Genomic DNA, 56697 nt, shown 5'->3' on the forward strand with positions numbered 1-56697 from the left:
CGACCACCTCGGCGGCTGGCACGTACGCGCCGCGCTCGTCGGTATAGGCGTGCGCCTGGATGTAGCCCTGGTTGAACAGTCGCCGGTACGGCTCCGAGCTGCTGACATCGCCCAGGTCGAACAGCACCTTCTGCCAGAACCGCGCGTACAGCAGGTGCAGCACCGCGTGCTCGACACCGCCGACGTACAGGTCCACGCCGCCCGGATCGGCCGGTCCGCCGACCTCGGCGCGCGGGCCCAGCCAGTACGCCTCGTTCTCCGGGGCGCAGAATGCCTCGGTGTTCGTCGGATCGGCGTAGCGCAGCTGATACCACGAGCTGCCCGCCCAGTTCGGCATGACGTTGGTGTCGCGGCGGTATTTCCTGGGCCCATCGCCCAGGTCCAGTTCGACATGCACCCAGTCGGTGGCCTTGGCCAGCGGCGGCGACGGTTCGGACGTCGCGTCGTCCGGGTCGAAGGTCACCGGCGCGAAATCGTCGAGTTCCGGCAGCCGCACCGGCAGCATGGACTCCGGCAGCGCGTGCGGTGCGCCCTGCTCGTCGTAGACGATCGGGAACGGCTCGCCCCAATAGCGCTGCCGGGCGAACAGCCAGTCGCGCAGCTTGTACTGGATGGTGCCGGTGCCGTGGCCGTCGGACTCCAGCCGGGCGATCACCGTGGCCTTGGCGTCTTCGACCGACAGCCCGTCCAGGTAGCCGGAATTCACCAGTTCGCCCTCACCGGAGTGGGCCGAGACGGTGATGTCGCCGCCGGAGATGACCTCTTTGATCGGCAGCCCGAGCGCGGTGGCGAAATCCCAGTCGCGCTGGTCGTGCCCGGGTACCGCCATGATCGCGCCGGTGCCGTATCCGCTGAGCACATAGTCGGCGATGAAGATCGGCACAGGCGCGCCGTTCACCGGGTTGGTGGCGTAGTTGCCCAGGAAGACGCCGGTCTTCTCCTTGTTCTCCTGACGCTCCAGATCCGATTTGGCCGCGATCGACTTGCGGTAGGCCGCGACGGCGTCCGCCGGGGACGCGGCCCCGCCGTTGGTCCAGCGGGGATCGACGTCGGCGGGCCACGCGGCCGCGGTCAGCTTGTCCACCAGCTCGTGTTCGGGCGCGAGCACGACGTACGTCGCGCCGAACAAGGTGTCGGGCCGGGTGGTGAAAACCTCGATCTGCTCGCCGTCGGCGTCGAACCTCACCTGCGCCCCGCGCGAACGCCCGATCCAGTTGCGCTGCATGGCCTTGACGTTCTCCGGCCAGTCCAGCCGGTCGAGATCGTCGACCAACCGGTCGGCGTAGGAGGTGATGCGCATCATCCACTGCCACAGCCGCTTCCGGAACACCGGGAAGTTGCCGCGCTCACTGCGACCTTCGGCGGTGACCTCTTCGTTGGACAGCACGGTGCCCAGACCCGGGCACCAGTTCACCATCGAATCCGTCTGGTAGACCAAGCGGTAGGAGTCCAGCAGTGAGCCGCGTTCGGCGGGACTCAGCGCGGCCCAGTCCTTCCCGTCCGGGACCGCCCGCGCACCGGAGGCGAACTGGGCCTCCAGCTCGGCGATCGGGCGGGCGCGATCGGCCTCCTGGTCGTACCAGGCGTTGTAGATGCGCAGGAAGATCCACTGCGTCCAGCGGTAGTACTCCGGATCGGTGGTCGCGAACGAGCGCCGCCGGTCGTGGCCGAGCCCCAGCCGGTCCAGCTGGCGCTGCATCGTGGCGATGTTCGACTCGGTGGTCTCGCGCGGGTGCGCGCCGGTCTGCACCGCGTACTGCTCGGCGGGCAGGCCGAAGGCGTCGTAGCCGAGGGCGTGCAGCACATTGCGGCCGTGCATGCGGTGGTAGCGGGCGAAGACATCGGTGGCGATATAACCCAGCGGATGTCCGACGTGCAGCCCCGCGCCCGAGGGGTAGGGGAACATGTCCTGCACGAACAGCTTGTCCGGCGGCGTCGGGCCCGCCAGCGGCCCCACCGGGTTCGGCGCATGGAAGGTTCCGCGTTCGTCCCACGTCCGCTGCCACCGGCGTTCGATGCGGCCGGCAAGCTCCGCGTTGTACCGATGCTCTGGTACATCGCTTTCGGTTGCGCGTGTGTCTTGCACGGTCCTGCCTTCTTGTGGTCGCCGATCCCCGACAAACTTCGTCTATCAGGGTAGAACGTCACCTCCGCTGGACCGAAAATCGGGCTGGCCTGGATTTTGCCGACGTGTCCTCGGTCGCACCGCCCGTCAAGGGCCCGGCGGCACCGATGCGCTAGCCTGCATGGGTGTTCCTCGTCGCTCTCGTCCTGTTCGCGCCGGCTGTCGTAGCCGTCACCACCGGCGCACTCGGGCTGACCGGCCGGTTGCCCCGCAATCGTTTCTTCGGGGTGCACACCGAGGCCGCGTTGTCCACCGACGAGACGTTCCGCGTCGCCAACCGGGTCGCCGCGCCCACCTCGATCGCGGCCGGGGCGCTGCTGTTCGCCGGTGGTCTCGTCGCGCTGGTCGCCGGCGGATTCGTCGCGCTGGCGGTCGCGGCCTGCACCGCCGTGGTCGCGTTGTTCACCCTCGGCGCGGGCGCGAATGCCGCCGCGCAGGCGGCCGACGCCATCGCTGCGCCCCCCGAGACCGGCGGTTGCGGCAGCTCCTGCGGCGCGTGCTCACTGCGCGACGCCTGTTTGCCCGCGAGCTGAGGGCAACCGCGCTTCACTTCGGCGACGCCACGCTGCGCGACAGCGGGCTGCCGACCGGAGTGACGTAGAGCACGCACAGCAGCACCGGCGCGGTCCCGATATTGCGGGCGACGTGCGGGTACCGCGGCCCGCTCGGTTCGCGGAAGATCCGCCACCGCCGATAGGTGACCGGCGCGCAGTCCGCCCCCGGGTGATCGAGCGTCCCCCGCGCGACGAGGACGAACAGCGTCCCGTCGTGATAGTGCCACCCGCTGGAGCCGCCGGGTTCGATGATCGTCTGGCGCAGGATGAACGCCCGTCGTCCCACGGCGAACCGGAAGAGGACCCGGCTGGCGGTCCCGTGCGCGGGCGCCGCGTTGGCCTCGAATGCGCGCCACATCCCTCGATCGAATCATTTCCGCTCGACTACTCCAAGCCTTCCGCGATCCGCGCCCGGATGTCGTCTGTACCGGCTGGGTGGGTCGTCGACGTCCGCTACAGATCTGTTCTGGTCGGGTGGCAGGCGTAGCGGTTGGCGCAAGCGGGCGGCGGCGGCTAGCTTCGAGCTATGCCGGCTGGTGCGCCTGAGGTCGAGGTATTCGAGAACGCCCGGCCGCGACTGGAGGCGATCGCGTATCGCCTGTTGGGTTCGGCGAGCGATGCCGAGGACGCGGTGCAGGATACGTTCATGCGCTGGCACGCCGCCGACCGCGCGTTCGTCGAGACGCCCGAGGCGTGGCTGACGAAGGTGCTCACCAATATCTGCCTCAACCAGCTCGCTTCGGCACGGGCACGGCGAGAGGCATATGTAGGCCAGTGGCTGCCCGAGCCGATCTTTGCCGGGGACCGGATGCTCGGCCCGGCCGAGACCGTCGAGCAGCGCGAATCGGTGTCGATCGCGATGCTCACCCTGATGGAACGACTGTCGGCCAATGAGCGCGTGGTGTATGTGCTTCGCGAGGCATTCGGCTACGCGCACAACGAGATCGCCGAAATCCTCGATATCACCGAGTCCAACTGCTATCAGATCTACCGGCGCGCGAAACAGCGCGTGACCGGCGACCGGACCCGCGTGGAGATCGATGAGGCCGCCGCCCGCAAGATCGTCGACGAGTTTCTCGCTGCCGCGCTGAGCGGCAACACCGACTCGCTGGTGCGGATGTTGACCGACGACGCGATCAGCGCGGGCGACGGTGGCGGCGTGGTCTTCTCGCTACCGGAGCCGATCACCGGCGCGCTGCGGGTGGCGCGATTCCTGCGCCGTCTGTTCGAGCCGACCGTCGACAAGTGGGCGGCGATCGGCGGTCGCGCCGCTCTGTTCGACGCGGTGGCCAATGGCGTGCCCGCGGTGGTGATCGTGGTCGGCGATCGGGTCGTCGGTGTCATCTCCCTGGAGGTGACGACCGACGGGATCGCGGCCGTCCACACCCAGGCCAACCCGAGCAAGCTCGTCCGCGCGACGCGCCGCTGGGCGATGTCCGAGCACGGGAACCCCCTGGTCGACGTATGGTGACCTAGATCACACCTCCCTTCTGTCAGGTTCCGCGCCGCTGTCCGGTTCAGGAAGCGAACACCACCCAGACAGGAGTGAGACCATGACCCACCACATCGTCGTTCTCGGCGCCGGTTACGCCGGAGCCAACGCCGCAGGCCGCCTCGCCAAGCGGCTGCACCCCGCCGATGTCGAGATCACCCTCGTCAACGCCGATCCGGAGTTCGTCGAGCGGGTCCGCATGCACCAGCTGGCCGCAGGTCAGGAGCTGAAGACTCGCGAGCTGGCCGATGTCTTCGCCGACACGGGCGTGCGGGTTGTGACTGCGCGGGTGACCGCGATCGATGTCGACCGAAAGGTGGTCGACATCGATGCCGCCGATGGCCGCCGTGAGATCACCTACGACACTCTCGTTTACGCCCTCGGCAGCGCCGCCGCCGACTGCGGTGTGCCCGGTGTGGCCGAGCACGCCTACGACATCGCGGGCAAGCAGTCCGCGCTGCGGGTGCGCGAGCGTCTGGCAGACCTGGCCGCGGGTGCGACCGTGCTGGTGGTCGGTGGTGGGCTCACCGGGATCGAAGCCGCCACCGAAATCGCCGAGGCTCGACCGGATCTCGCGGTCGCCCTCGTCGCTCGCGGCGGCCTCGGCGACTGGCTGAGCGCGAAGGCCCAGCAGCACCTGCGCAAGGCGTTCGACCGGCTCGGCATCACCGTGCACGAGCACACCGACATCGCCCGCGTCGAGCCGACCGGCGCCGTCACCAGCGACGGCCGCACGATCCCCGCCCGAATGACTCTGTGGACAGCCGGTTTCGCCGTGCACCCGATCGCCGCGGCCACCACCCTGCGGGTGTCGGCGACCGGGCAGATCGTCGTCGACGACACGATGCGGTCGGTCTCGCACCCCGACGTCTACGCCGTCGGCGACGCCGCGCTCGCCCCCGGGGCGAACGGCGAGCCGCTGCGCATGTCCTGTGCTTCGGGTGTCCCTTCGGCCTATCAGGCCGCCGACGCCATCGCCGCACGTCTGACCGGCCGAAAGATCTCCGGCAATTCGATCGGCTACACCGCCCAGTGCATCAGCCTCGGCCGCCGCGATGCCGTCGTCCAGTGGGTCACCCCCGACGATCAGCCCAAGCCCTCCGCCCTCACCGGCCGGGCAGCCGCGCGAGTCAAGGAACTCATCTGCAAGAGCGCGGCGTGGAGCATCTCGCACCCGACGTCGATGCTCCCGTCTCGCCGTCGTCACATCACCGCCGCCGAGCCGATCCGCACCCTCACCGCGTGACGCCGCGCTCGGTACGGGCCGTGTCGGACGGGACGATCCGACACGGCCCGCCTACCTCCGCCGCAAGGAGACCGGACTCGGCCGGATCATCTCCGCGCCGTCGCGGCTCGAGCGCGCTGCCGACCAGCCCACCTGTGCAAGGAGTCGCCGTCGTAACAGTCACGAAGTATGCGCCAGAAGCGCTTCCAGAACCGCATGATCGGCGGCGGGGTCGCCGACGGCGATCCGAGCGCTGCCGTCCGGATAGGGCTTCGCGGCGATCCCCGCGCGACGCAGGGCGGTGACGGTGCCGGGACCGGGGACGAACAGGAAGTTGGCGCGGCTTTCCGGTATCGCGAATCCGCGAGCCACCAGTGCGGTACGGAGCGCGTCTCGCTGCTCGGTGATGCGGAGGGTGCGCGCGGCGAGTTCGGGTTCGGCGGCGTAGGAGGCGGCGACCGCGGCCACCGCCGCCGCGCTCAGCCCGAAGGGCAGTTGCAATTTGCCCACCCGCGCGATCAGTTCGGTATTGCCGAAGGCGTAACCGATTCGCAGTCCGGCCAAGCCGTACGCCTTCGAGAAGGTCCGCAGCACGAGCAGGTTGGGGTACTTCGCGACCAGTGCCAGCGGGTCGACGTACTCGGCCGCACCGAGGAATTCGACGTACGCCTCATCGAGAATCACCGGAACCCGTGCGGGCACATCGGACAGGAACGCCTTCAGCGCGTCCGCCGGAATCACCGTGCCGGTGGGATTGTGCGGACGGCACACCACGACCAGTGCGGTGCGCCGGTCGATGGCGCGGCGCATCGCCCGCAGATCCTGGTCCCCCGACGCGTCCAGCGGCACCGCCACGGCGACCAGGCCGGTCATGTCGGCCATGATCGGGTACCCGTCGAACGTCGGCGCGCTGTAGACGATCTCCGTGCCCGGCGTGGTCAGCGCCTGCAGTATCTGCAGGGCAACCCCCGTCGCCCCCGAGCCGACCACCACCTGATCCGCCCGCACATCCACATGCCGGGCGATCAGCGACGGCAGCCGATGCGGCAGGAACTCCGGGTATCGGTTGGCCTGTGCCAGCGTCATGTGCACCGCCCGCAGCACCGAAGGCAACGGCGGGAACGGGTTCTCGCTCAGGGTGAGGTCGAAACGGGGCGGCACCCGGGGCGCGGGGTGCCTGCGGGAGGGCCGGGTGCCGTCGACGACGCGCACGCTCATCGCGCAGCTCCCCAGCGGACGGCGGCCGCGCCGGCGAAGTCGCCCGCGTGCGCGAACCCCGCCATCAGGACCAGCGAGCCGTTGGCCAGCCGACCCGCCCGGTTCTCCACGTCCAGGGTCACCGGGATACCGGCTGCGAACAGATTTCCGCAGGAGTCGAAGGTGTCGGGATGCCGCTGCGCCGGAAGCTCCAGCGCGTCGTGCCAGTTGCGCAGGAACAGCCGGTTCGGCTGGTTGGTGACGAAGGTGTCGACGTCGCGTCCCCGCACGCCGAGCCGATCGCACACCGCGAGGGCGACTTCCGGAACCAGCCGGTTGCCCCTGGCGAACACCTTGGTGACCTTGGACTCGGTGAAGCTGACGCACCCCTGTCCCTCGCCCGGCTCCCAGTACTTGCGCTCGCCGTTGGTAGAGAACTCCATGTCTCCCGCGAACTCGGGATAGGTGCGGCATTCGACGTCGAGGATCGGAGCGCTGTCGTCCTTCCGCAGCAACCCCACTCCGCAGCCGTCGCCGGGCACCGGAGCCTGGGCCAGCTTACGGATCTCGGTCTGGGTGAACACCGGTCCCGCGCAGTTCTGGCTCGCCGCGATCAGCGCGGTGCGCGCGGAGGTGGTTTGCAGGATCATGCGGGCCATCGCCATCATGTGCACGAACGCCGCGCACCCGCCGTTGTGCAGGTCGTAGACGTAGGAGGGACGGATGCCGAGCCGCCGGGCCACCTCGGGGCCGCTGCCGAGCACCGGATTGTCCGGCAGCTGGGTGTGCGTGAGCAGGACGTCGACCTCGGCGATCGCGTCGGCGCCGTTGCGTTCGATCAGCGGTGCGACGGCGCGCTCGACCATGTCCACCGCGGTCTCGTCGCGCGCTACGTGGTGGCGGCCCTTGGGCGCGCGGAACATGACGTTCTTGGCCATCCGGTCCGAGCGGGCGAACTGGGTGAAGTATTCGGTGCCGACCGGTTCGCCGGGTAGATACGAGGACACGTCGACGAGGCTGACCGGGGGTAGGCCGGAGGTGTTCTGGTGCATAGCGCGTCTCACTTCATCCAGTCGGGCTTGATGGGCAGGCCGTGGGTGGCCCGGTACTCGCAGATGGCCTTGAGGTTGTCCATCTCCAGCTGATGACCCGCCGAGAACAGCTCCCAGAAATCGCCGACCCAGACCTTCCGCTTCGGCGGCGCGGTCTCCGGGTAGGGGTTCTCGTCGTAAAACGGGTGCTTGCAATTCACCCACAGGACAACCGAACCCGGCTTGTCGAACACCACTCGCGCGTCGACCACACGCAGCAGGTAGATCATCCATAGGTGCCGTGACTGGTCCCAGGCGCAGTGGTAGTCGACGGTCATGGCGTCGGGGTTCGCGACGGTGCGGGTGAAGATCTTGGTATCGGCGCCCAGCCGGTCATAGGCCAGCCACAGTCCGGGTTCGTCGGTCTCGGCGAACCCGCGCATGCTGTAGGTCCACTCCTCCAGCGACCTGGTGTCGGCGAGGTATTCGTACACCTCTCGCGGCGGTGCGGCGATATAGCCCTGCACCGGGCAGTATTCGCCGTAGATCTGGTCGTGTGGGTACACCGATCGCAACATGTCCATGATGATCGGAGTGGCGGCGTCCTTGTCGAACGTCTCGACGCGGATCACATTCGGCAGACCCTCCTCCGGAATGTCGCTGAGGGCGGGCAGGGAAGTCGCGGTCACGGGGTGCTCCTCTCGGCGGGCGCAGGCGCTGCGCCCGCACGGGTTGGGCGAGTGTGGTTCATCGGGCCTTCCCGGATTGCTCGACGGTGGTCAGGAAGGGCAGGAACGGAGGGATCTCATCGGGGTCGCATTCGATCGAAAGGAATGACGGACCCTCGGTTTCCAGGCAGCGTCGCAGCGCTGCGGCGAGATCGCCGACGGTGTGCACCGAGAACGCGGGCAGCTCGGGGAACATCGCGGCGACGCCCGCGCCCAGGTAGGCCGGGCGAAATCGGTTGAAGCTGTAGCGATCCCGGTAGTACAGCTGCTCCCTGGTCACGCACATGGCGTGCGCGTTGTTGTTCAGCACGACGAAAGTGACCGGCAGCGCGTGCTCGATCGCGGTGTGCAACTCCATACCGTGCATGTAGAACGAGCCGTCACCGGCGATGACCACCGTCCGCCGGACGCCATCCGCTCGCGCGTGCCGCGCGAACGCGGACCCGATGCCCGCGCCGAACGCGTAACCCATCCCGCCCATGCCGAGGGCGACCACGAACCGCCCGTCGCGTGGGACCCGCAGATGGTGCACGACGGCCGCGCCGGTGTTGCCCGCGTCGGCGAACACGTCGGTGCCTTCGGGCAAGACGGCGTCGATCGTCTCGACCACGTCGCGGTAGCGCAGGCCGGGACCGGAGGAGGCGGGCACACGCAGGGAAGTCAGCGGTTGCGCCGCGAGCACGCGTTCGGATCCGGTACTGCCGTCGTCCAGATCGTCGGCGAGTTCGGCGAGCGTTCGCGCGAGATCGGTACTGGTCGCGTGGACGGCGGGCAGGTAAGGCGGTGCCACGCCGATGCTCGCGACCGCGCGTTCGGCGAGCGCGGTCTCCGAGCCGGCGCGGGCAGGCACCGGCAACCGGGTGCCGACCAGCAGGCACAGTGCCGAGGAGCGAATGGCCGCCGTCAGCTCGGGGTGACCCATGCTGCCCGCGACACCGCAGAAGGCGGGATCGGTGTTGTCGTAGGTGTCCTTCGCGTCCGGCGCGACGCCCACCGCGGCCTCCAGCGCGGTGGCCAAGCGGGCCAACTCGCCGCGTGCGTCGTCGCGCGCGACCTGATCACCCGCGATGATCACGATCTTGCCGGTGTGCCGGGCCGTGGTGAGCGCGGCGCGTACGCGAGCGATTCCGGCGTGGTCGGACCGGTGGGTTCGCGGACTCGGCCGAAACGGGGCGACGTTGCCCAACTCGGCCTGCTGCACGTCTTTGGGCAGCAGCAGTACCGCCGGGCCGCCGTGCCGGGCGGCCAGCATCGCCCGGTCCAGCTGCTCCGGCAGATCCGCGGCCGATTCCACCCGTGCGCAGTAGGCGCTGACCGCGCCGAAGAGGCGGACCGCATCGATGGTCCCGGCGCGTCCGCTGGTGTCCTGGAACGCGCCGTTGCCCTCCAGGGTGGTCGGCGGCTGGCCGACCAGTGCGAGTACCGGCACACGCGACGCGAACGATTCGGCGAGTCCGGCGACGAGGTTCATCGCACCGCCGCCGGAGGTCGCCGCGACGACGCCGAAGCCGCCCGTGCTGCGGGCATACCCGTCGGCCATGGTGGCCGCGGAGAACTCGTGTTTGGCGACCACCCCCGTGACGTACTCCGGCGCGTCGAAGATCGCGTCGTACAAGTCCTCGATATTGGCGCCGTCCACCCCGAAGATGTGCCGAACGCCCAATGCCGACACCGCTTGCACCAGATGGTCTACGACCCGAGTCCGCATCGGCGCTCCTTTCCGCTGACGATGAATCGACTGCGTACAGGAGTGATACGGGCCGGACCGCCGAACGGTTCAACGCTGCTTCAGTTGAAGGTGAGTGACACCTTGCGTGTACGTATACATCTACGTATAGTCGGAGTATGCCCAACAAGACGATCTATGTTGCCGATGACGACCTTCCGCTGTTCCAGCGCGCGCAAGAGTTGGTCGGCGGCAACCTCTCGGGTGCGGTGGTCACGGCGTTGCGCCGGTTCATCGAACTCGAGGAGGGTCGGCTGGAGGGCTACGACGAGATCGTGGTCAAGGTCGGCCGCGACGGTGTGCGCCAAGTCCGCTTCTCCGGCACTCTGCTGGGGGAGTGGCACGAGGTCAACGATACGCGGATCGAGCACATCCAGGTGTATCGCAGCCGCAAGGGCAAGTACGTGATGCACGCCCAGTATTCGAACTGGGACGAATATCCCGTCGACGCGGGCGCGAATTGGCTCAAGGACTGGCGGGATCCGAAGAGCTGGCGCCGCCTGCTCGGCGTCGGGCAACAGGACTGGGGTGACTTCGTCTTCGTCGTGGTGGATTCCCTCGACGAGTTGAAAGGGCAGCTGCCCGACAAGCTCTACCGGCGGGTTGCGGACGTGGCCGGGGGGCCGAAGATCGAGGACCTCGACATCTAGCCGCCGCACAATCCGCGATCCCCCGCGGGGCAGTACCCCGCAGGGGATCGCCGATCGATCAGATGGTGCCGGCGAGCAGCACCCGCCCGGTATTCGCCGCGCGGATCTCTACCGAGCGGACCTGATCGGGTGCGCCCTCGATGGTCCGGTCGATGGTCAGCTCGGTGCCGGGGCCCGCCGGCCACTCGTCGAGTTTCTGCTGCTGGCCGCTGGTGCTGGTGACGTACAGCGCGAGATTCGCGCTGTAGCGCAGTTGCTCGCCCGGTGGATAGCTGCAGGACATCACCACCCGCGTCCGGTCGCCCGCCGGGACGAGCTTGAAGCTCGCCGAGACCGGCGTCGGCTCCAGCGGAGTCATCTGGCGTTCGACGAAGGCCTGCTCGCTGGTGCCCGGCTCCTGCGAGTCGTTCGATCCGGACACCGAGATCGCGATCGGGACCGCGATCGCCACCGCGGCCGCGGCCGAGGCCACCGCGATGCCGACCGACGTCCACCCGCTGCGGCGGCGGCGCCGTTCGGCCGCGTCGGCGAGCCGGGGTGGCGGTGGCGGTGGCGGCATCGGCGGGGGAGGCGGGGGTGCCGCGGACTCGCCGGTTCGCGCGGGCGGCTCGATCATCGCGAGCGCGATGTCGGTCTCCACGAGCGCGAGCATGCCCGGCAGGCCCGCGAGTTCGGCCACGGCGCCCCGGCAGTCGTGGCAGGCGGACAGGTGGCTCTCGTATTGCAGGCGCTCGTCGCGGGTGAGGGAGCCGAGCACGTACGGGGCGTCCCACGTGCTGAAGTCGTCGGTGATGTCCGTCATTGATTCGTCACCCCCATCTCCTGTAGTGCCAGGCGCAATGCGCGCATACCGTAGTGCATCCGGGACTTCACCGTGCCCGGCGGGACGTCGAGTTCCTCGGCGATCTGCTGTGTGGACAGTCCCCGGTAGTAGGCCCGTACGATCACCTCGCGGTGGTCGGCGCTGAGCTTGCCGAGCGCGTCGGCGACCAGCCAGCCGTCCAGCGCGCGATCGGACTGGTCCGGGGTCGCCCGTTCGGGTGGGTTGTCGGTGCGGAACTCGCGCCTGCTGCGGGCGCTGCGGTGCTCATCCACGGCGAGATTGCGCGCCACGGTGAACAGCCACGCTCGCGCCGACGTGGTGGATTGATCCAAGACGTTCGGTCGTTGCCAGGCACGCAGCAACGTCTCCTGCACGATGTCCTCCGCGCGTCCCCGGTCCCGAACCAAGCCGAGCGTGTACCGCCACAGCGGGGCGGCGTGTTCTCGGTAGAGAGCCCGCATCAATTCGGACTGATCGCCGGGTGGGCCCGTCTCGCCGCGTACCTTGCGCACAACTGGATACCTCTCCGCTCGAATTGCGGGGCCGGTCGGTGGGCGCACCCGATGCGTCACCCATGCTCTCGCCGGTTCAGTTGTCGTGTCTCATGCCGTGTCTCCTTCGGTCTCTTCGAGGAGTACACGGTCTCAGTTGCGTTCGAGTTCAATCGGGTGCGTCGCGAGCAAGGACAGCGGGAGCGGCTGACGGCGCAGCACGTGCGCCCACAGGTCCGGGCGGCCCGTGCTGATCGGGTCGGACGGCAGGGCCGACACCACGATCCAGTCGTCGTTCTCCAGCTCGCCCTCCAGTTGCCCGAAGGTCCAGCCCGCGTAGCCCGCGAAGATCCGGATGCCCTCGACGAGCGGGGCGACCCGCTCGGGATCGGCGTCCAGGTCGACGAGGACGACCCGTCCGTCGATACGCCGCAGCCCGGGGACGCCCTCGATGCGCGCGCCCACCCGGACGGTGCCCAGGCACAGCGCGGCGTCCCGTTTCACCGGGCCGCCGATGAACAGCGTGCGTGGCGCCGCGACCGCGTCCGTCCAGCGCGGCAGCACCTCGTGCACGGCCGTATCGCTCGGGCGGTTGAGCACCACGCCGAGGCTGCCCGCCTCGTTGTGCTCGATGATGTAGACGACGGTGCGCCGGAAAGTGGGTTCGACCAGTTCGGTGGCCGACACCAGCAGCGTCCCGGCACGAACCACCTGCTCGCCGTGTCGGAACTCGCGTCGCCTGCGGTCACCGTGCCCGCCGCGGGTCTTCCGATCGTCCGGGTCTTCTGCGCGTGCCACTCCGACATCATCGCAGCTGTTCGCCCACAATGCGCCTTCTGCGGCCGACTTCTGTGTGCCGGATTTGCCGAACGGGTGGCGGCCCGACGCCGGACGCCCCGTTGCGCTACCGCCGCCACATCGTAGAGTCCAGCTCATGGAACCGCCCGAGGTGCGCCTCGAGAACAGCGACACCGTGTACGACTACTACCGCGATCATCGCCAGAACCGCCTGAATGCATGGGGGGCCTACGCCGTTCTCGGCCGCCGCTACCACCCGCGCGTCACCTACGCCGAGGGCGCGCGCGCCGCGCTCCGCACGGTGATCAGGCAGAACAGGCCGCTGCTGATCGCGATCAACCATCTCTCCGAGAGCGATCCCTACACCGTCGCCGCGGCCGCGTGGCGCAGCGGGCTACGGCGGGTGATCGGCCGGGTGCGCGTGCTGGCCAAGGACGAGCTGTTCGTCGATCCCGATCAGCGGCGCAAGATCGACATGATGGGCGGCATCCCGGTGTTCCGCGGCAAGGACCACGGCATCCGCGCGGTGAACGCCGCGGGCCAGCGCATGATGGACGTCTGCGCGGAGCGGATGGCCCGCGGCGACGGCATCGCGGTCTTCCCCGAGGGCACCTGCAACGACGTGGACCCGGCCCGCGTGCAAGCGGTGGGCAGCGGCATCGGGCACATCGCGTTCCGGGCGATGAAGCTAGGCGTCGAGCCAGTGCTGGTGTCGATGGCACTGAGCTACGGGCCGCGCCGGGACCCGGCGGTGCGGCCGACGAAGGAGGACGCCAAGGGGGCCAGCTTCCACTTCGGTGTCCCCATACTCGAGTTGCCGCCCCGGCCCGGGGACATCGCCCGGCTGGTGCGCACCGATCTGCAGAAGGCGCTCGACGCCGCCGTCGCGGCCTACTGAGGGCCTACTGCGGCAGGTTCAGCCGGTCGCGCGCCCAGTGCGGCACCATCGTGAGGTATTCGGGACGGGTCTCGATGAAGTGGTGGACCGTGCGGCACATGGGCAGCGCGCCGAGCGCGTCGTCGCGGGTGCTGTTCAGCGCGGTCTCGACCAGCAGCCGCGCGTAGCCCTGCCCCTCGTAGCGGGGGTAGATCTCGGTGTGCACGAACGCGCGCTCGGAAGCCGTGTCCTGGTATTCGGCGTAGCCGGCGATCGCACCGTCGACGTAGATCTCGAAGCGTTCCAGTGCGGTGTTGTTGCTGACCTCGGTCGACATGGCTCGACGCTACTCTGTGCCCCGGTGTCCGGATAAATCACACGCCCGACCGGGCGGAATCCCGCCACCGACTTGTCTGTCCCGGCGGCCCTGCGCAGAATGCTCTTGGTCGGGTCCGTCGTCGCGCGCGAGCGGGCAGGCTCGGGGAGGTACGAAAATGATGAGGACACCGCGGGTTTCGCGGGTCGCGGCCACCGTCGTCGCCGCAGGCTTGCTCGGGGGATCGATCTTCACCGGCGTCGCGGACGCCGCGCCGGGAATCGCCTTCGGCCGGTGTCCGGAGGGGGCGGTGCCCGCCGATCGGGGTGTGCGGTGCGCCGTCGTCAGCGTGCCGATGAACTACACCGACCCGGATGGGACCACGATCGAGCTGACCGTCAGCCGGATCGCCGCCACCGGCGAGCGGGAAGGTGTGCTGTTCGCCAACCCCGGCGGTCCCGGTGCGGACGCGCTGGACTACTGGGCGCGCCGGGTGGAGGTGTTCCCCGCCGGGCTCGCCGAGCACTACGACCGAATCGCCGTACAACCGCGCGGTCTGCGCTGGTCGACGCCGCTGGAATGCGGAACGAGCACCAAGAGCGAGCAGGGCCGGCAGGTCTCCCTCGGCGGCGGCAACCGCGACGAGATCAAGAAGGCCTGCGACGCGGCGCAGCCCGGTTACCTGGAGGCCATCACCACCGAGAACACCGCCCGCGACATCGACGCCGTGCGCGCAGCGCTCGGGCTGGAGCGGATCGGTTACCTGGGCACGTCCTACGGCACCTATCTCGGCGCGGTCTACGCGGCGCTGTTCGGCGACCGGGTGGACCGGATGGTCCTGGACTCCAACGTCAACCCGGATTGGGTGTGGACCGAGGAGTTCGCCCAGCAGCAGGTCGCGGGCAAACAGCGCCTGGACGACTTGTTCGCCTGGATCGCCGAACACGACGACGAATACCACCTCGGCGACACCGCGCTGCAGGTGTATCGCAACTGGGTCCGGTTGGCGGCGGCCCAGGGCGGCGGCTGGTACGCCAACCTGACCCCGCCGCCCGCGAGCGTCGGCGACCTGCCCGGCGCGCTGCCCGAGCCGCTCGCCGAGATCGCCAGGGACGGCTACACCGGCAGCGTCGAGCAGCTCGGCAAACTGCAGAACCTGTTGCGCACCTTGGTCAGCGGCGGAGTCTCCGCGCAGGTGCCGTTGCTCGGCGCGACCACCGTGGCCACCTATACCCGCACCTTCTGGCCGGTCTTCGCCCGCGCGATGGCCGACGCCGCGGCCGATCCGGCGAACGTGCAGCGCCTGCGGGCCATCGAGGGCGCAACGTCGACCGACCCCACCGGGCGGTTCGTGTTCAGCGCGATCACCTGCAACGAGAACGCCGTGCCCGGCAGGCCGGAACTGCTCGGCGCCGCGGTCGGCACCATAGCCTCCGGCGGCAACGCCATGGACGCGCGCGCCGACCTGGTGCGCTCGGGAATGGCCTGCGGTTCCTGGAAACCGGTGACGAAGCCGGTGCCGATCACGGGTGCGGCGCTGCGCACCCCGCCGCTGGTGCTGCAGAGCCGTCACGACGCGCTGACCAAATACGAAGGCGGCCCGGCCATGGCCGCGGCGCTGGGGGGCGCGCTGGTCGTCGTGGACGGCGGCGACCACGGCACGTTCGGTCGCGGCAATCCGGCGGTGGACGAGGCCGTGCTCACCTACCTGCGCACCGGGAAGGTCGACATCACCCGGGCCGACCAAGCTCCGCTGCCCGCGAACTGAACGTGCGGCCCGGGAGACGCTCGTGTTGGAGGCCGAACGCCGCAGCTGGATCCAGCCGCCCGAGCGGCAGCATCTGGAGTGCGGGTCCGGATGTCCGCACCCAGCCCTTCGCGAAGCGGATGTGTCGTGGTGCGGCCGATCCGATGGCGTTCGAGAATGTGGGGATGACACCCGCTGCGCGAGTGATCCTCGCTCCGGACAAGTTCAAGGGGTCGCTGGCCGCGCCGGAGGTGGCGGCGGCCCTCGCGGCGGGATTGCGCCGGAGCGCACCGGATACCGAGATCCGGCAGGTGCCGGTCGCCGACGGTGGTGACGGCACGGTCGAGGCGTTCGTCGCGGCAGGTTGGACGCGGGTGGAGTTGACGGCGCCGGGGCCTACCGGGGTACCGCGCCGGACGGCCTATGCCCGGCACGGGACGACCGCTGTCGTGGAACTGGCCGCCGTGGTCGGTCTGGCGGACTTGCCCGGGGGACGGCCGGACCCGTTGGGCGCGAGCACATATGGGCTCGGCGCGGTCCTGGCGCACGCCATGGAGCACGGCGCGACCGAGATCGTGCTCGGCCTGGGCGGCAGTGCCTCCACCGACGGCGGCGCGGGCATGCTCCAGGCCCTCGGCGTCCGCATCCTGGATGCCGACGGGCGGGAATTGCCGCGCGGCGGAGCGGCTTTGACCCACGCCGCACGGCTGGACCGCTCGCGCCTGCACCCCGGTGTCGCCGGTACGCGATTCACGCTGGCCTGCGACGTCGACAATCCGCTGCTCGGGCCGACCGGCGCGACGGCGGTGTACGGGTCGCAGAAGGGCGCCGGGCCTGCCGAACTCGACGTCCTCGAATCGGCGCTGACCGTCTGGGCCGAACTCGTCGGCCCCGAGTTCGCGCGGCTTCCGGGCGCGGGCGCGGCGGGCGGTACCGGTTTCGGTGCGCTCGCCGTGCTGGATGCACGGGTGCGCAGCGGCATCGAGGTCGTGCTCGAGTTGCTGGATTTTCCCGCCCTGCTCGTCACCGCCACCCTCGTGGTCACCGGTGAGGGATCGCTCGATCGGCAGAGCTTGCACGGCAAGGCGCCGGTCGGCGTGTGCGCGGCCGCTCGTAAGGCGGACGTCCCCGTAGTCGCCGTGGCGGGCCGTACGCTGCTCGCCTCCGAGGAGATCCGGGCCGCTGGCTTCGCGGGCAGCTATGCGCTGGCCGATCTGGAACCCGACCCGGACCGCTCGATGGCGGAGGCGGCGGCACTGCTCGAACGCGTCGGCGGCCGGATCGCCGCCGAGTGGCTGGATTAGCTCGCCGATGCCAGAACGTCCGGCGCCGGTCGCTCCTTTCCTCGGTGGGATCAGCTCGCCGACGCCAGGAGATTCGCGGCCAGCTCGTGCCGGTGCCGGTCGCCCCACTCCTCGAGCGGACGCAGCGCGACGGCCAGCTCCTTGCCGAGCGGCGTGAGCGAGTACTCGACCCGGGGCGGGACCTCGGGGTAGACCTCGCGGTGCACCACGCCGCTGGACTCCAGATGCCGCAAGTTCTCGGCGAGGACTTTCTCACTCACCCCGTCGAGCAGTCGGCGGATCTGTCCGAAGCGCTGGGGGCCGGTGCCGAGCACCCACATCAGGTGCATCTTCCACTTGCCGCCGACGACATCGATCGCGACCGTCATGCCGCACACTTCGTGATCCGCGTCACTGCCCATGCCCATCGCGCTCCTTTGACCTCGTTTCGGACCTCGAGGTAAGCAACCGCACCTCGACGTTCGGTCTTCCCGACTCTACCTGCGGGAACGACGATGAATTCCGGCGCCGACGCAAGTAACCGACGAGAACCGAAGGGACACATCATGTCCGAGCAGACCACCGCACGCGCAGTCTCCGTCGTCGGCCTCGGGCCGATGGGGCAGGCGATGGTCCGGGCCTTCCTGGACGCGGGCGTCGAGGTGACGGTGTGGAACCGCAGCCCCGAAAAGGCCGACGCCATGGTCGAACTCGGCGCGAAGCGCGCCGCGACCGTCGCCGACGCGCTCGACGCGAACGAGGTCACCGTGCTCAGCCTCACCCACTACGCGGCCATGTACGAGGTGCTGGGCCAGGCGACCGGCCACCTGAAAGGCAAGGTGATCGCGAACCTGTCCTCCGATTCGCCGGAGAAGGCGCGCGAGGGCGCGCAGTGGGTTCGCTCGCACGGCGCCCGATTCATCTCCGGCGGCGTCATGTCGGCGGGGGACAACATCACGCACCCGGCGTCCTACATCTTCTACAGCGGCCCGCGTGAGGTGTTCGACGCGCACGCCGAGTTGCTGCGACCGCTGAGCCCGCAGGAATACCTCGGCGCGGATGACGGGCTGGCGCAGATCTTCTACCAAGGGCTGCTGACCATCTTCCATCCCTGGTTGCTCGCCTTCGACCAGGCCACGGCGATGATCGACCGGTCCGGGCACGACATCGCCGCGTTCGTCCCCTTCGCGATCCGCTCGGCCGCCGCGTTCCCGTACTTCATGGAGGAGTTCTCGGTCGCCAACCAGAACGGCGGCTGGGCCTCCCTGGCCAGTCTGAAGATGATGGACGCGGGCGCACAGCACGTCATCGACGCGAGCGAAGAAGTCGGCGTCGACGCCGTCCTCTCGCACACCGCCCAGGCGCTCTGGCGCAAGGCAGTCGCCGCGAGCGAGCAGGCCGGCAACCCCGTCTCCACATACGCCCTCCTCCGCGGCGACGCCTGACCCTGCACACCCCGGCTTCGCAGAGTCGTTCCTCGCATGCACAGCCATGCGAGACCTAATCGGCTCTGCGAGGTCAGGGCTGGCGGGAGCGCTCACCTATGGAGAGCGGTGCTCTTGACTTCGGGGCACGCTCCGTGGAACACTTCTCTCTATAGAGAGCAGTGCTCACAACAAGGAGAAGTCATGGACCTCAGCACCCGCTACCTCGGCCCGGCCGGATTCGACGCGATTTTCAACCGGTTCGCCAACCTGCTGCCCAAGCTCGGCATCAGCGTGATGGGGTCGCGACTGCTCGCGGTGCGCGGGCGCAAGAGCGGGGAATGGCGCACCACGATGGTCAACTTGATGGTGCGGGAGGACGGTGAGCGCTTCCTCGTCGCGCCGCGCGGTCACACGCAGTGGGTGCGCAACCTGCGCGTCGCGGGCGGGGGCGAGTTGCGGCTCGGCCGCAAGGTGGAGACGTTCACCGCCACCGAGGTGGCCGATGCCGACAAGGTGCCGCTGCTGCGCCTCTACCTGCGGAAGTGGGGCTGGGAGGTCGGCAGGTTCTTCGAGGGCGTGACCAAGGACGCCACCGACGAGGAACTCGCCGCCATCGCGCCCGGGTTCCCGGTTTTCCAGCTCCGGTGAACTTCAGGCAGAACGGGCCAGGAATTCGATGGCGGCGGCGTAACCCTGGATGCCCATCCCCGCGACCACCGCGGTCGCGATGGGAGAGATGTAGGAGTGGTGCCGGAACTCCTCACGCGCGTGCACATTGCTGATGTGCACCTCGACGATGGGGAGCTCCGGAATCACCAGCGCGTCCCGTAGCGCCACCGAGGTGTGGGTGAGTCCCCCGGGATTGATCACGATGCCCGACTCGGCGCCGCGCGCCTGGTGGATGCGATCGATGAGCGCGCCTTCGGAGTTGGACTGGAAGGCGACGATCTCCCGGTCGAATCTCGCCGCGGTCCGCCGGCACAACTCCACGACGTCGTCGAGCGTGGCCGAGCCGTACACCTCCGGTTGCCGGGTGCCGAGCATGTTGAGGTTCGGGCCGTTCAGAACCAGGATCGGGCCCGGCGTCGCGGTCACAGCCATGCACGGCAAGATACCGCGCCATGCCGTGCCGCTCGGACCGGACCCGACCGGCTACAACCCCTGCGGACCTTCCGAGCGCAGGTCGTCGACCTTGCGCATGGCTTCGCGCAGTTCCTCCAGCCACGCTTCCGCGTGCCGGCCCGCCAGCTTCACGGTCCAGGCCAGCGCATCGGCGCGGGAACGGGCGACACCCGCGTCGACCAGAGTGTCGAGTACCTTGCGCTCCGGCTGGCGCAGCCGGGTCATGACGGGCACGGCCAAATGGGTGAACATGATCCGTTCCCCGTCCACCGACACGCCCCAGGCCACATTGCGCCGGTAGCGGTGCTGCGCCTCGTTCGCGATCTGCATCCGGGCGGGCCGGGTGGACTCGCGGAACCGGGCGACCGCGCCCTCCTTGGTCGCGCGCGGCACTTCTGCGGCCGGGGCGTCGGCGTCGTCGGTCTCCGGCGTCCTCTCCGGCTGCGGGATCGCCAGCTCGCCGATGACGACGATCTCGTCCCGATCGACTTCGATCACCGGCGGGCCGGTGAACCACTCACTCGGCAATCTTCCGGCGAACCAATCGGGCACGTCCGACGGGTCCGGCAGGTCTGCCTGCTGCCAGCCGCCCGTTCGCCCGAAACCCCGGCCGCGGTGTGCGTTTCTCATGACGAGTCACCTACTTACTTTGCTGCGGTGATTTCACTGATTACAAGATTACGTCGCAAACGGGTCATCGGAGTTCCGCTGTACGCGAACGAGGGTCCGATTGCTTCGTTCCGCACCTTTCGGGGTATTTATTGATTCGAAACGTCGACCGCGGGGGTAACCGCGCGACTTTTCGGGAAGGCCGGTACGGTAGCGGCGCCGGTTGCCGCCGAGCGGCCGGGCGATGATCATGAAAGGCCCCCCGAGATGCAAGATCCCGGGGCACAATTGGGATGCTGAGCATGGGTAACGTCCTCGCTACGGAGGCATCGCGGTCTGGTCTTTTTCGGGTACGGTGGTCTTGTTACTGGAGTGACAAGAGTGAAGAGTGGGCGACATGGACGTGTGGGGATCCCGCCGCTTTCGTGTTCGCGGCGCAATGGCACTCATGGGGGTGGCGGCGCTCGCGCTCGGGATCGGGTCGTGCGGGATACACGAGAAGCGGAACGAAGCCGAAGCGGTCGTGGAGCGCTTCACGGATCTGCTCGACGATCAGGACTACACCAAGGCGGCGGACCTGACGTCGTACCCCACCGCGGCCACGGCAACCCTCAAGCAAATGTTTACCGGGCTGCGGGGAGCGAAGGTCGACTACCGCAAGACCCAGTTCATCGGTCTGGACGCCCAGTCCGCGATCTTCAGCATGGACGTCGAGTGGAACTTCGGCGAGCGGAAGACCTGGAACTACAGCCTCGAGGGCAATGTGCGCAAGCTGGCCATCGGCTGGCGGATCTCCTGGGAGCCCGCGGTCGTGATGCCGCAGCTGACGCACAACCGGACGGTGCAGCTGGTGCGCACCTACCCGACGCCCCCGCCGCGGGTCAACGACATCGCGGGCGCACCGCTGATGACCGAGCAGACCATCAACGTGGTCAAGCTCGATCCCGGCAAGATGCCCGACCCGGTCGCGTCGACCGACGCGCTGGCCAAGGCCATCGAGCCGGTCGCGCCGCTGATCACCGGCCCATCGCTGATGCAGCAACTGGCCACCTCGCAGGGCAAGCCGATCGTCGCGGTGAACCTGCGCGAGGGTGACTTCGAGATCCTGGAACCGCGGATGGCGCCGATTCCCGGCGTGGTGCTGGAGAAGCAGCCGCGGCTGATCTCCGCCGACCGCCGGGTCTGGTCGCCGATGCTCGACGCGCTGCGCAAGGTGCAGCAGGAAAGCCAGGAGGCGCATTCCGGCTGGGGGGTCCAGCTGTTCGAACAGGACGGGCGGTTCATCACCCAGCTCGCCGGTCAGCAGGGTCCGCCGGGACCGGACATCGCGGGCACGATGGACCAGCGTTTGCAGCGTGCCGCCGAGGACGCGGTGGTCAGCGTGGCCACCCAGGCCTCGATCGTGGCGATCCAGCCGTCCACCGGGGCGGTGGTGGCGGCAGCGCAGAACAGCCAGGCCAGTGAGCACGGCTCGGTGGCATTCACCGGGTTGTATCCGGTGGGCGGCAACATGGAGCTGTTCCGCGCCGTCGCGGCCTCGGCGAAGGGGAAGGCGCCACAGGACGTCTCGGTACAGGACGCGGCCGAGGCGGCGACCGCGCTCGGCGTCGGCATCGACTTCAAGGTGCCCGGCCTCGACGAGGTGACCGGCCGTTTGGCCGTCGCGGGACGCAGTGCCGAGCAGGTGGTGCAAGGCGGCGGTTCGGACGCCGTGCTGGCCAGCCCGTTCGGCATGGCCATCGCCGCGGCCGCGATCGTGCGCGGAGCGGTGCCGCCGCCGATGATCGAGGCCGGGCGCCCGAGCACAACCGATGCCCCGCTCGACCCGCTGCCGCCGCAGACCGCCGACCGGCTGCGCGTCATGCTGCGCGACGCCACCAACGCGCCGGAGCTGGCCGCCGTGCGCCGCTACCGAGACGTCGACGCGTTCGCCGTGACCGCGGGCCCGGACGGGTGGCTCATCGGGGCGATGGGCGATCTGGTCTTCGCGATCCATATCAACGATGTGGACAGCCAGGACGCGACCGCGCGGATGGCGGCCAGGATGCTGCAGGCGCTGGCGACGCCGGAGCCGTGATCACCGCACGGCTTTGTACACCGCGCGCCAGCCGAGCAGGAACACCGCGAGCACCACGCCGGCCACCAGCACGAAGCTGACCGCCGTGCCCTGACCACCGACCACGCGCAGCAGCATGCCCCCGATCAGGGTGCAAGCCCAGATCACGACGCCGGCGGGCCACAGGGCGGTGATGTCGCCCCGCGCGTCGCGCCACCTGAGCGCCACGACGACGAGCCAGCCCACGATCAAACCGGTCGCGAACGGCCACACGGTGCGCAGCAGACCGGTGAGCACCGCCTCGTCGTGGCTGCGCCTGCCGATAGCGCAGAAGACGACGACGAGCAGCGCATCGACCACGAAGGGCAGCAGTTTCCTCACGCGGGCCAGCGTAACGGGGCTTTCGAAGAGCAGCGCCACGGCGGCGGTCACAGCCGGCGCTGCTCGAATTCCTTCTCGAACTCTTCGTCGTCGGCCTGCCGGGTGCGGAACAGGAACCCGAACACGATCCAGCCGACGATCGCGACCAGGACGAAACTCACCATCCGATAGACGAACGCCGCGGCGACCGCCTGCGCGGCGGGCAGGCCCGCGGCGGCGGTGAGACCGTAGATCAGCGTCGCGTCGACGTAGACGATGCCGCCCGGCGCGAACGGGATGGACCCCACCGCCTTGCCGACGGCGAACGCGAGCAACAGACCGGCGATGCGCGGATCGGCGCCGACCGCGTAACAGGCCGCACCGAGGCAGGCGACGTCGGCGAAACGATGCATCAGCGCCCAGAGCGCCACCAACAGGCCGTCGCGCTTGCCGAGGTCAACCGATTCCAGTTGGCCGAGCACGTCCGCGATCTTGTCCGCCCCCTGCCCCGGTGGCCGTTTGCGCGCCCGGTTGACCAATGCGAGCAGTCTGCGCGCCAGCGCCTCGAGCGAACCGGGATCACGCGAGATGTGATTGCCCGCCCACACCAGCGCGACGACGGCGGCCAGCGAGAGGATCAGGTTCAGCGGACCCACTCGCCCGCCCGACAGCAGCGTGCCGCCGACCCCGAGCAGCGCCAGGCCCACTGTCGCGACCACGCCGGAGAACACCAGCTGCCACGAGGCGACGATCGGACTGGCGCCCCAGCGCCTGGTCTGTCGGTAGGTGAACGCGGTGGAGAATACCTGGCCCGCGGGCAAGGTCACCGACATCGCCGTCGCACCATAGACCACCGCGACGGATTTCCGCTGACTCACCGCGACGCCGCCCGCGTTGAGCAGCTGTTTCTGCACCCTGGCGAAGCCGCTCATCGACACGGCCTGCAGCCAGATCGAGCCGGCCAGCCAACCCCAGTGGATCTCGGTGAGTTTGCGCCAGGACTCGTGCAGGCGCGGCCAGAGGTACACGCCCTCGGCGATCAGCAGGGCAAGCAGGGCCGCGCCGAGCACCCACTTCAGCCAGCGGAATCTGCCACGGCGGGAACCCGCCGTGGGCGGCGGCGCAGGATCGCCTGCCAGTTCCCCGTCGGCCGTCACGCGGTCAGCCTAACGAACGCGCCGTTTCGGCATCGGCATCGTCGGGCGCGTCGGCCTGTTCTCGTGGCCAGGCCAGCAGCGTTTTCCTGCGTCTGCCGCGCAGCTGCACCTCGTCGCCGGTTTCCCACTGGTCCTGCTCGCTTTCCTCGGCGAAATACAGCGCGCTGCCCGAGGCCAGCGTCCGGCCGGGACGTTCTTTGGCCAGCTCGGTGAGCCGGGATGCCTCATTGACCGGATCACCGATCACCGTGTACTCGAAGCGGTTGGCCGCGCCGATGTTCCCCGCGACGGCCAAGCCCGCCGAAACACCGATACCGATGTCGAGGCCGGGGACTTCCCGGAGGGTTTCGCGCAGTTCGCGTGCGGCGGCGAGCGCGGCGGTCGGCGCGTCCGGGCGGTCGAGCGGTGCGCCGAAGATGGCCAGCGCCGCGTCGCCGACGAATTTGTTCACGAAGCCGTGGTGGCGGTGGATCACATCGACCACGATGCGGAAGAACTCGTTGAGCAGGCTGACCACCTCGGTGGGCGGCCGCTCGGCCGCGGCGGCGGTTGAGCCGACCATGTCGACGAACAGCACTGCGACGAAGCGGGTCTCGCCGCCGAGTTCGGTGCCGTAGTCCAGCGCCCGCTGCGCCACCTCCTCGCCGACGTGCTGACCGAACAGTTCCTGGAGCTGGCGACGCTTGGCGGCCTCCTCCATCATCCGGTTGAAGCCCACCTGCAGCAGCCCGATCTCGCTGCCGTCGAAGACCTCGACCTGCACGTCGCGCGCCCCGGCCTGTACCCGATCGATGGCTTGGCTGAGCTGGCGCACCGGGTCGGAGATGCTCGAACCGGTGAGCATGGACAGCGCGAGCGCCTGCATGATCACCACGCCGCACAGCAGCAGGATGGAGATGGCCAGCGACTGCGCGGAGAACTTCACCTCCGAGGAGATCTGGGTGACGCACAGCAGCACGATCGCGATGGTGGGCGCGAAGGTGCCCATGCCCCAGGTCATCGCCATCCTGGTGCCGACGCCCGGGGTCAGGGTGTGGTCGAAGGTGCCCTCGGTCAGCGCCTGGGCCGCGACCGGGCGCAGAATGCGTTCGCCCAGCATGTAGGTGAAACCGAACACGATGGTCGCGGCCATGCACTCGGTGATGATGACCGCGCCTGCCAGCGCGGGAGTGTCCTTGATGATCAGCGTGGCCAGCACGGCGCCGCCGATCAGCCACAGCGCGAGATGCAGGATCGCCTGGCGCAGCGGTGCGTGCAGCGCGGCCATCTGCTCTTGACGGCTGGGCGGTCCGCCGCGCATCTGCCAGCGCATCACCGGACGCAGCATCAACGCGGAGGCGGCCATGCTGAGCAGGCCGCCCGCCACGAAGACCACGGCCGGGATCAGCAGGCCGGTGCGCCTGGCGCCGGAGGGCTCGCCCTCGGGGACGGGTAGCCCGTACTGGATGAACGCCCACACCAGAACCGCGCCGAAAGCGTTCGCCAGCAGCATCGATGTCAGGTACAGCGGCCAGCGCGTTCGCATGGTCTGTTTGACCGCTTCCAGAGGCGCTGACACGGGGTCCAATCTAGCGTTTCGATCATGTCGGCATATCCGCGGCGCTGCGCGGCGGTCGCGGCGCCGATGATCGCGGACAGGGTGCGGCCGAGCCGGTTAGGCTCACGGAGGTGACCGACCCGAAGCCAAGTCCAGAGCGGAAAATCACGCTGTCACGGCACGCCGCGGAGACGGTGCATCCGATCGTGCGGGTGTCGGCGGAGTGGGGCTGGCGGCTGCTGGTGCTGTTCGCGCTGGCGCTCGCGGCGGCGGCGATCGTGCAGAAACTGGCGACCGTGGTGATTCCGCTCGCCATCGCGCTGCTCGCGGCGGCCCTGCTCGCACCGCTGGTGGACTGGATGCAGCGCTTGGGCGTGCCGCGCGCGGTGGGCGTCTTCGTTGCGCTGGTCGGGTCGATCGGTGTGGTCGCGGGCATCATGACCTTCGTCGTCGAACAGTTCGTCGCCGGTGTGCCGGAGCTGTCGAACAAGTTCACCGACAGCATCCACCAGATCCAGGACTGGCTGATCAACGGCAGGCTGCATCTGAGCAACGAACAGATCCGCAACGTGGGCGACGCCGCCGTCAAGGCGATCCAGTCCAATCAGGACAGCCTGACCAGCGGGGCGCTCACCACCGCCACCGTCATCGGCGAGTTGCTGACCGGCACCTTCCTGACGCTGTTCATCCTCATCTTCTTCCTCTACGGCGGCGACCAGATCTGGGAATTCGTCACCAGGATCGTGCCCACCGACCACCGTGAGCGGGTCCGCACCGCCGGGCAGCTCGGGTTCGGCACGCTGGTCGGATTCGTCCGCGCGACCGTCGTGGTCGCCGCGGTGGACGCCATCGGCATCGGCGCCGGGCTGGCCATTCTCGGGGTGCCCTTGGCGCTCCCGCTGGCCTCGCTGGTATTCATCGGCGCGTTCATCCCGATCATCGGCGCGTTCCTGGCCGGGTTCATCGCGGTGTTCATCGCGTTGGTAACCAAAGGGCTGGTCACCGCACTGATCGTGCTCGGCATCATCATCGCGGTGATGCAGCTCGAGGGTCACGTGCTGCAACCGCTGCTGCTCGGGCGGGCGGTGAGCATTCATCCGCTGGCCGTGGTGCTGGCGATCACGGCGGGCGTGGTGATCGGCGGGATCGCGGGAGGTCTGCTCGCGGTGCCGTTCGTCGCGGTGATGAACACCGCGATCCGGTCGTTGCTCGAGGGACCGGAGGAGCTGTACGAGGAACTACAGACCGGCCGCGACCATCGGCCGCTGTATCAAGCCGAACCCGATCACCCCGATCCCGGCCGGTTCGACGTGGCGGCGACGCTCATGGAGGCGACCCGGAGGCGGGCGGAGGCGATGAAGGCGGCACAGCAGAAGGCGGATTCCGATGATGTCGGGCAAGCCGGCGACGGCACGGCGCAGGCCTGAGCCGCGCTCGGCCGACGTGGCGACCACACCGCTGTGGCGGGCCGCGCAGGCGCTGCGGCTGGTCACGCTGCTGTACGCGGTCGGACAGCAGATCGCCTCGGCACCGTACTACACGAATCAGCGGTTGAGCTGGGTGCTCGTCGCCCTGATGGCGGTGTGGTCGGGTGCTTCGGCGATCATGTTGTCGCAGTGGCATTTTCCCGAGGTGGCTCGGCTGCGCGTCTGGGTGGTGATCGGCGACCACGTGGTCGTGATCGGGCTGATGGCCGCCACCCGCCTGGTCGCCGATTACGGCTGGTATCACGGACATCAGACGTTGCCGACCACGCTGTGGGCGACCAACGCCGTGATCGGGGCGGCGATCCTGCGCGGCCCGTTCGCAGGCGTGCTGTCCGGAGCGTTGATCGCCGCGGTGGCACTGACGGTGCGCGACCAGTGGGGTGAGGACGTGTGGACGGACGCGACGGTGCCGGTGCTCGTCTCGGTGGGCCTCGCGCTCGGTTTGGCCGCCAATACCGCCCGCCGCGCCCAGGATCAGCTGGAGCGAGCGGTGCGCCTGACCGCGGCGGCCGAGGAGCGCGAACGGCTCTCCCGCGAGGTGCACGACGGGGTGTTGCAAGTACTCAGCTACATCAAGCGCCGCGGCAGCGAGATCGGCGGGCCCACGGAGGAATTGGCGTTGCGAGCCGGTGAGCAGGAGGTGGCGCTGCGCGTGCTGATCACCGAGCAGGCCGATCACCGGGACGCGGGGGGCTCCGAGGTCGACCTGCGGCCCCTGCTGACCGCGCAATCAACCCCCACGGTATCGGTGTCCACGCCCGGCGAGCCGGTGCGGGTCGGCCGCTGGATGGCGAACGAGATCGCCTCGGCCGTCGCCACGGCGCTGTCCAATGTGGAACTACACGCGGGGCCGGATGCGAGAGCATATGTCCTACTGGAGGACACCGGCGACGAACTGGTGATCAGTGTGCGCGACGATGGCGTCGGCATCCCGCCGGGCCGGCTGGCCGAGGCGGAAGCCGAAGGGCGCATGGGGGTCTCCCGATCGATCGTCGGCCGGATCGCGGCCCTGGGCGGCAGCGCGGACCTGCTCACCGAGATCGACGGCGGGGTCGGGTTCGGCACCGAATGGGAATTCCGGGTGCCCAGATGAGCGACGACGGGAGGCACGGATGACGGACCAGGCGGCCGAGTCCATTTCGGTGATGGTGGTGGACGACCACCCGATGTGGCGTGACGGCGTCTCCCGCGATCTCACCGAGGCCGGATTCCTGGTGACGGCCACGGCCGACGGTGTCGCCGCGGCGGGCAGGCGCGCCGCGGCGGTGCGCCCGGACGTGGTGCTTATGGACATGCAGCTGCCCGACGGCAACGGGGCGCAGGCCACCGCCGAGGTGCTGCGGGTGTCGCCGCAGAGCCGGGTGCTGGTGCTCTCGGCCTCGGCCGAGCGCGACGACGTACTCGACGCGATCAAGGCGGGCGCCTCGGGATACCTGGTGAAAAGCGCGTCGGCGGCCGAACTCATCGACGCCGTGCGCGCCACCGCGGCCGGTCAAGCGGTGTTCACTCCCGGGCTGGCCGGGCTGGTGCTCGGCGAATACCGGCGGATGGCGACCGCGCCCGCGCAGCCGGACGAGCCACACCGGCCCGCGCTCACCGAGCGGGAGACCGAGGTGCTGCGGATGGTGGCGAAAGGGTTGTCCGCCAAGCAGATAGCGACGCGACTGGGACTGAGCCATCGCACCGTGGAGAACCACGTGCAGGCGACGCTGCGAAAATTGCAGCTGGCGAACCGGGTCGAGTTGACCCGCTACGCCATCGAACAGGGGCTCGAGTAGGCCCGGCACCCCCCCCGAATCAGGGATCGCCCTGATGCGGCGGTGGCCGCGCGCTCGGTAACCTCGATCACATGGGTGGGCCCGAATCGGTATCGAAGGCGGTCGGCTCCGGCGGCGCGGTGGGCGACCGGGAACTGCGCGTGTCGGACGCCGAGCGGGAACACGTCGGTCAACTGTTGCAGCGCGCCGTCGGCCTCGGCATGCTCTCGCTCGGCGAATTCACCGAGCGGATGGACACGGCTCTGGCCGCCAGGACGCGCGGCGAGTTGAACGCCGTCCTCATCGATCTGCCCGGTGTGCGCCTGGTCGGACAGCCCGCCGCGGCGCCGTCGACGTTCGTGAACACCTCGCCCGCGTTCGCCAGGCAGGCCCCCGGCCCGAATGCCACGGGCAACGTGATCCGTTCGCGGTTGTCCGGGGTGAACCGCCGCGGCTCGTGGCAGGTGCCGCCCACGCTGCATCTGAACAACTGGCTGTCCGGGGTCACCTTGGACTTCACCGCGGCGATCATGTCGACCCAAGTGGTCGAACTGCGTGTCGACGACTTCTTCGGCTCGATCACCCTGATCGTGCCCGCGGAGGCCACCGTCGACCTGAACGGTCTGGAGCTGATCGGTTCCAGCGTGAACAACAAGGTCCGCACCGGCCCGCCGATCGGCCCGCTGCATCTGGTGGTGCACGGAAAAATGCGATTCGGATCGGTCACCGCGAAGCATCCACTCATCGCGCAGTGGCGGCGGTTGATGGGTCGCTGAGCCGCCGGGTCGCACCGACGCGCGCGGCGCCGATCGCGCCGGCGACCGCTTCGACCACTTCACGGGTGAAACGGATGCGGTTGGCCACGGACCCGCCGTAGGAGTCGGTGCGCTGATTGGTGTTCTGCGCCGGGGATTGGGGCAGAAGGTAGCCATTCGCAAAGGGCGGGGGCCGCTGTGTCCGTCATGGTAGTACCGTAAAACTTGACATCGATGTGAGATTCAAGCCGGAACGGGAAAGGCCAGGTGGCGGATGCGAATCGGGGAACTCGCGGAGCGGACCGGGGTGAGTGAGCGGTCGCTGCGCTACTACGAGCAGCAAGGCATGCTGGCCTCCGATCGCACCCCCGGCGGTCATCGCGACTATCCGGAGCGGGCGGTGGACCGGGTCATCCACATCCAGGAGCTGCTCGCGGCGGGACTCACCAGCAAGAAGATCTCGCGGATCCTGCCCTGCATGCGCGACGCGGACGGCGGTCCCAACGAGTACGCCACGCCCGCGCTGGTCGACGAGCTGCGGACGGAACGGGAGCGGATCACTCGCACCATCAACGATCTCGTGCGCTCGCGCGAGGTGCTGGACGAGGTGATCGAACGGGCCGGTGAACGGGCGGCGACCTAGGTGTTGACCCCGACCCGGCGGGCGAACGCGCGCAGCGGCACCTTCCGGTCGTGGTCGAGCAGTTCGGACACGATATGACGCGGCAGGGTCTGGTATTTCAGCCAGTCCGCGCCGCCCACCCGTTCCGCGGTGAGCAAGGCGTCCAGCGCGCGCCGATGCTGCCCGGTGCGCGTCAGGGCGACCGCCGTGTCGGCGAGGTGCCGGGCCCGCGACGCCTGCGGCAGGCTGCCGTTGACCGGCATGTTCTTGGCCGCGGCCAGCGCCTCCGGGTAGCGCTCGGAGGAGACGTTGACATCGACCGTCTGCATGACGACCTGTGAGGGGCCGAAATAGGTCTCGTAGTCCTGCCGGTCCACGCCGATCCGCATGGCGACTTCGCTCGCGGCCTCGACCAGGGACAACGCGTCCCGCACGTCCTGCGCCCGGCCCGCGGCGGTCGCGCCCTGCAAGACCAGCGAGCCGTAGGCGGACAGGTGCGTCGGCGTGACGTCGCCGGAGGGCTCGAGGGTCGCGGCCGCGTTGAGCGCGACGCCGCGCGATTCGTCGTAGCGGCCCTGCACCAGCAACTGCCAGGCCACCGAACCGCGGATGGTGGCCAGCAGCAGGGGATCGTTGCCCAGCTCGGCGGCGGTGAGCGCCTGCCGGATAGCCAGGAACGCCGGATCGGTCTGGCCGAGATGCACCAGCGTGCAACCGGTCACCCAGTACATCCTGGCCAGCAATTCGTTGGCAGGCGCGACCGAACCGTTGCGCGCGGCGTGCACGGTGGCGCGCAGCTGGGTCAACCCGGGCGGAAGGATCGAGGTCAGCAGTTCGTAGCGGCCCGACCAGTAGGCGCCCCAGGCGTAGTCGACCGCCCGACGGCCGTCGTCGAGGCTGACCGCCGCCTCCTCCTTGGTCTCGCCGAGCAGGTCGTCGACCGGTGTCAAGGCGCGGCGGATCGCCACGATGCCCGCGTCCGGATCGGCGGACGGCACACCTTGGCGCTTGCCGATCAGATCGGCGATGTCCACGTCCAAGGCGCGCGCTATCTTCTGCAAGCTGGCGATGGAGGCGGTCTGGCGGCCGCCCTGCTCGAGCTTGCGCACCAGATCCACGCTGACTCCCGCCTGGTCGGCGAGCTGACGCTGGGTGAGCGCCTTGCCGCGGAACTGGCGGATCCGAACTCCGATCGACGATTCGTCCATACCCAAGTCCTTTGTTAAATCTGGGTTTCAGAGTACGACGCTATGTTATCTGGGACTACCGAAGTGGGACATTGCGTACGACTCGTTCGCTGCTGGTTGGAATACCGTTGCCTTTCTGCAACTTTGACTGCAAAGGGCGGCGGCGATGAAAACCATGCCGAATACCACCGTGCGGGCCGGGCGCGCTGATCGCGCGCCGCGGCCTGGTGCACAGACCACCCGACCGGTGCGCCATGTCAGCGCTCTTCCCGCGAATCCCAGCACAGGGATGCGCGACCAGCGCGTGTTGCTATGCCGAAAGTCCGCCGTCATCACCGAATTCGGCTTCTGTGATGCGGAGTAGGATGATGTTCGAGAGCTGTCACACTCCACATGAAGTCGCGCATCTGCTGCGGCATACCTACGGGCTGCCGGTCCAGCTTCTGGCAGGCCGCCCGATCATCACCACCGGATCCATCATCGGGGCGATCGTCATGCCGCCGGAACTGGGCCGGAAAGTGCTGGCCCAGTTGGACCGCAACCACACCGCGCCCGTGATCGCCGACCCGGGCGAACGCACCTGGACCTTCCTCGTCACACCCCCGAGCCCTGCTCGGTCGGTCGAAGTCCCGGTTCGCCGCTGCCTCGCCGGTCATGGCGTCACCGTGGTCCCCGGCGGTCGCATCATCCTGCTGCCCAGCTCCGACACTGCCCTCGGCTGGCACTGGGCGGGCGAACCGGCGGCCGGCGTCCTGCGCATGCCCCCGCGCGCCGCGGTGATCGATGCCGTGCACGAGGTCATCGGCTCGCGCGCCTACTGACCACCTGGCGTGACCGGTCCGTATCCGACAGCCCCGGGTGCGGGCCGGTCGGGTAGAACCCGGCTGTCTACCAGGGGTAACTACTCATGCCCGCGCACGTCGCGGAAATCAGCATGAGAGTCATGACTACCTCCATCGATCCGGTGCTGCTCGCGCGGCTCTCCGGCGAGTTCACCACGTTGGGGACGCAGCTGGGCGTGCTCGGACAGGATCTGCGTCTGCTGCACGAGCAGGTCGCCGCTGATACGGGCGGCGTTCGGGGGGATTGCGGCCGATCCGAGCGGCCGGGTGGGCTCGTTGCCGGAGAGGCTCGCGGGTCTACTGCTGACACGTCGGGTGCGTCCGTGACCGGAGGCGCTCGCGGGTGGACAGCTGACGCGCCCGGTGGATCCGCGGCGGGGGGAACGCACGGGCGGACGGTCGACGACGCGAGTGCTCCGGTTCCGAGAAGTTCCGCACCGGGCGGGATGGGTACCCAGGCGTCGGGCGTTCCTGGTCGGACGGCAGCCGATACGGGTACGTCGTCCGGTGCGGCTCATACGCCCGCCGGTGGGGGGTTCGCGGGATCGGAGCGCGCTCCGTCCGGCGCCGTGCCATTTGGGACGCCGCCGCGGCCGGGCCATTCGCCGACGACCGGTATGCCGGTTCCCCCTCCACAGCCCCACTACGTTCCGCGTTCCGCCCCGTCGCCCGGTGGCGCATGGGGTGCTGCTCCGTGGCCGCCGAACGCACACGGTCCGATGCCGCCTCGACCGCCTGCCCCACCGCGCGCGAAGCCACCGGTGCCGCACACCCCGTGGTGGCAGCGCGACGGGGTGATCAGCCGGATCCTCGCGCTGGCCGGTGTCGCGGTGACGCTGATCGGCGTGGCGATGCTGCTGGTACTGGCCGCGCAGGCGGGGTTCTTCGGGCCGGTGCCGAGGGTTGTCGCCGGAGCGGCTTTCTCGGCTGCGCTGGTGGGTACCGGTGTGCGCGTCTTCCGGCGATCCGGCGGGCGGGTCGGCGGTATCGCGCTGGCGGCCACCGGTATCGCGGGCGCTTACCTCGATGTCGTCGCGCTGACCGCCATCTACCACTGGCTGCATCCGGTGCTCGGGCTCGCCGTCGCCTTCGGTGTCGCCGCCGCGGGCGTGGCGCTGGCGATGCAGTGGCGCTCGCAGCCTTTCGCGGTGCTGGTGGTCCTCGCCGCGGCGGCGCTGTCTCCGATCCTGACCACGCGGCCGGTCCTGCTCGCGTTCTTGATCGTGTTGCAACTGGCCTGCGTGCCGGTGCAATTGACGCGGAACTGGCCGTATCTGCACGTGGCACGGACATTGCCGGCTGTATTGGCGACGTTCGCGTTCGTCGCGGGGGTGATCCTCGGTACGCCCGCGGCCGAGGAGCGCACCTGGGTGCTCGTCGCCGCGGTGGCGGTCGCGCTGGTCGGGGTCACCGGGACACTCGTCGCCGTCCGGCATCGGGCCGCCGATGTCACTGCCTCGCTGACAATGGCGGCGGCGCTCGCGCCGATCCTGGTGGCTCCGGGGATGTTCGAGGGACGGTTGGTCCCGGTATCGGTGGCCTCGATCGCCGCCGGAGTGCTTCTGCTTGTCGCGGCGGTGACCATGGCGCCGAAACTGAACGCCTACCTGTGGATTCCGGGACATACCGCGCTCGTGGCCGCTGTCGTGGGCTCGATCGCCTTGCTCGAGGCGTGCGTCGGTGCGACCGGGCCGCGAACGCTCCCTACGGCGCTGCTGCTGGTGGCGCTGACATTCCTGGGCGTAGCGGGCCAGCGGAGATCACGTCCGGCGGCGGGTCTCGGCACGGCGTTCGCGGTGCTCGGGGGCTTCGCGCTGCTGAATGTCGCGAGCCCGGAAATACTCGCCTCACAGCATCGTTCGGAAGCGGAGCTGGGCATGGCGACCGTGCTCGGCGCGGTACTCGCCCTGGGCGTGGTCGCGGTGGCGCTGTGGTGCGCGCGGCGGGTGCCCGGCCCGGCCGCGGGCACCGAGTGGCAATGGATTACCGCCAGCGTCGCCGGGTTGTACGCCGTCACCGCGACGACGGTCTCCATCGGCGTCGCCACCCGGACGCCGAATGGCTTCCTCGTCGGCCACAGCGCCGCGACCATCCTCTGGATGGCAGCCGCGACCGCCGCCCTCCTGTTCGGCTTGCGCAGGCTCGCCACCGCACCCGCCGTGGCCAAACTCGCCCTGGGCTCAGGGCTGTTGGTCACGGCAGCCGCACTGGCCAAACTCTTCCTCTTCGACCTGGCCACCCTGGACGGACTGGTCCGCGTCGCCGCCTTCCTCATCGTCGGCATCCTGCTGCTCCTGGCCGGAACGCGCTACGCCCGCGCTTTCGCCGAGGTGACCATGGAGCACCGAGAGCGCTGAAGCGGTCCGCAGCTCCAGCGGCGGTGTCCGGCATACATCCAGCCGGACGCGTCAAGCCATGCACTCACGTCCGTCGGGCTGGAATACCGCCTGGTCAAAACTAGGGTGCGATGGTGTATATCCAACAGGTCGCTACCCGTACCATTACTCGTCCAATGTGAAGGAATCGAATTGCTCGCGAAGGCACTCGGAGAGTGATCGATTCAGGTCGATCATTCGGCGGCAGGCATGCCATCCCTTCACGAGCAAGTACAGCTCACTCGCGGTCGCGGCGGCGCAGTAGTTCGTTCACGCTGACCGTACGGCTATCGCCGCTATGGTGTCGACCCTCCTCGGGTCTGCCGACGTGGCGACGCGATGAGCGCAGTTCGGCCATCCAGCTTTCGATGCTGCTGCGGTTGGTAGTGTCCGGCCCGTTGTACGGCTCCGCGGGCGCCTCTGGCTCGGGTGCGCGATGCGCGGGACCATCGGAAGCTGCCGACGCTTCGACCGGCAGGTGCTGCGGCGCAAGAGGTGCGTTGGGCTGCTGCGCGAGGTCGACGGCAGGGTCCTGCGAGACGCCGTACCGCGAAGGAGTTTCGGGCGCGTGGGTTGCTGGCGGCGCGGGCGGCGTAATCGATGAGACGACAGGTTGTCGGCTTCCCCCGGAAAGAATCACCGACGGCACATCTGCGTGCGGCGCATTCTGGCGCTGGGGCCGATCTGCGGACGGCGCCAGTCGTGATCCTGCGGCGTCGTGCGGGTTTCCGGGCGGCACCGGTGGTTGCTGCTCGGCGTAGTCCTGCGCACGGCGCGGCGCGTTTGGGGTCGGCGGGATTCGACGCGGGCGAATCGGCTCGCCCTGCAGCGGTGTGGACTCCCGCGGAGTCGTCGGTCGCTGTCGGGTCGGATCGAGTGGCGGAGGCGCAGGCGGGCCCTGCGGTGCTGGCGACGGCGGAACCCGGTCCAGACGTCTGGTGGGCGCCTCGGCCTCGATCTCGGCGACCGTACGAGGTTTGCGCCTGCGCGGGACCTTGTTCGCGTCGGCGACTGCGGGTATCTGCATCGTCACCGGGTCGGTGATCGGCGTGGTCTTGACCAGATCGATGACGTCGCCGCCCCCGGGGCGTTCGTCATCGAGGATCGGCTCGCCGAGCCCGATCTTCTGCTGGATCTTCTTCATCCAGGCAGGCGCCCACCAGCAGTCGTCGCCGAGAAGTTTCATGGTGGCGGGTACCAGCAGCATGCGCAGAATAGTTGCGTCGATGAATAGCGCCGCGATGAGGCCGTAGGCGATGTACTGCATCATCACCAGGTCCGAGAACGCGAATGCGCCGACCACGACGAGCAGGATGAGCGCGGCCGCGGTGATGATGCGGCCGGTGTGAGCGGTACCTGCGCGCACCGCCTCGGTGGTGGAGGCGCCCATAGTGCGTGCCTCGACCATTCGGGAAAGCAGGAAGACCTCGTAGTCGGTGGACAGGCCGTAGATCACGGCGATGATCAACACCAGCACTGGCGACATGATCGGCTGTGGCGTGAAGTTCAGCAGCTTCGCACCGTGGCCGTCGACGAAGATCCAGGTCAAAATGCCGAGCGTGGACCCGAGGCCGAGGGCACTCATGAGCGCGGCCTTGATCGGCAATACCAGCGAGCCGAATGTGAGGAACATCAGCAGCGTCGTCACGAACATGACCAGCAAAATCATCAACGGCATGCGTTCGAGCAGCGCGTCGATGCTGTCCTTTTGGATCGTCGGCTGGCCGCCGACGTACAGTCGGACGTTGTCGGGGATATCGATCGAGCGCAGATACTCGATGGTGGGATCCGCATTTTCGGAATCATCCAGAGTCGCGCTCGTCCGATAGACGTTCGGTTGGCTGTTGGAGCGGCTCGGCACGTCGAAACCGGTGTGGCCGGGAGCCGCGTTGGCTTCCTTGTAGACCTTGCCGACCGCAGTGCTGTCGTCTGAGACCATGACGAGCTGGATCGGGTCGGTTTTCTTCAGTGGGAAGACCTCGTAGAAGTTCTCGAGAGCTACGCGGGTCTTGTTGTCCGGTGGCAGGTATCGCTCGTTGATGCCACCGAAGGCCAGGTTCTTCACCGGAATTATGAGCAACAGCAAGCCGATGCAAATAGGAACGGCGATCTTGAGCGGGTGCTTCATCACCCATTGCGTGATCCTGCCCCATAGACCGTGCTCGACTTCCTCTGCGGTCTTGGACTTGCGGAACCTCTTCAGACCGAGCATGTCCACGCGCGGACCGAGGACGCCGAGCATGGCGGGCAGGATCGTGATAGCGGTGAGCGCCGCCAGCGAGACCGTCGCAATCGTGCCGTAGGCGACTGATTTGAGGAAGCCCTGGGGAAACAGCAGCATGCCACCGAGGCTGGCGATGATCATCGTCGCGGAGAACACCACGGTGCGCCCCGCTGTTATCACCGAACGCCGCACCGCCGCACGGGTGTCGTAGCCTTCGGCCAGTTCCTCCCGGAAACGACTGACAATGAACAAGCCGTAGTCGATGGCGAGACCGAGGCCGATCATCGAGACGACACCCGAGACGAACGAGTTCACTTCGGTGAATCGGGTCAGGAACATGATGATGCCGTTGGCGCCGATGACCGTGAGACCGCCGACGACGAGCGGTAGGCCCGCAGCGATCAGTCCACCGAAGATGAAGAACAACAATACTGCGACGGCTGGAATGGCGAGCATTTCCATGCGCTTCTGATCGGCCGCCATGGTGTCGTTCAGAGTGCCCGCCACCGCTTGCAGACCGGTGACCTGGACGTCGACGCCCGGAATATAGAAAGTGTCCTTGACTTTCCGGAAGTTCCGTACCATCTCGGTGTCGTTGTCACCGACGATTGCGATCGAGGCGAAAGTGTACTTTTTGTCCTTCGAACCGAAGGTCGCCGGGAAACCGGGTCCGGTATCAGTTCGCCAATAGGCCCCGTTGACCATGGCGATCTCGTTCGGATGTTCCTTGGGCAGCCGGTTGAGACTGTCGACGATTTTCTGACGGAACTGCGGGTCTTCGATCGTCTTGCCCTCGGGCGCGGTGTAGAGGACGATAACGTCGCTGCTGTGATCGCGCCCGAACGCCGCATCGGCGATTCGCGCCGCTTCTGCCGACTCCGACGTCGGATCGTCCCATCCGCTGGAGCTGAGATGCTGCTCCAATCCGAGGCCGTAGCCACCGAGAGCCAGAAGACCGGCCACGACGACGCCGATGACGGCGAAACGCAGCCGGTATACCAGATCGCCCCAGCGTGTGAACACTAAGCGACTCCTTGGGCGGGGCGAGAGGTGAGCAGTGCCGACAGCGGCCGGAACGGCTGCAGCCAGGCACCCTCGTCGGGCAGCGAGTCGAGGCTCACCCGGGGCAGCGGTTCACGGAACACGCCCGGAATGTCCTCGAGGTCGATGAATTCGAGAGTATCGGATGTGACGGCCCAACTCGCGTGCTCGCGGAAGCCGAGCACCTGGACCGGCACTCCCTTGGCGGCGAGTTCCTCCAGCGGTTCGCGGAACGCCTGGCCGTCGGCCGAGGCGACCATGATGCCCGCCAGGCCGGCGCCGCGACTGCGTAAGGCGATGTGCGCCAGCATGTCGGCGTCGACGTCGGAGTCGTCGTCGATCTTGGGTTTGGCGAAGACCGCGTAACCGACGTTGCGCAGCGCCTCCACCCACGGGCGCACGACGTCGGCGGTGCCCGGGGCGATGTTGGTGAAGACGGTGGCCTCGGGTTCCACGCGGTGCACCGCGCCCACCGACAATTCGGCGGTCCGGGCCAGCAGCCAGCGGCCGAGCGCGTCGAACCGCGGGCGGTACGCGGCGGTGGGGCGCCCGCCGAGAATGGCGCCGAGGCCCATGTCGAGATTCGGGGCGTCCCAGACCAACAGGACGCGGCGCACGTCCGGCGTCGCTCCGCCCAGACCTTCCGCTCCGCCTCCGTGCACCTCCCCGGCAACATCGACCACTTCGTGGGCCATTTCACTGACGCTCATCGGTCGATCTTCCCCCATATGAGCTCGGTGATGGCGCTACCGGCGCGATGTGCCTTGCCTTCGAATTTCGTGACGGGACGCTCGAAACCGATCGGCGCTGTGCCACGATGCTCCTCGCTGACCCCGCCCGTGGCCTCGTTCAGGCCTTTGAGCAGGGGCTCTGCCATGCCGACCGTGTGAATGTGCTCGGCGTAGCCGGCATGGTCGGTGGCGACGTGCAACACGCCTCCCGGCTTCAGGCGACTGGCGATCAACGCGACCGTCGCGGGCTGCAGCAGCCGCCGCTTGTGGTGGCGCGCCTTCGGCCACGGGTCGGGGAAGAACACCCGGACACCGGACAGCGACTCGGCAGCAATCATGTTTTCCAGCACGTCGACCGCGTCTCCGCGCAGCAGGCGGATGTTCTCGATCCCTTCGCGCTCGATGCGCTGCACCAGCTGCGCGAGGCCGGGCTGGTAGACCTCGATGCCGATCAGGTTCAGGTGCGGCTCGGCCTGCGCCATGGCGGCCGTCGCGGTGCCGGTGCCGCAGCCGATCTCGATGACCAGCGGTGCGTCGCGGCCGAACCAGGCGGCCGCGTCCAGTGGCTCGTCGGCGACCTCGCGGCCGATCGAGGGCCACATCCGGTCCCAGGATTGCTGCTGGGTCGCGGTCAGCGCGCCCCTGCGCGACCGGAAGCTGGTGACTCGCGGGTACAGGCGGGAGCCGGTTTTGTGCCTGGGCCCGCCCTCGGCCGGAGCCGAACCTGTGGACGGCGGGCCCGGAACTGACTCGGCAGTATGGTTCGCGGCGTCGTTCACGGCGTCCATTGTCCAGCATCCTGCGATCGGTGCGGTAAGCGGTTACGTGCGGACCGCTGAGCGGGAGGTCAGGCCGCGCGTGCGGGCGCGATTCTGGACGCGGTCGGCTGTTGCTGGCGAAGCGGCCTGCCCAGTGCGACCTTGGCCGCGGTCACCGCCATCTCCAGCAGGCCACGCACACCCGAGGGCGAGGCCGCGACCGACCAGACGGTGGTGTCGCCCACATCGCTCACCGGTTGCCCGGCGAACCGGTCGGCCAGCCAGTCCAGGCTGAACGGCGTGGACAGCGGCAGCAGTGAGAAGTGCTCACTGAGCCGGTCGCGGACGTAGGTCACCGCGGCGCCGCCGCGGCGGTAGCGCGCCACCTGAGCATCGATACCGTCGATGTGGATGATCTGATCGTGGATGGGTTGCACCACCAGCAATGGGCAGGAGGGCGTCGTGTTGCCGAGCCGCAGGTCGTCGAACATCGCCCGCAGCTGCGGAGTGTCGAGTACCTCGGCGAGCGGGCGGTCGAGAAAGTCGTCCACCTTCTTGTGGGCGAGCCCGAGGATCGCCCCGAGCGGTGTCGCGTTCTCCGCGCGGACGACGAACCGGTGGCCCTCCGGGCTCAGTTCGTCGTCGATCAGCGAGCTCAACGCCGGATACAGCCTGCGCAGGGCGGCGATGACGATGGCGGGCAGGCCCGCGTAGGGGGTGCCGTTGAGCCGGTCGAAGACCTGGCGCGGGTCGCCGACCGGGGCGCCGAGCACCGCGCCGACGATGTCGAGTTCCGGAGCGTAGGTAGGGGCCATCTCGACCGTCCATGAGCTGGCCATGCCGCCACCGGAGTAGCCCCACACCGCGACGCGGGTCTGCGGGCCGAGGCCGAGCGGGCCGAAGCGCAGGGCGGCGCGGATGCCGTCGAGCGCCCGGTAGCCGGGCTCCCGCGGGGCGCCGAAGTTCCCGTGCGGCCCCTCGTGGTCGGCGATGCTCACCGCCCAGCCGCGGCGCAGCGCGTTCGCGACCAGGAGCCATTCGAACTGGGTGACCGATCCGAGTGCCCGCGCTCCGTGGCGCAGGGCGTAGGAGGGGGAGCACTTCTCGGTGACGGCGTCCATCGCGGTCTGGAAGGCCAGCAGCGGGCGATCCTCGTCCGGTTCCGCGTCCAGCGGCAGCAGGACCGTGGTGATCGCCGCTTCCGGCGCCCCGTGCAGATCACAGCTGCGGTACAGTAGCTGCCAGGCCGAGACCTGTTGCGGGACAATTCCGAACAGTGCCACGTCGATCTTCCTGCTGCGCAGGATGGTGCCGGGCGCCTTGGTCGCGAACCCCTTCGGTGGTCGATGGAACGGGTCCACGCTGGGCAGCAAGGGCTTGCGGTCCGCGGGACCGGCGGGCTCCGGCTCGACAGCGCCGATGACATTCGCGGTCATCGCAACCTCCTCATCGTCGAGGTCGGTTGCCGCATGCGAAAGGTGAAGCTGCGCACCGGTTATGGTGCCGACCACTTCTGCAGGGTAAGTGACCGGCGGGCGTCTGGGAACCCCGGAGTACACGGCGTTTCCGGCACTAGACTCCCGGGCATGAGCAGACCGACAGTATTCATCACCGGCGCGGCGGCCGGTATCGGCCGGGCCACGGCCTTGCTTTTCGCTGCGCAGGGATACCAGGTCGGGGCTTACGACCTCGATGAAGTCGGGCTGACCAGGCTTTCCGGTGATATCACAGCCGCGGGTGGCGCCGCGCACACCGGAGTACTGGATGTGACGAACGCCACGCAGTGGGCGGAGCGGCTCGCGGAGTTCCACGCGGCGACGGGGCGGCTGGACATCCTGGTCAACAACGCGGGCATTCTGCGCGCCGGACCGTTCGAGGCGATCGACCTCGCAGCCCATCGGGCGATCATCGAGGTCAACCTGACCGGCGTGCTCACGGGAACGCACAGCGCGTTCCAGTACCTTCGCGACACCCCGGGCGCCCAGGTGGTCAACCTCTGCTCGGCGTCGGCGATCTACGGCCAAGCCGAACTCGCGAGCTACGGTGCCAGCAAGGCGGCGGTCAAGAGTTTCACCGAGGCGCTGGACCTCGAATGGGAGCGCCACGACATCCGGGTGCTCGCGATCTGGCCGATGTTCGTGGCCACGGCCATGGTGGACGGCGTGACGACCGGGACGACGAAGTCGCTGGGTGTGCGGCTGACCGCCGACGACGTCGCCGCCGGGATCTGGGAGGCCACCCGCAAGCGCGCCCGGCTGCCGAAGGTGCACTACGAGATCGGCGCGCAGGCGAAAGTGCTGGCGACGGTCGCGAAATACGCGCCGAACTGGGCGGTGCGGACCGCGAACAAGTACTTCAGTGGCAGCTGAGCGGTCGAGCCTGTCCCCCGACCGGACTTCTGACAGAATTGCGCACCGTAAAGGGGGTGTGCGGCATGTCGACAGCCACTGATTCCGATGGGCCGCTGCGGGAGCGCGGCGTTCCCACGTCCGCTCACGATCAGCTCGACAAACTGCTCGGCGAGCTGCGCTTCGGCACGGGGCGCGATCCGCAGATCGGATACGCCGCGGCGGCCGCCGTCAGCGCTTGGCGCAAACCGCCGCGGATCCAGGTGGCCGGGCGTGCGCACACGGGGCGGACCACGGTGCTGCACGCGCTCGCGCTGATGTCGGCGGTGGAGACCGATCCGGTGGACCGGCCCGGGGCGCCCGATCCGGAACTCGACGCCGACATCGTCGTCTACGTGTTGTCGGCCGCGCCGTCGCCCGCGGATCGCAGGGTGCTGGCCACGCTGCCGCCGCAGCGCACGATCGCGGTGTTGAACAAGGCCGACGCGATCGGCTCCCGCTGGGGCGACGCGGTGGCCGCGGCACAGCAGTACGGCAGGGAACTGCGGATCCCGGTGGTTCCGGTGGTCGCGTCCCTGGCGACGCGCACCCGGGCGGGCGCGCTGACCGACGCCGATGTCGCCCTGCTGCGCAAGCTCGCCACCGATGCCGACCCCGCCCTGATCCTCGCGCCGGACCTGTTCGTCGCGCCGGGGCCGGACGCCGCCGAGCGCGAGCGGCTGCTGCTGCGCTGGGACCTGTACGGCGTGGCCTGCGCGTGCGCCGCCCTGCGCCACGATCCGGACCTCGCTCCGCAGCAGCTGTTGCAGATCCTGCACGCGGCCAGCGGCATCGATGCGCTCCACCAGTTGTTGCACTGCCGCTACGAGCAGGTGTCCGCGCTGCGCGGTGGCGAACTGCTCGACGAGCTGGCCCGCCTCGCCGCGCGCGCGATCCCGGAGGAGGGCGGCCGCGCGCGCGAGCTCCTGGAGTCCTATCTCTACAGCGACGATGCCCTGTGGATCGGGCTCTGCGCCGGCCTGGCCGGTCCCGACGTGGCCCACCTCGCCGCGGGATACGCGGCGCCCGCGCCCTCCGACGCCGACGATGCGCTGGCCCGCGCGAGCCGCTGGCGCGCCGTCGTCACCAGCGATATGCCCCCGCCCGCCCGCCGCGCCGCGTTGCGCGTGCACAACGGCTACGTCCGACTGTGGGAACGGATGAGCAGTGCCGGTCTCTGAGCCCCCGGAGCCGGTGCGTACGTCGTCCGAGGCGGATCCGGCGTCGCACGCCGGGGCCGATCGAGACCCGATCGTCCGGGCCGGTGCGACGGGCCGGGGCGGCGTCGACCCGCCCGCCGACGGTGAATCCGAGCACCCCGTCCGCGCGCTCGCGCCCGAGCTCGCGGCCGTGGTGGAGCGTTGGAATCCGCAGGGTATGGCGCTGCTGCGCGCGATAGACGGGTCCGGCGCCGCGGGGGCCGTCACCGTGATCGGTCCGGCCGACGTCAACACGACATTGTTGCGGACCGAACTCGCGCGGTTCGAACCCCGTGTCACGCTGTCGGAGCCGCGCGCCGACGCGGGCGCGGCGACGGAGACCACCGCACCCGCCGGGGCGGCCCCTCCCGCGGTGGCGTTGATCCTGCTCGACGCGGGCTCCATCATCGGCGCGGACGTGCTGGAGGTGATCGCTCGGCTGCGCGCGGACGGCACCCGTCTGCTGCTCGCCATGAACGGCATCCACGCCTATCAGGACTGGCGGGCGGTGCGGGGCCGGAACCTGGAATTGCTCGCCGCGCAGGGCTCCGCCGAGCTGGACATCGTGCCGGTGTCCGCCCGGCTCGCGGCCGCCGCGCGCACCGCGGGCGACGCCGGACTGCTCGATCGCTCCGGTTTGGGCGCACTGCACGCGCAACTCACCGCGGCGGCCGCCGCGGGTGGCGACCGGCGGGGCGCGGTCACCGCACGGGTCTTGGCCGACACCCGTCAGCGGGTGGCCGAGCAGGTGGCGACGCTGCGCTCCGGCGCCGAACCGGCGCGGCTGCGTGAGGAACGCGCCATCCTCCTGGCCGGTCGTGACGGAGGACGCGCCACCGCCATGTCCACCTTGCGCGGGCAGCTGCACTTGGCCCGGGTGGATCTGATGACCGAGATCGGCGCGAGCATCCGGGCGCTGCACACCGCGGTGCGCGCCGAACTGGATCGGCTGCGTCCCGCGGAGCTCGCCGGTTACCCCGCGCGGTTGCAGCAGGCCGTCACCGACATGACCGGCGCGCTCGACCACGTCATCGACCTGCGACTGGCCGAACTGAGCGCCCGGATCGACAGCACGGACGGCGCGCCGACGCGCAGGCGCGACCCGGCCCCTCGGGTCGGCCCGGATCCCGAGCCCCGCCATAAAGGTGTCGAAGATCACCTCATGGTCGCGCTCGGCGCGTCGGCCGGTGTCGGCCTGGGTCGCTTGCTGGTTGCTCCGTTCTCGCTGGTACCGGCCTTGGACGTGGCGAGCGTGCCGGTCACGTTGCTGCTCGGGGGCGGCGCGGCGGCATGGGTGGTACGTGCCCGCAGGCAGCTGGCCGATCGAGCGCACATCCGGCAATGGATCGCCGACGCGTTGGTCAACGTAAAAGCCCAGCTCGAGCAGCGGGTGGCGACCGCGCTCGTGGAAGCGGAGGCTGTTTTGGCAGATCACGTGGTCCGAGCAAGCACCGCGCGAATGATCGAGACGGATCGCCGGGTGGCCCGGTTGGAGACCGACTTGCGCCGGATGGCGGCCGAACAGCCGGGACAGCTCGCCGCATGCGAGCGCGATGTCGGGATCCTCGATCGCTGGATCTCACCTGTTGAAACGAACGACCGATTGGGTACACAGTGAGGAACCCGATACCGTACCGGCCGTCACATCGCGTTAACCTCTATTCAGGAACTTGGGCGTCCGCTAAGTCCTGATCTGCCGCCCTCCTGGGGTGCGCGTTCGACCGGTCGGAGCGGGCGCCTTCCCGCCAACGGTGGCGCTCGGTGCATTCGCGCTGGTCATGGGCCTAGGGCCAGGCGGCGAAGCAGCGAGTAGCCGCCCATCTCAGGAGAGTTTTCATGACGTCAGCGACCATTCCTGGTCTTCGTGGATCCGACGGCAAGGCGCCGACCGAGCACAGCGAACTACTCGCCTGGGTACAAGAAGTCGCCGAACTCACCCAGCCGGATCGTGTGGTCTGGGCGGACGGCTCCGACGAAGAATGGGAGCGGCTGACCGAGCAGCTCGTGGCAGCGGGGACGTTCAAGCGGCTGGACGAGAAGAAGAAGCCGAACTCCTTCCTCGCCCTCTCCGATCCCTCCGACGTGGCCCGGGTGGAGTCCCGCACGTTCATCTGTTCGAAGTCCGAAGCCGACGCCGGCCCCACCAACAACTGGGTCGACCCCGCCGAGATGCGCGCCACGATGACCGAGCTGTACCGCGGCTCGATGAAGGGCCGCACCATGTACGTGGTGCCGTTCTGCATGGGTCCGCTGGGCGCGGATGACCCCAAGCTCGGCGTCGAGATCACCGACTCCGAGTACGTCGTGGTGTCGATGCGCGTGATGACCCGCATGGGCGCCGCAGCCCTGGAGAAGCTGGGCGCCGACCGTCCGTTCGTGAAGGCGCTGCACTCCGTGGGCGCGCCGCTGGCCGAGGGCCAGGCCGACGTGCCGTGGCCGTGCAACGACACCAAGTACATCACCCACTTCCCCGAGGACCGGGAGATCTGGAGCTACGGCTCCGGCTACGGCGGCAACGCCCTGCTCGGCAAGAAGTGCTACTCGCTGCGGATCGCCTCGGCGATGGCCCACGACGAGGGCTGGCTGGCCGAGCACATGCTGATCCTCAAGCTGATCTCGCCGGAGAACAAGGCGTACTACATCGCCGCCGCGTTCCCGAGCGCCTGTGGCAAGACCAACCTCGCGATGATCCAGCCCACCGTGCCGGGCTGGCGCGCGGAGACCCTGGGCGACGACATCGCCTGGATGCGCTTCGGCAAGGACGGCCGCCTCTACGCGGTGAACCCCGAGTACGGCTTCTTCGGCGTCGCGCCGGGCACCAACCGCAGCTCCAACCCGAATGCCATGGCCACCATGGAGGCCGGCAACACGGTCTACACCAACGTCGCGCTGACCGACAACGGCGACGTGTGGTGGGAGGGCCTGGAAGGCGAGCCCGATCACCTGATCGACTGGAAGGGCAACGACTGGTATCTGCGGGAGACCGAGACGCTGGCCGCCCATCCGAACTCCCGCTACTGCACGCCGATGGCGCAGTGCCCGATCCTGGCGCCCGAGTGGGACGACCCCCAGGGCGTGCCGATCTCCGCGATCCTGTTCGGCGGCCGCCGCAAGACCACCGTCCCGTTGGTCACCGAGTCCTTCGACTGGCAGCACGGTGTGTTCATGGGCGCGACGCTGTCCTCCGAGCAGACCGCGGCCGCCGAGGGCAAGGTGGGCACCGTCCGCCGCGACCCGATGGCCATGCTGCCGTTCCTGGGCTACCACGTCGGCGACTACCTGGGCCACTGGATCAACCTCGGCAAGAACGCCGATGCCGCCAAGCTGCCGAAGATCTTCTACGTCAACTGGTTCCGTCGCGGTGACGACGGCCGCTTCCTGTGGCCCGGCTTCGGCGAGAACTCCCGCGTGCTGGAGTGGATCGTCGGCCGCATCGAAGGTTCCGCCGAGGCCGAGGCGACCGCGATCGGTAACGTGCCGACCGCTACGCAGCTCGACCTGGACGGGCTGGACGTCGACCCCAAGGACGTCGACGAGGCGCTCGCGGTGAACGCCGAGGAGTGGCGCAAGGAGATCCCGCTGATCGAAGAGTGGTTCGAGTTCGTCGGTGACAGGCTGCCTTCCGGCGTGCGCGACGAGTTCGAGGCGCTCAAGGAGCGTCTGGGCTGACACTCCACCCAAAGTAGCACCTCGCCCGCACCATCTGTCGGATGGTGCGGGCGATTTGTTCTGCGCGACAGAGGTTTTGTCGCTGCGAGCGAGATTCTGCCGAGGGCCAAGTCTCGTGCGTGGATGGTTCGGCCCGACAGCCGTCTTCGCCCATCTGGTCGTCTGGTCGTGCCCGCTATCCGCGATGTCGTTGCGGCGCAGACGGCGCGGCGTCGGCGCCCTACCGGTTCGCACACGGCTCCGTGGTGGGGACGCAGGTTGCGCGGACCTCGACTCCAGCGTCGAGGCGGGTTCCGTGCGGCCACACAGCGGTTCGGCGTCGCAGGCAACCCGGCATGGTCGGGTCGAGTCGCGCCGCCGCTGTCGAAGCAATCGAGACTCATCGGGATTGCGATTCGGAGATGTGCTCGACGCGCGTCGCGGCTTTGATGGTGTCGCGTGACGACCGCCGGTTATGCCGGGATAGGGCATGACGGGCCGCGTACGAATTCGTTGCCGGTTACATGATTCCGATGGCTTCGAGTTGATCCAGAATTTCCGACACTCGCGTGTGAATCGATCTCATGCTCGCCACGAGCGGCACATCGTCATTTGTATCCGGAACATTCATCACGACGGTTGCCGCGAGTCGATTGCTGTATGTGAGCTGGGACTGCGTGAAGCCGGGGCGGAGCCGCAGACGGAAATGCTTGAAAACGGCCCCCGGTACGAGTTCGTGTACCGTTGGACCAGGGGTGTCTATGACTTCGTAGTCATTCGATGACGGGAAAATCAGCTCGGGTCTGAATTGATTGGTAACACGCAGGCGGCAGTGTCGGTCACGGGTGTCGAGTTTGCGGAGAAGGCCCAGCGGGTGGTGCGCGGGCAGGGGATCATGAAAAGGCTGATGGCGGAGAATTATGACTGTGGTGACGGCGTCGAATATTTCCTCGACGCATATCTCCGCACCTTTGCTGTTCGTATTGCTCAACAGAATGGGGAAATGCTCGGCATGCGGATACACCGCGCGGTCGAGCGCGGCCCGCAGGTTGGTGAGTGCATCGCCCGTGATGAGGGCCCAGTCGTCGGGTGCATCGGATACGCTGATCGCCGCTACTTCGCAGTCGATCTCGTTGTCGTATTCGATGCTCGGGGAAAGATAGACTCGGACTTCGACCTTATTCTCTTCCTGATATTCCGAGATCATGCGTTCGAGGTCGTTGATGTGGTGCCACGCGCGAGCGAGCTTCTGCCGTCCGCTTGCGATGCCGGTGACACCGTTCATGGCATCGAGCATACTCACACGGCTCGGGTTTGCCCAGTGAATAACGGCGCAGAGCATTCTGTCTCCGCACATAATGGCCTGGATCGAAGACGGTGGAAACAGTTGTCGAGTGGAGCGAAGTCGTCGAATGGAAAATGGATATCAACGGCCGGAAAACTGGATGCAGTCGTCAAAGAATGGCTTACTGTGCATTTGTGTCCGGTACCGCCGTGCGCCCTTGCGGTGCGGCTGCGTCATTCGGTCGGCGGCGTAGCTGCCGCAGGTCATGGGCGAGTTCGATCAAGTTCTCCTGCCGCGATGCGCTGAGCCGTGCGTTCAAGCCACTCGACGTCGTGTCGGAGACGTGACAGCAAGTAGTGCGCCTCGATCATGTGGACTTCGGGTGCGGCCGAGGCGTGGATGGTCTGTTCGAGTTCGCGGACCGCGTCGCTGATGAGTTCGACTCGCTTCCCGAGAACGGCGACGGCTTCCCCGCGCGGGAGGATCCCGAGGTACGCGAGCGCGGTGACGAATGTGGGACCTCCAGTTGGGTCGGCTTCGCGAAGTTGCCGCTGCACCCGCGAGGCGAGCGCGGACACGCCCGATTCGGTCACAGTGAGGTCGGCGCGGTCGTTGTCGTTCGTTGCGGCGACCCAGCCTTCTGCCATCAGACGGTCCAGCAGTGTGTAGACGGTCGCATTACGCACCCGGAGGTAGTCGTAACGCCGCCTGAGTTCGCTGAACAGCGCGTATGCGTGGCGTGGCTGCTCGACCAGGAGGCCGAGAATGGGCAACACCAGCGGATTGTCGAGCGCGTTCTTGGGCACGTCGGAAGACTATCCAACCCTTACCTGAGCAGTAGTCGTATACGGTTAGCCGTATACGACTACTGGAGGCGTCATGATTTTCGGGATCTGGCCCGGCGTTGTCGCGGCCGACTTGGTCGACTTCCGACCACTCGACTGCCCACCGGAAGACCCCGCCGCTACCCTGGCGGCACTTCGGCATCTGCAAGGTGACGCGACCACCTTCTACGTGCGCTGCTACCGGCACTTCGGAGCCGGCGTGAAGCAGTGGCCGGGCAATTCCCGCACGCCCCGCCGTCCTGAGCTGTACGCCGGAGGCGGGCGTCTGATCGACCTGGTCGCCTGCTATCAAAGTCCGGAGCCGGACCCGAGAGGCTTCGCCGAGTTCGTCCGCGAAGCTGTTCGAGACGTCGCCGAATGGGGTGGTGGCAAAGTGCAAGTCGGCGAGGAGTTGAACATGCCTGTACCACAGGACGGGGGCAGCCCGGGATGCTTCGACGCCGTTGCGGCCGGGATCGCCGCCGCGCTCGAGGAACGTGAGCGACTCGGCGTCGAGATCGAGATCGGCGTGAACTCGGCAGGCATGGCAGATCCGGCCTTCTGGCGGCGGATGACCGGCTCGGTCGGCGGAGAACTCGTCGCGGCACTGGACTACATCGGTTTGGATGCCTTTCCCGATGTATTCCACCGCATCCCACACGATCAGCTCGCCGCTTCGGTCGCGTTCCTACTGGAGCGTTTCCGTTCTGTCACAACAGGAGCCGGAGTCCCCGAGAGCACGCCCATTCACGTCACCGAAACGGGATGGCCGACCGGCGCCGATCGGGACGAGACGACTCAGCGAGCCGTCCTGGAGACCGTGGCCGACGCCGCTCTCGATTCCGGGGTCGGTGTCACGGCGTATGAGTTCTTCGGGCTGCGAGATGGGCGTAGCGACGCGGGATGGACCAGCCGTTTCGGACTCTTGCGCGACGACTACACGCCCAAGCCCGCTTTTCACGCCATCCGCGACCTCATCGCCAGCCGATCCACATCGTGACTGCGAGTTCGCGCTCACAGTGTGGTCGGCCTCCTGGCCGGGGAGTCGGGCCGCACGTCGAGTTGTGCGGGCAGCAGTGTCACGCGTTTCGCGTCGGCTCGTCCTACTGCGGTTCGCCCTTCCTCGATGCGCCCCTCGCAGGGCGGATTTATTCGGCGAGCGGGGACATCCGGACCATGGTCTGGAAACCCGCCCTGTTGAGCCAATGAATCCGGCCCTCCGGCATCGCCTTTGCTTCCGCTCGGAAGGCGGCGACGGCGTGCCGTTCGAATTCCAGCCGCGGGTGCCGGCGCAGCAGTTCGGCGACCCAATCACGGTCCAGTTCCGCCAGTCGCGTGCCGAGCACGTCCACTGAGGCTCCCGCGGAGACGAAACCGCCGGTGTCGCTGAGATCGTCGGCGACGCCGGGTGTGAGGTGGGCGGCGATGGCCGCGCCGATTGCCTCGGCCCGTTCCGGTGGCGCGCCTGCGCCCAGCGCGAGGGCGGCCGCGCGCTCGCCGCCGACCACGGCGAAACACCTTCCGGGCGTGGGTTTTTCGAGTTGCAGGTCGTGCAGTAGGCAGGAGATGTAGACGAGTTCGTCGTCGTAGGTCGCGGCGTCGAGGTCGGCCAGGACCCGTCCGAAGTAGTAGGTCCGCAGCGAATGGTTCAGCATGTGCGGCGACAGCGACTCGCGCGCCTCGGTCTCCGCCGCGACGGCGAGCGTGGAATCGGGTAGCCGGAGCCCGGCGAACTCCAGCCTTCCCCGTCCCCGCCGCCCCAGCGCGAGCCGGATCCGGTTGGTCACCATCGCGGGCAGCGTGCGTGCGGTCGCGACGGCCAACCTGCGGCGCTGCTCTTTCGACAATGCGCCCCCGGTGCGGGTGGCCCATGCCCAGTCGAGGCCCGTCGGTGCGGCCACGATGCCCTCCTTCTGATCGGAACTCGGTGTGCATTGCAGTCAAGCGGGCATCCTGATGCGCGACGAGTGGCGTGAATGACAGTATGGCTCGGATTCCTGCCAAACTGGGACGATGAAGCAAGTGGTGGCGCTCGCTCTGGATGGCGTAATGGCCTTCGATCTGGCCTGTGCTGTGCAGGCGTTCCGGCACGGGCCGGGTAAGACCGGGGAGCCGTCCGGGTTCGAGATGCGGACCTGCGGCGTGCGGCCGGGGCCGGTGTGGACGCCCAATGGCTTCGAGCTGCGGGTGGAGCACGGGTTGGCGGCGCTGGGGGAAGCGGATCTCGTCGTCGTGCCCGGCATCGGGATTCCGACGCTTCCCACCCCGCCGGAGGCGCTGATCGCCTTGCGCGGCGCGGCCGCGCGGGGCGCGACGATGGTGAGTATCTGCGTGGGCGCGTTCATCCTGGCCGAGGCCGGACTACTGGACGGACGACCGGCGACCACGCACTGGGCCTACTGCGGCGAGTTCGCCGAGCTGTATCCGGCGGTGAAACTGGACCCGACGGCGCTGTACGTCGATGACGGTGATGTGCTGACCTCCGCCGGGCTGTCGGCGGGCCTCGACCTGTGCCTGCACATCGTCCGCCGGGAGATGGGCGCGCATGCCGCGGCGGAACTGGCCAGGTGGAATGTCACCGCGCCGCATCGGGAGGGCGGGCAGGCGCAGTACGTTCCGGAGGGGGCCGGCACGACGGCCCGCGATGGTGGTCTCGCCGCCACCCTGGCATGGGCGGTCGCCGAACCGGCTGCGGCGGTGGATGTCCCGGCGCTCGCCGCGCACGCGTTGATGAGCGAACGTACTTTCATCCGTCGCTTCAAGGCGGAAGTGGGGACCACGCCGCGGCGGTGGCTGGACGCCCAGCGCACCGCTCGTGCCCGGGAACTTCTGGAAACCACGCGTTTGCCGGTGGAAGTCGTTGCGGCGAAGGCCGGCTTCGGCAGCGTCACCGCCCTCCGGGTGCATCTGCGAGCGGCGACCGGCGCCACACCCGCCTCGTATCGCCGATCACTGGGCCGGTGAACACGGCTGGACAGTTGTCCACAAGGTGAACAACGTTGTGCGGCCGAGGTTTCCATGATTCGGGCTGCGGCGCTATCAGAGATGGCTGCACGATGGGGTGGCGATGGAGAGCGAGAATCCGCGAATCTGCCACGGCTGTAGGGGTTTAGCCCTGGACAGAACGGGGTAATGATCTTGTTGAGAGATTTCGTGTACTCGTGACTTATGCTTGGCGTGTTCTACCTTCCCCATCACACAGTCGGATTACCAACGGTTAACTGATCGACTGAACTACTTCCCTACCGACATCGGACCCGCGGTGCCCGCGGCGTACGGCGAGATCGACGCGAGAGGTGGTTGGAGCATGGCCGATCTGGAGACGGCGACGTCCCTTGCCCCCATGGTTGCCGAATTCGAGTCGGCGACCGCGAGCACCCCGCTGCGCCGGGCCGCGGGGCGGCTGCTGGCGGTGCTGCCGCCCGGGTGGCGCGTCGAAGTTGTCGACGCGCCGGCCGGGCGTTACGGCAGTCGTGCGCCGCTGCTGCGGGTGGTCATGCCACCCGACTGATCATCCGGCCCAGCCGAGGGGCATGAGCAGCGATTTCTGCTCGCAGAACGCATCGAGACCCTCCGGGCCGTTCTCGCGTCCGAGCCCGGAGGACTTGTAGCCGCCGAACGGCGAAGTCGGGTCGAAGGCGTACCAGTTGATCGCGTAGGTGCCGGTGCGCACCCGCGCCGCGAGCTCGGCTCCGTGTTCGATGTCGGTCGTCCACACCGAGCCCGCGAGGCCGTAGACCGAGTCGTTGGCGATGGCGACGGCTTCGTCCTCGGTCTCGTACGGGATGACCGACAGCACCGGCCCGAAGATCTCCTCCTGGGCGATGGTCGACTTGTTGTCCACGTCGGCGAAGATCGTCGGCTCGACGAACCAGCCCCGGTCCAGCCCCTCCGGGCGCCCGCCGCCGAGCACGAGTCGCGCGCCCTCGGTCTTGCCCTCGGCGATGTAGCCCTCGACCCGGTCGCGCTGACGCTCGGAGATCAGCGGGCCGAGCAGCACGCTCGGGTCGTTGGGGTCGCCCACCTTCATCGTCTTCACATGTTCGACCAGCGCGTCGAGCATCTCGTCGTACCGGCTGCGCGGGGCGAGGATGCGGGTCTGCGCGACGCAGCCCTGACCGCTGTTCATCAAGCCGGAGAACGCGAGCACCGGGATACTGGCCGCGAGGTCCATGTCGGGCAACAGGATCGCCGCCGACTTGCCGCCGAGTTCGAGCGAGACGCTCTTGAGCTGACCGGTGGCGATGGCCCCGATCTTCCGGCCGACCGCGGTGCTTCCGGTGAAGGTCACCTTGTCCACGCCGGGATGCGAGACGAGGTACTCGGCCGCGTCGGGCTCGGCGGGCAGCACCGACAGCACGCCTTCGGGCAACCCGGCCTCGGTGAAGATGTCGGCGACCATGTTGGCCGTGATCGGCGTCAACGGGGCGGGCTTCAGTACCACGGTGCAGCCGGCCAGCAGGGCCGGTGCGAGCTTGTTGACCGCGAGGAACAGCGGGACGTTCCACGCTGTGACCGCCGCGACGACGCCGCGCGGCTCACGGGTGACCCGCGTGGTGCCGAACCCGCCGACCCTGGTCTCGCGCCAGGGGAAGGACTCGGCCAGGGCGGCGTAGGCGTCAAGTGCGGCGACCGCGGGGATCTGGTTCAGCGTCATCGCCATCATCTGCGGCACGCCGACCTCGGCGGTCAGCGCGGCGAGCAGGTCCGGGGAGCGCTGCTCGATCAGCCGGGCCGCGCGGGTGAGCACCTCGGCGCGCTCCTTCGGCGGCGTCGCGGGCCACGGGCCGTGGTCGAAAGCGTGCCTGGCCGCGGCCACCGCGGCGTCGACGTCGGCCCGGCTCACCGCCGGGACGCTGCCCACCGGCTCGACCGTGGCCGGCGAGATGACCTGGATGCGCTCGGCGGTGGCTGGCGCGGTCCAGCGGCCGCCGATGAACAAGCTGTCGTAATGCATGAGAACACGTTACAGTTTTGCTCTGCCATTGTCTGTAACCTGTTCCAGTTTTGTGCGGCGACAGCGCTCTGGCCAGTGTGAATCCCGACCTCTCGGTTCGCTTTTCGCAGAACGCACTATTGCGTTCTGTTGCTGGAAGGGGGATGCTGTAGCGACATATCAGCTCGCTCCATTACCGAACCGTTACCGCAAACTGGGGAGTCCGAGTCATGGCGGTGCAAGTGATCGGCCGGTCGCTGATGACCAGCGATCAAACCGAGCATCAGGCTAAGTGTGTCGGCCACGGCGGGTGGGTGGTCTCCTTCCTACCCGGCCGTACCCTGACGATCGAGCAGGCGACCGCGGCCATGCAGGCCGCGGAGGCGGTCGCCGCCGTCGGGATGCTGGCCGATCTGGTCGGCCTCACCACGCTCGAGACCGTCGGATTGGCCATGCGGGAATCGCCGTGGAGCGAGCCCGTGCACGCGCCCTGCGGCAAGCGGCACTGGCGCCGCGGGTGGCTAGAGGCTTAGTTCGGCTAACTTTTGGTTGCCACCACGACCAGATTGCTCACAAGTAACTCACGTACCATCGGCACCCGGACCAACCACCACGCCCAGCGGGGGTGGTACCGCGGGAAGACGGTGTGCACCTCCGCCGGAGTGCCTGCCGCCCAGCGCAATCCGTCCGCGGCCCGCACCGCGAACAGTGAGGTGCCGAACCTGTTCTTGGGTTCACGCCCGTGCTTGCGCCGGTACCGGCGAGCGGCGTACTCACCACCGAGGTAGTGCCAGGGGCCGGTCTCGTGCCCGCCGAACGGGCCGTGCCACACCGTGTAGGAGAGCACGATCAACCCGCCCGGCCTGGTCACCCGCACCATCTCGTCGGCCATCACCCACGGTTTCGAGACGTGCTCGGCGACGTTCGACGAGAAACAGATGTCGACGGCGTCGTCACGGAACGGCAGCGCCATCCCGGAGCCGCGGACCGCGCCCGCCACCGAGAGCCCCGCGGCGTGCATCTCCGTCGGGTCGGGCTCCACCGGGATGTAGCTCGCCCCCGTGCGGGCGAACTCGTCGGCGAAGTAGCCCGGCCCCCCACCCACGTCGAGGATCGTCGCGCCGTCCAGCGACCGGCCGGTGAGGTCGGTGTAGAAGTCGGCGATCATCGCCGAGGTGTCGGCGGCCAGACCCCCGTAGAACAGCGCCGGATCGGTCTGCTCGAACCGGAAACTACCGAGCAGCCGCAGCGACCGGCGCAGGGTCGCCCGGCGGGCGAACCGGGGCGAGTCGCTGCGCGTCGGCGTCGTTTCGGCTTTGAGCACGGCGCCGAGTCTCGCACAACCCCGATGCTGGGCATCTCGGGCGGGTGCTCGGGTTAGGGTGTAGCGCGACATCCGACGTTCCCAACACCTACCGACCGAGAGAAGCTCCACCGTGCGCGAAGTCCTCCTGCTCTGCTGGCGTGACACCGGGCACCCGCAGGGCGGCGGCAGCGAGCGGTACCTCGAGCAGGTCGGCGCGCAGCTCGCGGCACGCGGGGTCAAGGTCACCCTGCGCACCGCCCGCTACCCCGGGGCGCCGCGGCGGGAACGGGTCGACGGCATCGATATCAGCCGCGCGGGCGGACGCTACACGGTGTATCCGCGAGCGCTCGCCGCGCTGCTGCTCGGCAGGATCGGTCTCGGCCCCTTGCGCGGCCTGCGGCCGGACGCGGTGATCGACACCCAGAACGGCATCCCGTTCTTCGCCACCGCCGTCACCACGGCGCCGTCGGTGGTGCTTGTGCACCACGGCCACCGTGAGCAGTGGCCGGTGGCGGGCCGGCTGGTCGGTCGCATCGGCTGGTGGATCGAGTCGCGGCTGTCTCCGCGCGTGCACCGGCACAACCAATATCTGACCGTTTCGCTCCCGTCGGCGGAGGAGTTGGCCACGCTCGGTGTGGACCGCACGCGAATCGCTGTGGTCCGCAACGGAGCTGAACCTGTTCCAGTCGACGCGCCGACCGGCGCCGCGGAAACCCGTACTCCCGCACCCACTGTCGTGGTGCTCTCCCGTCTGGTGCCGCACAAGCAGATCGAAGACGCGCTCGCGGCCGTGGCCCGGCTGCGCGACCGCGTTCCCGGCCTGCGCCTGGACGTGATCGGCGACGGCTGGTGGGCGGACAACCTGCGGGACAACGCTCGTGAACTCGGCATCGCCGACGCCGTCACCTTTCACGGGCACGTGGACGAGCGCCGCAAACACGAACTCCTCGCCCGCGCATGGGTGCATGTGCTGCCGTCCCGCAAAGAAGGGTGGGGCCTCGCGGTGATCGAAGCCGCCCAGCACGGCGTGCCGACGGTCGGCTACCGGAGTTCGCGCGGACTCACCGACTCCATCGTCGACGGCGCCACCGGCATCCTGGTCGACGACGTCGCCCAGTTGGCCGATGCCGTCGGTGATCTGCTGGACGATCCCGGCGCCCGCACGGTCATGGGTGAGAAGGCCCGCGCCCGCGCTCGCGAATTCTCCTGGGAGCAAACCGGGAACGGCGTCTACGAAGTGCTGGCCGCGGCTGCCCGCGGCGAGCACACGAGCGGGTTGCTCGCGCCACGGACCGTCGACTGAACGTGCCGCCGTCCGGCCGGAATCAAGACGCCGGATGGTCCCGAATGTCGGACACCGACGAATTGCTACGGTTAGCAGAGCTGTCTCCGTTGTCGCGCAGATCGAGGTCGTGCTCAGGGCGGGGCTGAACGCCGCGACCATCCGGCGATATCTGGATCGCGTGCGTACCGGCGAGCGAGGCGTCACCGTCGACCTGTGCCCAGCCCTGCGAGCTCGACCGGATCGCCGCCCGACTGCCGGCACAGCAGGCGGCGGTGGAGTCGACGCGGCGCAGGCTGGACGTTTCTGCCCGTACCCGCCCCTCGCCGCCGGACAGTTTCGGTCAGTTTCGTGGTCGCTCGGGGAATCGCGCGCGCGTGCCGAGGGCGGCGAGCGGGCCCGCGACGAGCATCGCGCCCCAGAGCAAGTGGGCCGCGGCGGCGACGGCCCGGTGTGCGGTCGTCGATCGTCCGCGCTCGACGACACCGGGCACGCGATACAGCGCGAGTTCGGCGTCCTCGTAGACCCGCTCGACGCCGGCCAGGGTCGCGGCCGATGCACCGAGCGGCCCGGGGGTGGTTCGTTCGACGAGGACCCAGCCCACTCCGAGGCGGGCCAGCTCCGCGGGGGAGCCGCCGCGCAGCAGCAGGGTTTCCACTTCTCTGGCGCGGGTGCCTTCGCCGGACACCGTGCGCCCGCGCACGGGTAGCTCGCCGGTCT

53 protein-coding genes and 1 pseudogene (2 of these 54 running past the window's edge) are annotated in these 56697 nt (G+C 68.7%); 26 read left to right on the forward strand and 28 right to left on the reverse strand.

What is annotated here, in order from left to right:
• A protein-coding gene (gene leuS, locus NA8_RS20410; RefSeq protein WP_063051970.1) for a leucine--tRNA ligase crosses the window boundary here: on the reverse strand, positions 1-2086 show its 5' portion. The gene continues 761 nt to the left of window position 1, outside the view; only the first 2086 of its 2847 coding nucleotides appear in the window; the start codon lies at positions 2084-2086; its stop codon lies off the left edge, out of view.
• A gap of 164 nt (positions 2087-2250) precedes the next feature.
• Between leuS and NA8_RS20415 the strand changes: the two genes are divergently transcribed.
• Positions 2251-2658 carry an SdpI family protein gene (locus tag NA8_RS20415; protein ID WP_063051971.1) on the forward strand — a complete coding sequence of 136 codons (408 nt, stop codon included), beginning with the start codon at positions 2251-2253 and terminating at the stop codon, positions 2656-2658.
• A gap of 13 nt (positions 2659-2671) precedes the next feature.
• Here NA8_RS20415 and NA8_RS20420 read toward each other — a convergent pair whose 3' ends face one another.
• Positions 2672-3037, reverse strand: coding sequence for a cupin domain-containing protein (locus tag NA8_RS20420; RefSeq protein ID WP_063051972.1), 366 nt, complete (start codon positions 3035-3037; stop codon positions 2672-2674).
• Between the two features lie 168 nt (positions 3038-3205).
• Between NA8_RS20420 and sigJ the strand changes: the two genes are divergently transcribed.
• A complete protein-coding gene (sigJ, locus tag NA8_RS20425) occupies positions 3206-4150 on the forward strand; it encodes an RNA polymerase sigma factor SigJ (RefSeq protein ID WP_063051973.1) in 945 nt (314 codons plus the stop codon).
• Positions 4151-4232: 82 nt separating this feature from the next.
• Positions 4233-5417 carry an NAD(P)/FAD-dependent oxidoreductase gene (locus NA8_RS20430; RefSeq protein ID WP_063051974.1) on the forward strand — a complete coding sequence of 395 codons (1185 nt, stop codon included), beginning with the start codon at positions 4233-4235 and terminating at the stop codon, positions 5415-5417.
• 159 nt (positions 5418-5576) lie between these two features.
• Here NA8_RS20430 and NA8_RS20435 read toward each other — a convergent pair whose 3' ends face one another.
• From NA8_RS20435 to NA8_RS20450, 4 genes are read right to left on the reverse strand one after another with little or no spacing between them, the layout of a single operon-like run.
• On the reverse strand, positions 5577-6614 hold the full coding sequence (locus NA8_RS20435; protein WP_063051975.1) for an aminotransferase class I/II-fold pyridoxal phosphate-dependent enzyme: 1038 nt from the start codon (positions 6612-6614) through the stop codon (positions 5577-5579).
• The gene (locus tag NA8_RS20440; RefSeq protein WP_063051976.1) at positions 6611-7645 is read right to left on the reverse strand and encodes a 3-oxoacyl-ACP synthase III family protein; all 1035 of its coding nucleotides are present in this window, start codon (positions 7643-7645) and stop codon (positions 6611-6613) included. The genes NA8_RS20435 and NA8_RS20440 overlap by 4 nt, the downstream gene beginning before the upstream one ends.
• An 8-nt stretch (positions 7646-7653) precedes the next feature.
• The gene (locus NA8_RS20445; protein ID WP_063051977.1) at positions 7654-8313 is read right to left on the reverse strand and encodes a hypothetical protein; all 660 of its coding nucleotides are present in this window, start codon (positions 8311-8313) and stop codon (positions 7654-7656) included.
• A 58-nt stretch (positions 8314-8371) separates the two neighbouring features.
• Positions 8372-10060, reverse strand: coding sequence for a thiamine pyrophosphate-binding protein (locus NA8_RS20450; protein WP_063051978.1), 1689 nt, complete (start codon positions 10058-10060; stop codon positions 8372-8374).
• Between the two features lie 137 nt (positions 10061-10197).
• Here NA8_RS20450 and NA8_RS20455 point away from each other — a divergent pair, with 137 nt between their 5' ends.
• The gene (locus tag NA8_RS20455; RefSeq protein WP_062973098.1) at positions 10198-10728 is read left to right on the forward strand and encodes an EXLDI protein; all 531 of its coding nucleotides are present in this window, start codon (positions 10198-10200) and stop codon (positions 10726-10728) included.
• 58 nt (positions 10729-10786) lie between these two features.
• Here the strand turns inward: NA8_RS20455 and NA8_RS20460 are convergent, their stop codons facing one another.
• The 3 genes from NA8_RS20460 to NA8_RS20470 all read right to left on the reverse strand — a co-directional run bounded on the left by NA8_RS20460 (position 10787) and on the right by NA8_RS20470 (position 12840).
• On the reverse strand, positions 10787-11530 hold the full coding sequence (locus tag NA8_RS20460) for an anti-sigma factor family protein (RefSeq protein WP_063051979.1): 744 nt from the start codon (positions 11528-11530) through the stop codon (positions 10787-10789).
• Positions 11527-12063 carry a sigma-70 family RNA polymerase sigma factor gene (locus tag NA8_RS20465; protein WP_439957407.1) on the reverse strand — a complete coding sequence of 179 codons (537 nt, stop codon included), beginning with the start codon at positions 12061-12063 and terminating at the stop codon, positions 11527-11529. The genes NA8_RS20460 and NA8_RS20465 overlap by 4 nt, the downstream gene beginning before the upstream one ends.
• Before the next feature lie 132 nt (positions 12064-12195).
• Positions 12196-12840, reverse strand: a complete 645-nt coding sequence (locus NA8_RS20470) for a YqgE/AlgH family protein (protein WP_084466948.1) — start codon at positions 12838-12840, stop codon at positions 12196-12198.
• 136 nt (positions 12841-12976) lie between these two features.
• On the opposite strand from NA8_RS20470, the gene NA8_RS20475 reads away from it, so the two are divergent.
• On the forward strand, positions 12977-13738 hold the full coding sequence (locus NA8_RS20475) for a lysophospholipid acyltransferase family protein (RefSeq protein WP_063051980.1): 762 nt from the start codon (positions 12977-12979) through the stop codon (positions 13736-13738).
• Between the two features lie 4 nt (positions 13739-13742).
• On the opposite strand, the gene NA8_RS20480 is transcribed toward NA8_RS20475, so the two are convergent.
• Positions 13743-14054: a GNAT family N-acetyltransferase gene (locus tag NA8_RS20480; protein WP_063051981.1), complete on the reverse strand. Its 312-nt coding sequence runs from the start codon at positions 14052-14054 to the stop codon at positions 13743-13745.
• Positions 14055-14211: 157 nt separating this feature from the next.
• Here NA8_RS20480 and NA8_RS20485 point away from each other — a divergent pair, with 157 nt between their 5' ends.
• On the forward strand, positions 14212-15801 hold the full coding sequence (locus NA8_RS20485; protein WP_063051982.1) for an alpha/beta fold hydrolase: 1590 nt from the start codon (positions 14212-14214) through the stop codon (positions 15799-15801).
• A gap of 164 nt (positions 15802-15965) precedes the next feature.
• Positions 15966-17084, forward strand: a complete 1119-nt coding sequence (locus NA8_RS20490) for a glycerate kinase (RefSeq protein ID WP_063052015.1) — start codon at positions 15966-15968, stop codon at positions 17082-17084.
• Positions 17085-17134: 50 nt separating this feature from the next.
• On the opposite strand, the gene NA8_RS20495 is transcribed toward NA8_RS20490, so the two are convergent.
• A complete protein-coding gene (locus NA8_RS20495; RefSeq protein ID WP_063051983.1) occupies positions 17135-17491 on the reverse strand; it encodes a winged helix-turn-helix transcriptional regulator in 357 nt (118 codons plus the stop codon).
• Positions 17492-17629: 138 nt separating this feature from the next.
• On the opposite strand from NA8_RS20495, the gene NA8_RS20500 reads away from it, so the two are divergent.
• Together NA8_RS20500 and NA8_RS20505 are read left to right on the forward strand one after the other, a co-directional pair.
• Positions 17630-18508: an NAD(P)-dependent oxidoreductase gene (locus NA8_RS20500; protein ID WP_063051984.1), complete on the forward strand. Its 879-nt coding sequence runs from the start codon at positions 17630-17632 to the stop codon at positions 18506-18508.
• Positions 18509-18691: 183 nt separating this feature from the next.
• The gene (locus NA8_RS20505; RefSeq protein WP_062973086.1) at positions 18692-19138 is read left to right on the forward strand and encodes a nitroreductase family deazaflavin-dependent oxidoreductase; all 447 of its coding nucleotides are present in this window, start codon (positions 18692-18694) and stop codon (positions 19136-19138) included.
• A 3-nt stretch (positions 19139-19141) separates the two neighbouring features.
• Here NA8_RS20505 and aroQ read toward each other — a convergent pair whose 3' ends face one another.
• Both aroQ and abmR read right to left on the reverse strand, forming a co-directional pair.
• On the reverse strand, positions 19142-19591 hold the full coding sequence (gene aroQ, locus NA8_RS20510) for a type II 3-dehydroquinate dehydratase (RefSeq protein WP_063051985.1): 450 nt from the start codon (positions 19589-19591) through the stop codon (positions 19142-19144).
• A 51-nt stretch (positions 19592-19642) separates the two neighbouring features.
• Positions 19643-20242 (reverse strand): ATP-binding transcription factor AbmR, encoded by a 600-nt coding sequence (gene abmR / locus NA8_RS20515; RefSeq protein ID WP_063051986.1) that lies wholly within the window; start codon positions 20240-20242, stop codon positions 19643-19645.
• Positions 20243-20660: 418 nt separating this feature from the next.
• Between abmR and NA8_RS20520 the strand changes: the two genes are divergently transcribed.
• A complete protein-coding gene (locus NA8_RS20520; RefSeq protein ID WP_063051987.1) occupies positions 20661-22298 on the forward strand; it encodes an NTF2-like N-terminal transpeptidase domain-containing protein in 1638 nt (545 codons plus the stop codon).
• On the opposite strand, the gene NA8_RS20525 is transcribed toward NA8_RS20520, so the two are convergent.
• Genes NA8_RS20525 through NA8_RS20535 form a run of 3 tightly spaced genes read right to left on the reverse strand, consistent with a single transcriptional unit; the run spans position 22299 to position 25319 of the window.
• A complete protein-coding gene (locus tag NA8_RS20525; protein WP_063052016.1) occupies positions 22299-22658 on the reverse strand; it encodes a DUF3054 domain-containing protein in 360 nt (119 codons plus the stop codon).
• Positions 22659-22705: 47 nt separating this feature from the next.
• Positions 22706-23794 (reverse strand): lysylphosphatidylglycerol synthase transmembrane domain-containing protein, encoded by a 1089-nt coding sequence (locus NA8_RS20530; protein WP_063051988.1) that lies wholly within the window; start codon positions 23792-23794, stop codon positions 22706-22708.
• Positions 23795-23798: 4 nt separating this feature from the next.
• The gene (locus NA8_RS20535) at positions 23799-25319 is read right to left on the reverse strand and encodes an adenylate/guanylate cyclase domain-containing protein (protein ID WP_174550112.1); all 1521 of its coding nucleotides are present in this window, start codon (positions 25317-25319) and stop codon (positions 23799-23801) included.
• Between the two features lie 143 nt (positions 25320-25462).
• On the opposite strand from NA8_RS20535, the gene NA8_RS20540 reads away from it, so the two are divergent.
• From NA8_RS20540 to NA8_RS20555, 4 genes are all read left to right on the forward strand, one after another.
• The gene (locus NA8_RS20540) at positions 25463-26758 is read left to right on the forward strand and encodes an AI-2E family transporter (RefSeq protein ID WP_084466949.1); all 1296 of its coding nucleotides are present in this window, start codon (positions 25463-25465) and stop codon (positions 26756-26758) included.
• Positions 26721-27911 (forward strand): MacS family sensor histidine kinase, encoded by a 1191-nt coding sequence (gene macS / locus NA8_RS20545; RefSeq protein WP_084466950.1) that lies wholly within the window; start codon positions 26721-26723, stop codon positions 27909-27911. Before NA8_RS20540 ends, macS begins: the two co-directional genes overlap by 38 nt.
• A gap of 19 nt (positions 27912-27930) precedes the next feature.
• Complete coding sequence (locus NA8_RS20550; RefSeq protein ID WP_063051989.1) at positions 27931-28596, forward strand: response regulator; 666 nt, start codon at positions 27931-27933, stop codon at positions 28594-28596.
• 119 nt (positions 28597-28715) lie between these two features.
• Positions 28716-29351, forward strand: coding sequence for a DUF1707 SHOCT-like domain-containing protein (locus NA8_RS20555; RefSeq protein ID WP_157106807.1), 636 nt, complete (start codon positions 28716-28718; stop codon positions 29349-29351).
• Here the strand turns inward: NA8_RS20555 and NA8_RS32990 are convergent.
• Positions 29329-29511: pseudogene (locus tag NA8_RS32990) on the reverse strand (oxidoreductase); the annotation flags it as partial. The gene NA8_RS20555 and the pseudogene NA8_RS32990 sit on opposite strands and share 23 nt — an antisense overlap.
• 93 nt (positions 29512-29604) lie before the next feature.
• On the opposite strand from NA8_RS32990, the gene NA8_RS20560 reads away from it, so the two are divergent.
• Positions 29605-29973 carry a MerR family transcriptional regulator gene (locus NA8_RS20560; protein ID WP_040871073.1) on the forward strand — a complete coding sequence of 123 codons (369 nt, stop codon included), beginning with the start codon at positions 29605-29607 and terminating at the stop codon, positions 29971-29973.
• Here the strand turns inward: NA8_RS20560 and NA8_RS20565 are convergent.
• Entirely contained in the window at positions 29970-31160 is a 1191-nt protein-coding gene (locus NA8_RS20565; RefSeq protein WP_062973065.1) for a helix-turn-helix domain-containing protein, read from the reverse strand. The genes NA8_RS20560 and NA8_RS20565 overlap by 4 nt on opposite strands.
• 344 nt (positions 31161-31504) lie before the next feature.
• On the opposite strand from NA8_RS20565, the gene NA8_RS20570 reads away from it, so the two are divergent.
• Positions 31505-31960, forward strand: coding sequence for a hypothetical protein (locus tag NA8_RS20570; protein ID WP_245663921.1), 456 nt, complete (start codon positions 31505-31507; stop codon positions 31958-31960).
• A 782-nt stretch (positions 31961-32742) separates the two neighbouring features.
• On the forward strand, positions 32743-34338 hold the full coding sequence (locus NA8_RS20575) for a DUF2339 domain-containing protein (RefSeq protein WP_245663922.1): 1596 nt from the start codon (positions 32743-32745) through the stop codon (positions 34336-34338).
• A 256-nt stretch (positions 34339-34594) separates the two neighbouring features.
• Here NA8_RS20575 and NA8_RS20580 read toward each other — a convergent pair whose 3' ends face one another.
• From NA8_RS20580 to NA8_RS20595, 4 genes are read right to left on the reverse strand one after another with little or no spacing between them, the layout of a single operon-like run.
• Complete coding sequence (locus tag NA8_RS20580) at positions 34595-37603, reverse strand: MMPL family transporter (RefSeq protein WP_063051992.1); 3009 nt, start codon at positions 37601-37603, stop codon at positions 34595-34597.
• Complete coding sequence (locus NA8_RS20585) at positions 37603-38331, reverse strand: NYN domain-containing protein (RefSeq protein WP_084466953.1); 729 nt, start codon at positions 38329-38331, stop codon at positions 37603-37605. Before NA8_RS20585 ends, NA8_RS20580 begins: the two co-directional genes overlap by 1 nt.
• A complete protein-coding gene (gene trmB / locus NA8_RS20590) occupies positions 38328-39140 on the reverse strand; it encodes a tRNA (guanosine(46)-N7)-methyltransferase TrmB (RefSeq protein WP_084466954.1) in 813 nt (270 codons plus the stop codon). Before trmB ends, NA8_RS20585 begins: the two co-directional genes overlap by 4 nt.
• A gap of 59 nt (positions 39141-39199) precedes the next feature.
• Entirely contained in the window at positions 39200-40546 is a 1347-nt protein-coding gene (locus NA8_RS20595; protein WP_063051993.1) for a lipase family protein, read from the reverse strand.
• A 150-nt stretch (positions 40547-40696) separates the two neighbouring features.
• Here NA8_RS20595 and NA8_RS20600 point away from each other — a divergent pair, with 150 nt between their 5' ends.
• From NA8_RS20600 to NA8_RS20615, 4 genes are all read left to right on the forward strand, one after another.
• The gene (locus NA8_RS20600) at positions 40697-41479 is read left to right on the forward strand and encodes an SDR family oxidoreductase (protein ID WP_040871059.1); all 783 of its coding nucleotides are present in this window, start codon (positions 40697-40699) and stop codon (positions 41477-41479) included.
• A gap of 65 nt (positions 41480-41544) precedes the next feature.
• Positions 41545-42678, forward strand: a complete 1134-nt coding sequence (locus tag NA8_RS20605; protein WP_063051994.1) for a P-loop NTPase family protein — start codon at positions 41545-41547, stop codon at positions 42676-42678.
• On the forward strand, positions 42665-44314 hold the full coding sequence (locus NA8_RS20610) for a hypothetical protein (protein WP_245663923.1): 1650 nt from the start codon (positions 42665-42667) through the stop codon (positions 44312-44314). Before NA8_RS20605 ends, NA8_RS20610 begins: the two co-directional genes overlap by 14 nt.
• Before the next feature lie 218 nt (positions 44315-44532).
• Positions 44533-46365 (forward strand): phosphoenolpyruvate carboxykinase (GTP), encoded by a 1833-nt coding sequence (locus tag NA8_RS20615; protein ID WP_063051995.1) that lies wholly within the window; start codon positions 44533-44535, stop codon positions 46363-46365.
• A 499-nt stretch (positions 46366-46864) separates the two neighbouring features.
• Here NA8_RS20615 and NA8_RS20620 read toward each other — a convergent pair whose 3' ends face one another.
• Positions 46865-47629: a hypothetical protein gene (locus NA8_RS20620; RefSeq protein ID WP_063051996.1), complete on the reverse strand. Its 765-nt coding sequence runs from the start codon at positions 47627-47629 to the stop codon at positions 46865-46867.
• 263 nt (positions 47630-47892) lie between these two features.
• Complete coding sequence (locus tag NA8_RS20625) at positions 47893-48435, reverse strand: PadR family transcriptional regulator (RefSeq protein ID WP_063051997.1); 543 nt, start codon at positions 48433-48435, stop codon at positions 47893-47895.
• 73 nt (positions 48436-48508) lie between these two features.
• Between NA8_RS20625 and NA8_RS20630 the strand changes: the two genes are divergently transcribed.
• Entirely contained in the window at positions 48509-49453 is a 945-nt protein-coding gene (locus NA8_RS20630; protein ID WP_063051998.1) for a hypothetical protein, read from the forward strand.
• A 148-nt stretch (positions 49454-49601) separates the two neighbouring features.
• On the opposite strand, the gene NA8_RS20635 is transcribed toward NA8_RS20630, so the two are convergent.
• Positions 49602-50354: an HD domain-containing protein gene (locus tag NA8_RS20635; protein ID WP_063051999.1), complete on the reverse strand. Its 753-nt coding sequence runs from the start codon at positions 50352-50354 to the stop codon at positions 49602-49604.
• A gap of 112 nt (positions 50355-50466) precedes the next feature.
• Here NA8_RS20635 and NA8_RS20640 point away from each other — a divergent pair, with 112 nt between their 5' ends.
• On the forward strand, positions 50467-51417 hold the full coding sequence (locus NA8_RS20640; RefSeq protein ID WP_063052000.1) for a GlxA family transcriptional regulator: 951 nt from the start codon (positions 50467-50469) through the stop codon (positions 51415-51417).
• Positions 51418-51760: 343 nt separating this feature from the next.
• On the forward strand, positions 51761-51964 hold the full coding sequence (locus NA8_RS20645; protein ID WP_157106804.1) for a hypothetical protein: 204 nt from the start codon (positions 51761-51763) through the stop codon (positions 51962-51964).
• On the opposite strand, the gene NA8_RS20650 is transcribed toward NA8_RS20645, so the two are convergent.
• The gene (locus NA8_RS20650) at positions 51965-53410 is read right to left on the reverse strand and encodes an aldehyde dehydrogenase (protein ID WP_063052002.1); all 1446 of its coding nucleotides are present in this window, start codon (positions 53408-53410) and stop codon (positions 51965-51967) included.
• 209 nt (positions 53411-53619) lie between these two features.
• Between NA8_RS20650 and NA8_RS20655 the strand changes: the two genes are divergently transcribed.
• Positions 53620-53922, forward strand: coding sequence for a hypothetical protein (locus NA8_RS20655; protein WP_040871049.1), 303 nt, complete (start codon positions 53620-53622; stop codon positions 53920-53922).
• Positions 53923-53927: 5 nt separating this feature from the next.
• On the opposite strand, the gene NA8_RS20660 is transcribed toward NA8_RS20655, so the two are convergent.
• Positions 53928-54713, reverse strand: coding sequence for a class I SAM-dependent methyltransferase (locus NA8_RS20660; RefSeq protein ID WP_063052003.1), 786 nt, complete (start codon positions 54711-54713; stop codon positions 53928-53930).
• A 112-nt stretch (positions 54714-54825) separates the two neighbouring features.
• On the opposite strand from NA8_RS20660, the gene NA8_RS20665 reads away from it, so the two are divergent.
• A complete protein-coding gene (locus NA8_RS20665) occupies positions 54826-55998 on the forward strand; it encodes a glycosyltransferase family 4 protein (RefSeq protein ID WP_063052004.1) in 1173 nt (390 codons plus the stop codon).
• 322 nt (positions 55999-56320) lie between these two features.
• Here the strand turns inward: NA8_RS20665 and NA8_RS20670 are convergent, their stop codons facing one another.
• Positions 56321-56697, reverse strand: the 3' portion of a protein-coding gene (locus NA8_RS20670; RefSeq protein ID WP_369690264.1) for an MmpA family trehalose lipid delivery protein. Its footprint extends 1471 nt past the window's final position; only the last 377 of its 1848 coding nucleotides appear in the window; its start codon lies off the right edge, out of view; it ends in the stop codon at positions 56321-56323.

Origin of the sequence: Nocardia arthritidis NBRC 100137, assembly GCF_001612765.1 — a bacterium.
Classification (GTDB): Bacteria; Actinomycetota; Actinomycetes; order Mycobacteriales; family Mycobacteriaceae; genus Nocardia; species Nocardia arthritidis.

Excerpts from the sequence above, each read along its gene's own strand:
- NA8_RS20420 (WP_063051972.1), bottom strand. The coding sequence starts at position 3,037 with ATGTGGCGCGCATTCGAGGCCAACGCGGCGCCCGCGCACGGGACCGCC.
- sigJ (WP_063051973.1), top strand. The coding sequence starts at position 3,206 with ATGCCGGCTGGTGCGCCTGAGGTCGAGGTATTCGAGAACGCCCGGCCG.
- NA8_RS20430 (WP_063051974.1), top strand. The coding sequence starts at position 4,233 with ATGACCCACCACATCGTCGTTCTCGGCGCCGGTTACGCCGGAGCCAAC.
- NA8_RS20435 (WP_063051975.1), bottom strand. The coding sequence starts at position 6,614 with ATGAGCGTGCGCGTCGTCGACGGCACCCGGCCCTCCCGCAGGCACCCC.
- NA8_RS20440 (WP_063051976.1), bottom strand. The coding sequence starts at position 7,645 with ATGCACCAGAACACCTCCGGCCTACCCCCGGTCAGCCTCGTCGACGTG.
- NA8_RS20450 (WP_063051978.1), bottom strand. The coding sequence starts at position 10,060 with ATGCGGACTCGGGTCGTAGACCATCTGGTGCAAGCGGTGTCGGCATTG.
- NA8_RS20455 (WP_062973098.1), top strand. The coding sequence starts at position 10,198 with ATGCCCAACAAGACGATCTATGTTGCCGATGACGACCTTCCGCTGTTC.
- NA8_RS20460 (WP_063051979.1), bottom strand. The coding sequence starts at position 11,530 with ATGACGGACATCACCGACGACTTCAGCACGTGGGACGCCCCGTACGTG.
- NA8_RS20475 (WP_063051980.1), top strand. The coding sequence starts at position 12,977 with ATGGAACCGCCCGAGGTGCGCCTCGAGAACAGCGACACCGTGTACGAC.
- NA8_RS20480 (WP_063051981.1), bottom strand. The coding sequence starts at position 14,054 with ATGTCGACCGAGGTCAGCAACAACACCGCACTGGAACGCTTCGAGATC.
- NA8_RS20485 (WP_063051982.1), top strand. The coding sequence starts at position 14,212 with ATGATGAGGACACCGCGGGTTTCGCGGGTCGCGGCCACCGTCGTCGCC.
- NA8_RS20490 (WP_063052015.1), top strand. The coding sequence starts at position 15,966 with ATGACACCCGCTGCGCGAGTGATCCTCGCTCCGGACAAGTTCAAGGGG.
- NA8_RS20495 (WP_063051983.1), bottom strand. The coding sequence starts at position 17,491 with ATGGGCATGGGCAGTGACGCGGATCACGAAGTGTGCGGCATGACGGTC.
- NA8_RS20500 (WP_063051984.1), top strand. The coding sequence starts at position 17,630 with ATGTCCGAGCAGACCACCGCACGCGCAGTCTCCGTCGTCGGCCTCGGG.
- NA8_RS20505 (WP_062973086.1), top strand. The coding sequence starts at position 18,692 with ATGGACCTCAGCACCCGCTACCTCGGCCCGGCCGGATTCGACGCGATT.
- aroQ (WP_063051985.1), bottom strand. The coding sequence starts at position 19,591 with ATGGCTGTGACCGCGACGCCGGGCCCGATCCTGGTTCTGAACGGCCCG.
- abmR (WP_063051986.1), bottom strand. The coding sequence starts at position 20,242 with ATGAGAAACGCACACCGCGGCCGGGGTTTCGGGCGAACGGGCGGCTGG.
- NA8_RS20520 (WP_063051987.1), top strand. The coding sequence starts at position 20,661 with ATGGCACTCATGGGGGTGGCGGCGCTCGCGCTCGGGATCGGGTCGTGC.
- NA8_RS20535 (WP_174550112.1), bottom strand. The coding sequence starts at position 25,319 with ATGCGAACGCGCTGGCCGCTGTACCTGACATCGATGCTGCTGGCGAAC.
- macS (WP_084466950.1), top strand. The coding sequence starts at position 26,721 with ATGTCGGGCAAGCCGGCGACGGCACGGCGCAGGCCTGAGCCGCGCTCG.
- NA8_RS20550 (WP_063051989.1), top strand. The coding sequence starts at position 27,931 with ATGACGGACCAGGCGGCCGAGTCCATTTCGGTGATGGTGGTGGACGAC.
- NA8_RS20560 (WP_040871073.1), top strand. The coding sequence starts at position 29,605 with ATGCGAATCGGGGAACTCGCGGAGCGGACCGGGGTGAGTGAGCGGTCG.
- NA8_RS20565 (WP_062973065.1), bottom strand. The coding sequence starts at position 31,160 with ATGGACGAATCGTCGATCGGAGTTCGGATCCGCCAGTTCCGCGGCAAG.
- NA8_RS20570 (WP_245663921.1), top strand. The coding sequence starts at position 31,505 with ATGATGTTCGAGAGCTGTCACACTCCACATGAAGTCGCGCATCTGCTG.
- NA8_RS20585 (WP_084466953.1), bottom strand. The coding sequence starts at position 38,331 with ATGAGCGTCAGTGAAATGGCCCACGAAGTGGTCGATGTTGCCGGGGAG.
- trmB (WP_084466954.1), bottom strand. The coding sequence starts at position 39,140 with ATGGACGCCGTGAACGACGCCGCGAACCATACTGCCGAGTCAGTTCCG.
- NA8_RS20595 (WP_063051993.1), bottom strand. The coding sequence starts at position 40,546 with ATGACCGCGAATGTCATCGGCGCTGTCGAGCCGGAGCCCGCCGGTCCC.
- NA8_RS20600 (WP_040871059.1), top strand. The coding sequence starts at position 40,697 with ATGAGCAGACCGACAGTATTCATCACCGGCGCGGCGGCCGGTATCGGC.
- NA8_RS20605 (WP_063051994.1), top strand. The coding sequence starts at position 41,545 with ATGTCGACAGCCACTGATTCCGATGGGCCGCTGCGGGAGCGCGGCGTT.
- NA8_RS20615 (WP_063051995.1), top strand. The coding sequence starts at position 44,533 with ATGACGTCAGCGACCATTCCTGGTCTTCGTGGATCCGACGGCAAGGCG.
- NA8_RS20620 (WP_063051996.1), bottom strand. The coding sequence starts at position 47,629 with ATGAACGGTGTCACCGGCATCGCAAGCGGACGGCAGAAGCTCGCTCGC.
- NA8_RS20630 (WP_063051998.1), top strand. The coding sequence starts at position 48,509 with ATGATTTTCGGGATCTGGCCCGGCGTTGTCGCGGCCGACTTGGTCGAC.
- NA8_RS20640 (WP_063052000.1), top strand. The coding sequence starts at position 50,467 with ATGAAGCAAGTGGTGGCGCTCGCTCTGGATGGCGTAATGGCCTTCGAT.
- NA8_RS20645 (WP_157106804.1), top strand. The coding sequence starts at position 51,761 with ATGGCCGATCTGGAGACGGCGACGTCCCTTGCCCCCATGGTTGCCGAA.
- NA8_RS20650 (WP_063052002.1), bottom strand. The coding sequence starts at position 53,410 with ATGCATTACGACAGCTTGTTCATCGGCGGCCGCTGGACCGCGCCAGCC.
- NA8_RS20655 (WP_040871049.1), top strand. The coding sequence starts at position 53,620 with ATGGCGGTGCAAGTGATCGGCCGGTCGCTGATGACCAGCGATCAAACC.